This is a genomic window from Blautia sp. AM47-4 (assembly GCF_003479865.1).
Lineage (GTDB): Bacteria > Bacillota > Clostridia > Lachnospirales > Lachnospiraceae > Fusicatenibacter > Fusicatenibacter saccharivorans.
On record NZ_QUHY01000016.1, the window covers coordinates 1 to 57671 of the forward strand.

57 protein-coding genes and 2 pseudogenes (1 of these 59 running past the window's edge) are annotated in these 57671 nt (G+C 47.7%); 1 reads left to right on the forward strand and 58 read right to left on the reverse strand.

All coding sequences use genetic code 11. The features are described from left to right. Positions 1–154: 154 nt before the first annotated feature. From nifJ to DW965_RS11630, 51 genes and pseudogenes are all read right to left on the reverse strand, one after another. Positions 155–3706 carry a pyruvate:ferredoxin (flavodoxin) oxidoreductase gene (nifJ, locus tag DW965_RS11410; protein ID WP_117760614.1) on the reverse strand — a complete coding sequence of 1184 codons (3552 nt, stop codon included), beginning with the start codon at positions 3704–3706 and terminating at the stop codon, positions 155–157. Between the two features lie 304 nt (positions 3707–4010). Next, on the reverse strand, positions 4011–5825 hold the full coding sequence (locus tag DW965_RS11415; protein WP_117760613.1) for an ABC-F family ATP-binding cassette domain-containing protein: 1815 nt from the start codon (positions 5823–5825) through the stop codon (positions 4011–4013). Beyond that, positions 5822–6259 carry a GatB/YqeY domain-containing protein gene (locus DW965_RS11420; RefSeq protein WP_055221697.1) on the reverse strand — a complete coding sequence of 146 codons (438 nt, stop codon included), beginning with the start codon at positions 6257–6259 and terminating at the stop codon, positions 5822–5824. The genes DW965_RS11415 and DW965_RS11420 overlap by 4 nt, the downstream gene beginning before the upstream one ends. 89 nt (positions 6260–6348) lie before the next feature. Continuing rightward, positions 6349–7500, reverse strand: coding sequence for a DUF362 domain-containing protein (locus tag DW965_RS11425; RefSeq protein ID WP_117760612.1), 1152 nt, complete (start codon positions 7498–7500; stop codon positions 6349–6351). A 95-nt stretch (positions 7501–7595) separates the two neighbouring features. Next, the gene (gene rplT / locus DW965_RS11430) at positions 7596–7952 is read right to left on the reverse strand and encodes a 50S ribosomal protein L20 (RefSeq protein ID WP_022461741.1); all 357 of its coding nucleotides are present in this window, start codon (positions 7950–7952) and stop codon (positions 7596–7598) included. A 49-nt stretch (positions 7953–8001) separates the two neighbouring features. After that, positions 8002–8199: a 50S ribosomal protein L35 gene (rpmI, locus tag DW965_RS11435; RefSeq protein ID WP_022461742.1), complete on the reverse strand. Its 198-nt coding sequence runs from the start codon at positions 8197–8199 to the stop codon at positions 8002–8004. Positions 8200–8234: 35 nt separating this feature from the next. Then, a complete protein-coding gene (gene infC, locus DW965_RS11440; RefSeq protein ID WP_022461743.1) occupies positions 8235–8729 on the reverse strand; it encodes a translation initiation factor IF-3 in 495 nt (164 codons plus the stop codon). Between the two features lie 308 nt (positions 8730–9037). After that, positions 9038–9361 (reverse strand): DUF1540 domain-containing protein, encoded by a 324-nt coding sequence (locus tag DW965_RS11445; RefSeq protein ID WP_022461744.1) that lies wholly within the window; start codon positions 9359–9361, stop codon positions 9038–9040. An 85-nt stretch (positions 9362–9446) separates the two neighbouring features. Next, positions 9447–11384 carry a threonine--tRNA ligase gene (gene thrS / locus DW965_RS11450; protein WP_117760611.1) on the reverse strand — a complete coding sequence of 646 codons (1938 nt, stop codon included), beginning with the start codon at positions 11382–11384 and terminating at the stop codon, positions 9447–9449. Between the two features lie 395 nt (positions 11385–11779). Then, positions 11780–12229, reverse strand: a complete 450-nt coding sequence (locus DW965_RS11455) for a hypothetical protein (protein ID WP_172680781.1) — start codon at positions 12227–12229, stop codon at positions 11780–11782. 75 nt (positions 12230–12304) lie between these two features. Further along, the gene (locus tag DW965_RS20415; protein ID WP_256359690.1) at positions 12305–12439 is read right to left on the reverse strand and encodes a hypothetical protein; all 135 of its coding nucleotides are present in this window, start codon (positions 12437–12439) and stop codon (positions 12305–12307) included. 141 nt (positions 12440–12580) lie between these two features. Continuing rightward, the gene (locus DW965_RS11460; RefSeq protein ID WP_070103703.1) at positions 12581–12913 is read right to left on the reverse strand and encodes a helix-turn-helix domain-containing protein; all 333 of its coding nucleotides are present in this window, start codon (positions 12911–12913) and stop codon (positions 12581–12583) included. Positions 12914–13135: 222 nt separating this feature from the next. Then, a complete protein-coding gene (locus tag DW965_RS11465) occupies positions 13136–13744 on the reverse strand; it encodes a hydrolase (RefSeq protein ID WP_117760610.1) in 609 nt (202 codons plus the stop codon). A gap of 200 nt (positions 13745–13944) precedes the next feature. Continuing rightward, a pseudogene (locus DW965_RS11470) lies at positions 13945–16997 on the reverse strand (glycoside hydrolase family 2 TIM barrel-domain containing protein). 94 nt (positions 16998–17091) lie between these two features. Beyond that, positions 17092–19341 (reverse strand): glycoside hydrolase family 3 protein, encoded by a 2250-nt coding sequence (locus tag DW965_RS11475; RefSeq protein ID WP_117760608.1) that lies wholly within the window; start codon positions 19339–19341, stop codon positions 17092–17094. Positions 19342–19365: 24 nt separating this feature from the next. Further along, positions 19366–21576, reverse strand: a complete 2211-nt coding sequence (bglX, locus tag DW965_RS11480; RefSeq protein WP_119198402.1) for a beta-glucosidase BglX — start codon at positions 21574–21576, stop codon at positions 19366–19368. 176 nt (positions 21577–21752) lie between these two features. Beyond that, a complete protein-coding gene (locus DW965_RS11485) occupies positions 21753–23942 on the reverse strand; it encodes a DNA topoisomerase III (RefSeq protein WP_117760606.1) in 2190 nt (729 codons plus the stop codon). A 16-nt stretch (positions 23943–23958) separates the two neighbouring features. Beyond that, positions 23959–24366, reverse strand: a complete 408-nt coding sequence (locus DW965_RS11490; protein ID WP_243036623.1) for a hypothetical protein — start codon at positions 24364–24366, stop codon at positions 23959–23961. Then, a complete protein-coding gene (locus DW965_RS11495) occupies positions 24360–24707 on the reverse strand; it encodes a hypothetical protein (RefSeq protein WP_119198404.1) in 348 nt (115 codons plus the stop codon). The genes DW965_RS11490 and DW965_RS11495 overlap by 7 nt, the downstream gene beginning before the upstream one ends. Continuing rightward, positions 24671–25351 (reverse strand): ATP-binding domain-containing protein, encoded by a 681-nt coding sequence (locus DW965_RS21375; protein ID WP_442857827.1) that lies wholly within the window; start codon positions 25349–25351, stop codon positions 24671–24673. The genes DW965_RS11495 and DW965_RS21375 overlap by 37 nt, the downstream gene beginning before the upstream one ends. A 59-nt stretch (positions 25352–25410) precedes the next feature. Continuing rightward, the gene (locus tag DW965_RS21380; RefSeq protein ID WP_330421145.1) at positions 25411–26244 is read right to left on the reverse strand and encodes a hypothetical protein; all 834 of its coding nucleotides are present in this window, start codon (positions 26242–26244) and stop codon (positions 25411–25413) included. Between the two features lie 77 nt (positions 26245–26321). Beyond that, positions 26322–27029 carry a hypothetical protein gene (locus DW965_RS21385; RefSeq protein WP_330421146.1) on the reverse strand — a complete coding sequence of 236 codons (708 nt, stop codon included), beginning with the start codon at positions 27027–27029 and terminating at the stop codon, positions 26322–26324. Between the two features lie 17 nt (positions 27030–27046). Continuing rightward, entirely contained in the window at positions 27047–27277 is a 231-nt protein-coding gene (locus DW965_RS21390; RefSeq protein WP_330421147.1) for a hypothetical protein, read from the reverse strand. 185 nt (positions 27278–27462) lie between these two features. After that, on the reverse strand, positions 27463–27690 hold the full coding sequence (locus DW965_RS11505; RefSeq protein ID WP_147326098.1) for an HPr family phosphocarrier protein: 228 nt from the start codon (positions 27688–27690) through the stop codon (positions 27463–27465). A 332-nt stretch (positions 27691–28022) separates the two neighbouring features. Beyond that, positions 28023–28766 carry a serine hydrolase domain-containing protein gene (locus DW965_RS11510; RefSeq protein ID WP_199681650.1) on the reverse strand — a complete coding sequence of 248 codons (744 nt, stop codon included), beginning with the start codon at positions 28764–28766 and terminating at the stop codon, positions 28023–28025. Continuing rightward, complete coding sequence (locus DW965_RS11515) at positions 28753–30366, reverse strand: recombinase family protein (RefSeq protein ID WP_117514278.1); 1614 nt, start codon at positions 30364–30366, stop codon at positions 28753–28755. Before DW965_RS11515 ends, DW965_RS11510 begins: the two co-directional genes overlap by 14 nt. A 97-nt stretch (positions 30367–30463) precedes the next feature. Continuing rightward, positions 30464–30610, reverse strand: a complete 147-nt coding sequence (locus DW965_RS19360) for a hypothetical protein (protein WP_015542922.1) — start codon at positions 30608–30610, stop codon at positions 30464–30466. A 63-nt stretch (positions 30611–30673) separates the two neighbouring features. Next, a complete protein-coding gene (locus tag DW965_RS11520; RefSeq protein WP_243036624.1) occupies positions 30674–31513 on the reverse strand; it encodes a metallophosphoesterase family protein in 840 nt (279 codons plus the stop codon). 714 nt (positions 31514–32227) lie between these two features. Beyond that, a complete protein-coding gene (locus DW965_RS11525; protein ID WP_015542925.1) occupies positions 32228–32650 on the reverse strand; it encodes a hypothetical protein in 423 nt (140 codons plus the stop codon). A 504-nt stretch (positions 32651–33154) separates the two neighbouring features. Further along, complete coding sequence (locus DW965_RS11530) at positions 33155–33547, reverse strand: winged helix-turn-helix domain-containing protein (protein WP_117514281.1); 393 nt, start codon at positions 33545–33547, stop codon at positions 33155–33157. Between the two features lie 131 nt (positions 33548–33678). Continuing rightward, a complete protein-coding gene (locus DW965_RS11535; protein ID WP_015542931.1) occupies positions 33679–33936 on the reverse strand; it encodes a hypothetical protein in 258 nt (85 codons plus the stop codon). Positions 33937–33982: 46 nt separating this feature from the next. Further along, positions 33983–34243, reverse strand: a complete 261-nt coding sequence (locus DW965_RS11540) for a hypothetical protein (protein WP_119198406.1) — start codon at positions 34241–34243, stop codon at positions 33983–33985. A gap of 29 nt (positions 34244–34272) precedes the next feature. After that, positions 34273–36336 carry an FtsX-like permease family protein gene (locus tag DW965_RS11545; RefSeq protein ID WP_119188571.1) on the reverse strand — a complete coding sequence of 688 codons (2064 nt, stop codon included), beginning with the start codon at positions 36334–36336 and terminating at the stop codon, positions 34273–34275. Positions 36337–36340: 4 nt separating this feature from the next. Next, complete coding sequence (locus tag DW965_RS11550; protein ID WP_117514285.1) at positions 36341–37093, reverse strand: ABC transporter ATP-binding protein; 753 nt, start codon at positions 37091–37093, stop codon at positions 36341–36343. A 101-nt stretch (positions 37094–37194) separates the two neighbouring features. Next, on the reverse strand, positions 37195–38208 hold the full coding sequence (locus DW965_RS11555) for a sensor histidine kinase (RefSeq protein ID WP_119198407.1): 1014 nt from the start codon (positions 38206–38208) through the stop codon (positions 37195–37197). Further along, complete coding sequence (locus tag DW965_RS11560) at positions 38205–38873, reverse strand: response regulator transcription factor (RefSeq protein WP_117514288.1); 669 nt, start codon at positions 38871–38873, stop codon at positions 38205–38207. Before DW965_RS11560 ends, DW965_RS11555 begins: the two co-directional genes overlap by 4 nt. A 28-nt stretch (positions 38874–38901) precedes the next feature. Continuing rightward, a complete protein-coding gene (locus DW965_RS20420; protein ID WP_256372459.1) occupies positions 38902–39024 on the reverse strand; it encodes a hypothetical protein in 123 nt (40 codons plus the stop codon). A 9-nt stretch (positions 39025–39033) separates the two neighbouring features. Next, positions 39034–39684, reverse strand: coding sequence for an ABC-2 transporter permease (locus DW965_RS11565; RefSeq protein WP_015542934.1), 651 nt, complete (start codon positions 39682–39684; stop codon positions 39034–39036). After that, positions 39677–40537 carry an ABC transporter ATP-binding protein gene (locus DW965_RS11570; protein ID WP_119188572.1) on the reverse strand — a complete coding sequence of 287 codons (861 nt, stop codon included), beginning with the start codon at positions 40535–40537 and terminating at the stop codon, positions 39677–39679. The genes DW965_RS11565 and DW965_RS11570 overlap by 8 nt, the downstream gene beginning before the upstream one ends. Then, positions 40530–40913, reverse strand: a complete 384-nt coding sequence (locus DW965_RS11575) for a GntR family transcriptional regulator (protein WP_015564335.1) — start codon at positions 40911–40913, stop codon at positions 40530–40532. The genes DW965_RS11570 and DW965_RS11575 overlap by 8 nt, the downstream gene beginning before the upstream one ends. A 262-nt stretch (positions 40914–41175) precedes the next feature. Then, positions 41176–42585: a relaxase/mobilization nuclease domain-containing protein gene (locus tag DW965_RS11580; protein ID WP_119198408.1), complete on the reverse strand. Its 1410-nt coding sequence runs from the start codon at positions 42583–42585 to the stop codon at positions 41176–41178. A gap of 88 nt (positions 42586–42673) precedes the next feature. Continuing rightward, positions 42674–42964 (reverse strand): CD1845 family protein, encoded by a 291-nt coding sequence (locus DW965_RS11585; protein WP_117567363.1) that lies wholly within the window; start codon positions 42962–42964, stop codon positions 42674–42676. A gap of 85 nt (positions 42965–43049) precedes the next feature. Beyond that, entirely contained in the window at positions 43050–43394 is a 345-nt protein-coding gene (locus DW965_RS11590; RefSeq protein ID WP_117468891.1) for a plasmid mobilization protein, read from the reverse strand. Next, positions 43391–44089: a hypothetical protein gene (locus DW965_RS11595; protein ID WP_119198409.1), complete on the reverse strand. Its 699-nt coding sequence runs from the start codon at positions 44087–44089 to the stop codon at positions 43391–43393. The genes DW965_RS11590 and DW965_RS11595 overlap by 4 nt, the downstream gene beginning before the upstream one ends. Then, entirely contained in the window at positions 44089–45009 is a 921-nt protein-coding gene (locus tag DW965_RS11600) for a DUF4316 domain-containing protein (protein WP_005361129.1), read from the reverse strand. Before DW965_RS11600 ends, DW965_RS11595 begins: the two co-directional genes overlap by 1 nt. A 13-nt stretch (positions 45010–45022) precedes the next feature. Then, positions 45023–45616 carry a hypothetical protein gene (locus tag DW965_RS11605; protein WP_005361127.1) on the reverse strand — a complete coding sequence of 198 codons (594 nt, stop codon included), beginning with the start codon at positions 45614–45616 and terminating at the stop codon, positions 45023–45025. Between the two features lie 192 nt (positions 45617–45808). Beyond that, entirely contained in the window at positions 45809–46177 is a 369-nt protein-coding gene (locus tag DW965_RS11610; protein ID WP_119198410.1) for a cysteine-rich VLP protein, read from the reverse strand. A gap of 5 nt (positions 46178–46182) precedes the next feature. Beyond that, on the reverse strand, positions 46183–46566 hold the full coding sequence (locus tag DW965_RS11615; protein ID WP_025580944.1) for a hypothetical protein: 384 nt from the start codon (positions 46564–46566) through the stop codon (positions 46183–46185). After that, positions 46563–48670 (reverse strand): annotated as a pseudogene (locus DW965_RS11620) (DNA topoisomerase 3). The gene DW965_RS11615 and the pseudogene DW965_RS11620 overlap by 4 nt, the downstream one beginning before the upstream one ends. A gap of 3 nt (positions 48671–48673) precedes the next feature. Then, positions 48674–48799, reverse strand: a complete 126-nt coding sequence (locus DW965_RS11625) for a DUF3789 domain-containing protein (RefSeq protein ID WP_117657264.1) — start codon at positions 48797–48799, stop codon at positions 48674–48676. A gap of 65 nt (positions 48800–48864) precedes the next feature. After that, positions 48865–49374: an SLOG family protein gene (locus DW965_RS11630; RefSeq protein WP_055158503.1), complete on the reverse strand. Its 510-nt coding sequence runs from the start codon at positions 49372–49374 to the stop codon at positions 48865–48867. Positions 49375–49523: 149 nt separating this feature from the next. On the opposite strand from DW965_RS11630, the gene DW965_RS11635 reads away from it, so the two are divergent. Further along, positions 49524–49838, forward strand: a complete 315-nt coding sequence (locus tag DW965_RS11635) for a helix-turn-helix domain-containing protein (protein WP_005361112.1) — start codon at positions 49524–49526, stop codon at positions 49836–49838. Between the two features lie 119 nt (positions 49839–49957). On the opposite strand, the gene DW965_RS11640 is transcribed toward DW965_RS11635, so the two are convergent. From DW965_RS11640 to srtB, 7 genes are all read right to left on the reverse strand, one after another. Continuing rightward, positions 49958–50371 (reverse strand): dUTP diphosphatase, encoded by a 414-nt coding sequence (locus DW965_RS11640; protein ID WP_005361111.1) that lies wholly within the window; start codon positions 50369–50371, stop codon positions 49958–49960. Next, a complete protein-coding gene (locus DW965_RS11645; protein WP_256372856.1) occupies positions 50368–51135 on the reverse strand; it encodes an FAD-dependent thymidylate synthase in 768 nt (255 codons plus the stop codon). The genes DW965_RS11640 and DW965_RS11645 overlap by 4 nt, the downstream gene beginning before the upstream one ends. A 27-nt stretch (positions 51136–51162) precedes the next feature. Beyond that, on the reverse strand, positions 51163–51471 hold the full coding sequence (locus tag DW965_RS11650) for a hypothetical protein (RefSeq protein WP_243036625.1): 309 nt from the start codon (positions 51469–51471) through the stop codon (positions 51163–51165). Positions 51472–51530: 59 nt separating this feature from the next. Beyond that, complete coding sequence (locus tag DW965_RS11655) at positions 51531–52529, reverse strand: nucleotidyl transferase AbiEii/AbiGii toxin family protein (protein WP_025577928.1); 999 nt, start codon at positions 52527–52529, stop codon at positions 51531–51533. Further along, positions 52526–53143 (reverse strand): DUF6088 family protein, encoded by a 618-nt coding sequence (locus DW965_RS11660; protein ID WP_119198411.1) that lies wholly within the window; start codon positions 53141–53143, stop codon positions 52526–52528. Before DW965_RS11660 ends, DW965_RS11655 begins: the two co-directional genes overlap by 4 nt. Before the next feature lie 188 nt (positions 53144–53331). Further along, positions 53332–53814 (reverse strand): hypothetical protein, encoded by a 483-nt coding sequence (locus tag DW965_RS11665; protein ID WP_119198412.1) that lies wholly within the window; start codon positions 53812–53814, stop codon positions 53332–53334. A 62-nt stretch (positions 53815–53876) separates the two neighbouring features. After that, a protein-coding gene (srtB, locus tag DW965_RS11670; RefSeq protein ID WP_119198413.1) for a class B sortase crosses the window boundary here: on the reverse strand, positions 53877–57671 show its 3' portion. Its footprint extends 1116 nt past the window's final position; 3795 of the gene's 4911 nt are visible here — the last part of the coding sequence; its start codon lies off the right edge, out of view; the stop codon is at positions 53877–53879.

Below are 57671 nucleotides of genomic sequence, written 5' to 3' on the forward strand. Positions count from 1 at the left end.
CGTTTGTCAACATTTTCCGGGATAAAAATGTTGACAAACGATACAAAACTATTGCCAAATGTCGCTAATTCATTTTTTCTCCCAAAAAGAAAGAAGCCATACTCTCTCAAGTATGACTTCTCTCCTTTTTCAAATTCTTTTTAAGGAAAAAGAATTACTCTTCTTCTGCGCCGTACAGTTTTACGAGTTTGTTCAGGTAAGTGTAACGGTCTTTTGCTTCCTGCTCGTTCTTGCCGAACAGTCTTTCTGCTTTCGCCGGGTTTGCACGTTTCAGAGAGTTGTAACGTACCTCGCCGTTCAGGAATTCCTGATAATCTCCTGACGGAGCCTTGGAATCCAGTGTGAATGCGCTCTTGCCTTCTGCAGCGAGTGCCGGGTTGAAGCGGAAGCAATGCCAGTATCCGGTCTGAACAGCGAGCTGCTCCTCGGTCTGTGCTTTGCTCATACCTTTCTTGATACCATGGTTGATACATGGAGCGTAAGCGATAATGAGGGACGGTCCCGGATATGCCTCTGCCTCTGCGATTGCTTTGACTGCCTGATTGTAATCAGCGCCCATAGCGATCTGTGCTACGTATACATAGCCATAGCTCATTGCGATGCTTGCCATATCTTTCTTCTTGGTTTCTTTACCGCCTGCTGCGAACTGTGCAACTGCACCGGTCGGAGTAGCTTTGGAGGACTGTCCGCCTGTGTTGGAGTAAACCTCGGTATCGAATACCATTACGTTGATATCTTTTCCGCTGGCAAGTACGTGGTCTACGCCGCCGAATCCGATATCGTAAGCCCATCCGTCACCACCGAAGATCCACTGGGATTTCTTAGCGAGGAAGTCTTTGTTCTTAACGATGTCTCTGCAAACGTCGCAGTCAGCGTCTTTGATTGCTTCTACAAGTTTCTCGGTTGCAGTTCCGTTGGTAGCGCCGCAGTCAAAGGTATCCAGATACTCTTTGCATGCTGCTTTTACTTCTTCCGGAGCTTTCTCGGAGTTCATAACATCCTCAACTTTGGCTTTCAGGCCGCCGCGGATTGCTTTCTGAGCGAGAAGCATACCATAACCGAACTCTGCGTTGTCCTCGAACAGGGAGTTGGACCATGCCGGGCCCTGTCCTTTCTCGTTTACAGTGTAAGGAGTGGACGGTGAGGAGTTACCCCAGATAGAGGAGCATCCTGTTGCGTTTGCGATGTACATTCTGTCACCGAACAGCTGGGTGATCAGTTTTGCGTAAGGAGTCTCGCCGCAGCCTGCGCATGCGCCGGAGAACTCAAGCAGCGGTTTCTTGAACTGGCTGCCCTTTACGGTATTCTCTTTGAATTTTGCTACAACGTCTGTCTTCTCTGGAAGAGCTGCTGCATAATCGAAGTATTTCTGCTCTGCTTCGTGTGCTGCAAGGCTTTCCATAGCCAGTGCTTTCACACCCTTCTTGCCCGGGCATACGTTTGCACAGGAACCACATCCGGTACAGTCAAGCTGGGAAATAGCCATTGTGAAGGTGTAGTCCGGCATACCGGTCATCGGCATGGTCTGGATGCCTTCCGGAGCTGCTGCTGCTTCTTCTGCGGTCATGGCAACCGGACGGATAACAGCGTGCGGGCAGACGAAGGAACATCTGTTACACTGGATACAGTTTTCCGGATTCCATACAGGTACGTTTACGGCGATACCACGTTTCTCGTATGCGGATGTGCCGGACGGAGTTGTTCCGTCTACGTAGTCTGCAAATGCGGATACAGGCAGGTTGTTTCCTTCCTGGGAAGTTACTTTTGCCTGGATGGTATTTACGAATTTAACAGCGTCAGCGCGGCCGCTCTCTGCATGAGTTGTGGTCAGACCTTCGTCTGCTGCATTTTTCCAGCTTTCCGGAACTGCAACTTCTTTGATCTGTTTTGCACCCTCATCGATTGCTGCCCAGTTCTTTGCTACGACATCATCACCTTTACGGCCATAGGTAGCTTTTGCTGCTGCTTTCATGAGTTCGATGGCTTTTTCTTCCGGAATGATCTTCGCAAGCTTGAAGAATGCAGACTGAAGAATGGTGTTGATACGGGTCGGTCCCATGCCGGTCTCGATACCGATCTTAACGCCGTCGATCACATAGAATTTGATGTTATGGTTTGCGATGAATGCTTTTACCTGACCTGGCAGATGCTCTTCCAGTCCTGCTTCATCCCATGGACAGTTCAGAAGGAAGGTTCCTCCGTCTACCAGCTCCTCTACCATGTGATATTTGTTCACATAGGAAGGATTATGACATGCAACAAAGTTTGCTTTGTGGATCAGGTAGGTGGATTTGATCGGTTTCTTTCCGAAACGCAGGTGAGACATCGTTACACCGCCGGACTTCTTGGAGTCATAATCGAAGTAAGCCTGAGCGTACATGTCTGTGTTGTCACCGATGATCTTGATGGAGTTCTTGTTTGCACCTACGGTACCGTCTGCGCCAAGTCCCCAGAATTTGCAGTTGATGGTTCCTTCCGGAGTTGTTACCAGAGGAGCGCCAACCGGCAGAGACAGATTGGTAACATCGTCTACGATACCAATGGTAAATCTCTGTTTCTCTGTATTTTCATATACAGCAACGATCTGAGCCGGTGTGGTGTCCTTGGAACCAAGTCCGTAACGACCTGTGAATACCGGTGTGCTCTCGAATCTGCTGCCTTTTAATGCTGCTACTACGTCCAGGTACAGAGGCTCGCCAAGAGATCCCGGCTCTTTTGTTCTGTCCAGAACGGAAATCTGTTTTACAGTCTCCGGAATTGCATTGATGAGTGCTTCTGCGGAGAACGGACGGTACAGACGTACCTTTACAACGCCGACTTTCTTGCCTGCTGCTACGAGGTAATCGATGGTCTCCTCGATGGTATCGCAGACAGAACCCATAGCGATGATTACGTGCTCAGCGTCTGCTGCTCCATAATAGTTGAACAGTTTGTAATCGGTTCCGATTTTCTCGTTTACTTTGTCCATGTACTCCTGTACGATTGCCGGAAGAGCATCGTAGTACGGGTTACATGCTTCTCTTGCCTGGAAGAAGATATCCGGGTTCTGTGCGGATCCTCTCTGGCACGGATGGTTCGGGTTCAGGGCATGTTTACGGAATGCATCTACTGCATCCATATCTACCATGTCTTTCAGATCTTCGTAATCCCATGTCTCGATTTTCTGAATCTCGTGGGAGGTACGGAATCCGTCGAAGAAGTTGATAAATGGAACTTTGCCTTTCAGTGCTGCACAGTGTGCAACCGGTGTCAGGTCCATAACCTCCTGTACGCTGGATTCGCAGAGCATTGCGACTCCGGTCTGACGACAGGCGTAAACGTCTGAATGATCTCCGAAGATGGAAAGTGCGTGGCTTGCAAGGGCACGAGCGGATACGTTGAATACGCCCGGGAGCTGCTCGCCGGCAATTTTATAAAGGTTCGGGATCATCAGAAGAAGTCCCTGGGATGCGGTGTAGGTTGTGGTAAGAGCTCCGGCTGCCAGTGATCCGTGTACTGCACCTGCTGCTCCTGCCTCAGACTGCATCTCAGTTACCTGAACTTCCTGTCCGAAAATGTTCTTTCTTCCCTGGGTTGCCCACTCATCGGTATGCTCCGCCATAACGGATGAAGGGGTAATTGGGTAAATAGCTGCTACGTCGGTATACGCATAAGACGCATGTGCTGCAGCCTGGTTACCATCCATGGTTTTCATCTTTCTAGCCATTTGATTTTATCCTCCTTAAAAAATGATGACCAAAAATTACTTTGGCTTTTCTCAGGTTGGTGTTCTGCCGGGTTTCGGTTGCCTCCGCGCTTCGAAAAACCCGGATAAGGGCATGGCAATGCCACTATGTCCAGTATTTGAATTATAACACCGATTGGGCATTCTGTCCAGATTTTCTGTGGGTGTTCAGGGAAAAATACAAGTTTTTTACAACTTCTGGTAATTCCGCGTCGAATTTCTCGATAAAAAAAGAAGGAACGACCCGCATATTTTTTCTCTTCTGCGGACAGTTCCTTTGCTTCTTTTATTTCTGATTCTGCGCCTCAATCTGTTCTGCGAGGTCGGTTAGATAAACCCATCTCTCGGTTTTTTCTTCCAGAGCAGCTTCGGTCTTCTCTTTTTCCACCATCAGTTCGGCGAGCTTTGCAGAGTTGGTGGCGTTTTTGAGCATCTGATCGTCAAGCGATGCAATCTTTTCCTCGAGTACAGCGATATCGTCATCGATGGTCTCGTACTCGCGCTGTTCTTTGAACGTAAATTTCAGGCGGGTCGGACGTTTCTGCTTCCAGTCATTGTTCTTTGACTTTGCAGGTTCGTCCGCGGACGTTTTGGACGGCGCTGCTTTTGCCGTTTCTTCCGCACTTCCGCCGAAACGGCGTTCTTTTGCTTCGAGGTAATCGGTGTAGCCGCCCTCGTACTGCAGAAGATTTCCGTTTCCGTCGAATTCGAAGATGCGGTCCACGACGTTATCCAGGAAATAGCGGTCGTGGGAAACGGTGATGACGATGCCGACGAACGTGTTCAGGAAATCCTCAAGCACGGTCAGGGTCGGGATATCAACGTTGTTGGACGGCTCGTCGAGGATCAGAACATTGGCGCCGCTCACTAAGACGGATAAGAGATACAGTCTCCGTTTTTCGCCTCCGGAGAGTTTGGAAATCGGGGTGTACTGCATATCCGGTGTGAACAGGAAGCGTTCGAGCATCTGCGATGCGCTGATGCGGCCGTCACGGGTCTGGACATACTCAGCGATATCTTTCACGTAGTCGATCACGCGCTGATTCGTATCCATGTCCGGCTCTTCCTGTGCCAGATAGCCGATGCGGATCGTGTCGCCGATTTCGATGGTTCCCGCATCCGGCAGGACTTCTCCGGTGATCATCCGCAGCATTGTGGATTTTCCGCAGCCGTTCGGGCCAATGATGCCGACACTCTGGTTCCGCAGGAAGATGTATTCGAAATCTTTCATCAGCGTTTTATCGCCGAAGGCTTTGCTGACGTTATGGAATTCAATCGTTTTCTTTCCCATGCGGGTCTCGACAGCATCCATCTCCACGACAGCGTCTGCGGTCGGTGCCGTGCCATTTTTGAGTACTTCGAGACGTTCGAGTCTTGCGCGCTGTTTTGTGCTTCTTGCGCGGCAGCCGCGTTTCGCCCATTCGAGTTCCATGCGCAGGATGCTCTGGCGTTTCCGTTCAGAGGCGAGTTCCATCTCCTCGCGCTCAGCTTTCAGTTCCAGAAAACGGGAATAGTTGGAATCGTAGCTGTACATTTTTCCGTGGCTGATTTCGAGGATGCGGTTCGACACTTTATCCAGGAAATAACGGTCATGGGTGACCATAAAGACGGTTCCGCGGTAATTTTTCAGGTAATCCTCGAGCCAGGAGAGCATCGCATTGTCGAGATGGTTTGTCGGCTCGTCGAGGATCAGGACGTCAAAATCGGACGCAAGCACTTTTGCCAGGGCAACCTTGCGGCGCTGGCCGCCCGAGAGGGTGTCGATTTTTGCGTCGTATTCGGTGATACCGAGCTGTACAAGGTTGCTCTGCACCTGCCAGTCCTCCTCATCGCCGGAAAGGGCGTAGGACAGCACGGTGGCATCCTTTGGAAATTCCGGTGTCTGCGGAAGATAGGCCATTTTGAGGTTGTTCTGGCGGATAATCTGGCCGGAATCCGGGGTCTCCTCTCCTGCTGCCATGCGCAGCAGCGTGGATTTTCCGGTTCCGTTGATTCCGACGATGCCGACCTTGTCGCCCTCCTGCAGGCCGAAGGAAGCATCGTCAAAAATCAGTTTATCGCCGAACAGTTTGCTGATGTGTTCGATGTTGATGATATTCATTTGCACAGTTCTGCAACGGTCTGGTTGATGACTTTTCCGTCTGCTTTACCTTTCATATCTGCCATAACGGCCTTCATGATGGCACCTTTGTTCTTGGTTGCCAGAACGTCTGCGAATTTCTCCTGGATGTAGGCTTTGACTTCGTCTGCACTCATCTGTTTCGGTGCGTACTCGCTGATGACGTCATAGCGGAACTGATACTCTGCTTTTAAGTCCTCACGGGATGCCGGGCAGGTATCGATCTGCTCTTTTACGGTCTTCAGCTCTTTTAAGATGACGCGGTCTACCAGCTCCGGTTTGATGTCATCGCGGCAGCCCTCGTCGATGGCTACTTTCTTTGCTGCGGAGATCAGGGAAGAGATGGCCTCTTTTCTCGCTTTGTCTTTGGCTTTCATTGCTGCTATCATATCACTTCTTAAAGTTTCTAATTCCATGGTGTTGTTCCTCCTGTACTAAATTTTGTCCGGTTTCAAGTATAACACTTCTCTTTTTGCTTTTCCAGTCACTTTGTAGGATAGCTCCCTTATTTTCCCCACGGCAGACGGTGTTTCTTTACCTGGATTGCCTGATGCGGGCACATTTCCTGACAGCAGAAACAGCGGATGCACTTTTTATAATCGTAGACCGGCGGATTTCTGCGGCCGTTATCAAAACGGACGGCTTTCCCTTCCACCGGGCAGCTCTCGACGCAGACGCCGCATTTTTTACATTTTTCTTCTATGATATAGGGGCGGCTCTGGAAGACCCCGAGGATCTCGAGCAGGTCGAGGGCTCCTTTTTTGCGGGCTTTGCGGCGGTCGACGTTGAAGTTTGGATTTCCGTACTTTCTTTTCAGTTCTTCCTCGGATATGGTGCCATCCGCTGTCACGATTTCGATGCGGTCGTCGTGCCACGTTCCAAGGCCGAGCGTTTCCCCGTAGAGATTTGTCGGCACATACGACGGATCAAGGTTCACCAGATGGCAGAACACGGTATCCAGTGCAATCGGATCGGTGGACATAAGAAGAACTCCCATCGAAACCGGGTCGCCGGAAGTCGGACCATTGCCTTCCATTGCTACGATGCCGTCGCAGATATAGAGGCGCGGGGCGACTTTCTGGTTCAGCTCGATCAGCATGTGCGCGAAGCTCTCAGCGTTCGGATACTGCGTGTGGCCGAGTTTTTTGTAGACGCCGCTGATGCAGCCGTACTGGTTCTTGACAGCTCCGGTGATGCGTTCCAGCGCGTGGGTTTTCATTTTGCTGACACTGATGAGGGCGTCGCAGTCGAGTGCATCTTTCGCAATCATCAGAAATTTACCATCGGCGGTTTCTACGCGCTCGCTCGTAAGGAAATCTTTCAGCGGAACGTTGTGTTTTTCCAGCACCTCTTTCAGCCCGGCTTCCTTTGCAATGCCCTCCGGGGTGCCAAGGCCGCAGGAATCGCCGCAGGAAATATTCTCATAGCCATTTTCCTGCAAAATCGTGATCAGGGCATCCATAACTTCCGGGTCGGTCACGACGGCGCGTTCTCGTTTTGCGGAGCGGACGAGGTTTGGTTTTAATAAGATATTCTCTTCTTTTCCGATCAGAGATTCCAGGCCGCCAATTGCTTCCAATCCCTTTTGCAGGCTTTCCTTTACGTGCGCCGGCTCATAGTCGGGACAGGCAACCACTGCCACTTTGCTTTTTTTCATATTCACCTCATGTTTTTCTATATTTCAAAAGAAGCTGCGATCCCCTTACCGGTTCTCACAGCTTCTTCGTATATTCACACAGAATATGTTTTTACTTATGCTACTTTGCTTTTTGCAAGCTCAGCCAGTGTTGCAAATCCTTCTGCATCGTTAACTGCCATGTCAGCCAGAACTTTACGGTTCAGCTCAACGCCTGCCAGTTTCAGACCATACATAAATTTGCTGTAGGACAGACCGTTCATTCTTGCTGCTGCGTTGATACGAGCGATCCACAGCTGACGGAACTGACGTTTTTTCTGTTTTCTTCCTGCGTAGGAGCTGGTCAGTGCGCGCATTACGGACTGTTTTGCTACTCTATACTGTTTGCTTCTGGCTCCTCTGTAACCTTTAGCCAGTTTTAATACTCTGTTATGTTTTTTCTTAGCGTTCATGCCGCCTTTAATTCTTGCCATTTCTTATTTTCCTCCTTGATCTGTTGGGCGTAACTCTACCTTGCAAAAATTACATGTAAGGTAAGATTTTCTTCATGTTCTTTACGTTTGTTGCATCAACAGTAGTCTGTTTTCTCAGGTTTCTTTTTCTCTTCTGAGATTTCTTGGTTAAGATATGGCTCTTGTAAGCTTTATTTCTTACTAATTTTCCTGTTCCTGTTGTTTTAAAACGCTTTGCAGCTGCTCTGCTTGTTTTTACCTTTGGCATTTTAATTTCCTCCTTGATATTGATTCAAATGTATTTTAACGTTTAGCCGTCAAAAACATGGTCATGCTTCTGCCTTCCACCTTCGGCGCTTTGTCAACCGTTGCAATATCGGACAGACTCTCTGCAAATTCATCGAGGATGTATTTGCTACTGTTCATATGTGCCATCTCACGGCCGCGGAAACGAAGTGTTACTTTTACTTTGTCTCCCTTTGTAATGAACTTGCGGGCTGCACCTACTTTGGTATTAAGATCATTGGTGTCAATGTTTGGAGAAAGGCGAACTTCCTTGATTTCAATTGTTTTCTGTTTTTTCTTTGCTTCTTTTTCCTTGCGGGCCAGTTCATATCTGTACTTTCCGTAGTCGATAATTTTGCAAACCGGCGGTTTCGCTGTCGGAGCAATTTTCACAAGATCCAGACCTGCTTCCTGTGCTTTCAGGTACGCATCTCTGGCAGACATAATTCCAAGCTGTTCTCCGTTCTGACCGATCAGACGAATTTCTCTGTCTCTGATCTGCTCATTAATCATTAATTCGCTAATTGTAGTGCACCTCCATCATTATAAAAGACTGTGTTCCCGCTTTTGCGGTGTAACGAAATCAAACTCGGCTCACCGGACCGGATTTGACTGATAACGCAAGAAAAGTGGATAGACAGACTATCCACTTAACATTGTACATAAATCTCTACACAAAGAGAACTTAAGATCAATATTGGACCGTAGTCGCGTGTTTGCGCTAGGGTGAGAGTGGATACTCTACTTTCTTTTTCTCAGACTATTGCAGTATAGCACTCTCCCATCCTGTTGTCAATACTGATTTTCGCATTTTTTCGTATTTATCTCCCGCAGCCACAGCGGAAGGAGCTGCACTCGGTTTCCTGGCAGCTGCATGCGCTGTCTCCGGCGATATGGATGTCTCCGGCTTCGCATTTACAGTTGTCGTTAAAGGTACAGTTCTGCGCCTTGCAGTCGACACCGATTTTCGTACAGCCGCAGCCGGTAGAGTTGAACATCGTGCCCTCACCGCGCTCCTTGAAGCTCTCGCAGCACGTTTCCATGGAGCTTTTGGCTTCGCTTCCGCCTACGCGGATATCTCCTTTGGAACAGAGCTCGTTCTGGTTGTAAACACAGGTCATAGCGGAACAACTTAATGCTGGCATAATAAATTACCTCCTGAAATTTAGTTTTCTGCGGTTTCGCCCGCATAGAAACCATTATTTCCAAGAGGTAATTTTTTATGCTTTATTATTTATTTTCTTTTGTTTCAACAGTAACCGGGCGGTTAACGCGGCCTGCGATTTCTTCTTTGATATCTGCGATAAACTGCTCCAGGCTTCTCTGGCCTTCATCACCTGCAAAACGGCTTCTGACAGATACAAGACCTGCCTCTTCCTCTTTTGCTCCGGCGATCAGCATGTATGGAATCTTCTGTCCCTGTGCCTCACGGATCTTATATCCAATCTTCTCGGAACGGGTATCCATCTCTGCGCGGATGCCTGCCTCGTGAAGGGCGTCCAGAACCTTCTTACCGTAATCTGCGTATTTGTCGGAGATTGGCAGAACCTTTACCTGTACCGGTGCAAGCCAGGTTGGGAATGCACCTGCAAAATGCTCGATCAGGATACCGATGAAACGCTCAACAGAACCGTAAACAACACGGTGGATCATAATCGGACGATGCTTCTCGCCGTCTGCTCCTGTGTATTCCAGCTCGAATCTCTGCGGCAGCTGGAAGTCAAGCTGGATGGTACCGCACTGCCACGTTCTTCCGATGGAGTCTTCCAGATGGAAGTCGATCTTCGGGCCATAGAATGCGCCGTCGCCTTCGTTGACTACATAGTCAAGGCCAAGATCATCGAGTGCGCCGCGGAGACCTTCGGTTGCTACCTCCCAGTCCTCATCGCTTCCCATGCTGTCTTCCGGACGGGTGGACAGCTCTACGTGATATTTGAATCCGAACAGTTTGTAAACCTGGTCAATCAGGTTTGCAACGCCTTTGATTTCGTCTTTGATCTGCTCCGGTGTCATGAAGATATGGGCATCGTCCTGGTTGAAGCAGCGTACACGCATCAGGCCGTGCAGCTGGCCGGATTTCTCATGACGATGTACCAGACCAACCTCTGCCAGACGCAGCGGCAGATCACGGTAGGAACGAGGCTCGGATTTGTAAACGAGAACGCCGCCCGGGCAGTTCATCGGTTTGATTGCATAATCTTCATCGTCGATGACGGTGGTATACATGTTTTCTTTGTAGTGATCCCAATGACCGGAGGTCTCCCACAGGCGACGGTTCAGGATGATCGGTGTGGAGATTTCTACGTATCCTGCTTTTCTGTGGATTTCACGCCAGTAATCCATCAGTGCATTTTTCAGATCCATTCCTTTTGGAAGGAAGAACGGGAATCCCGGGCCGTCCTCACTCATCATAAACAGGCCGAGCTCTTTTCCGAGTTTTCTGTGGTCACGCTTCTTTGCTTCCTCGATCATGTGGAGGTACTCTTCAAGCTCTGCTTTCTTTGTGAATGCAGTTCCGTAGATTCTCTGCAGCATCTTGTTTTTCTCGCTGCCTCTCCAGTATGCGCCTGCAAGGCTGGTCAGTTTGAAGGCTTTGACCGGCTTTGTGCTCATCAGATGAGGGCCTGCGCACAGGTCCGTGAATTCACCCTGGCGATAGAAGCTGATGACTGCGTCTTCCGGCAGATCTTCGATCAGTTCTACTTTATATGGCTCTTCTTTTTCTTTCATGAAAGCGATGGCTTCTGCTCTCGGCAGCTCGAAGCGCTCCAGTTTCAGATCCTCTTTTACAATTTTCTTCATTTCTGCTTCGATTTTTTCAAGGTCTTCGCTGGTGAGTGGAGTTTCTCTGTCTATATCGTAGTAGAATCCGTCTGCGATGGACGGTCCGATTGCAAGCTTGGTCTCCGGGTACAGTCTCTTGATTGCCTGTGCCATGATATGGGATGTGGTGTGACGGAATGCTGCTTTTCCGCCTTCATCGTTGAAGGTCAGAATGGAAAGATTGCAGTCCTTGTCGATGACGGTACGAAGATCTTCTACTTCACCGTTTACTTCACCTGCACAGGCCATTCTTGCAAGGCCTTCGCTGATGTCTGCTGCGATCTCAATGATGGATTTCGGTTCGGAGTACTCTTTGGTACTTCCATCTTTCAGTGTGATGATCATTTGCTTTACCTCTTTCTTTGTATATTTTTCGCAAGCGTGTTTCAGAATTTTTATATTTTTTACAGCAACAAAAAAGTCCCTTCTGACACGCTTATGCTGTCAAAAGGGACGATGTATTTTCATTCACCGCGGTTCCACCCATTTTGTTTTTTCAAACCACTTCATTTGACGATAACGGAATCACCGGGCCAGATTGGGGCCGCTCAGAGCTGGTCTTCGATCACGTTCCTGTTAAAACCCTTGCACCACAAAACGGGGTTTCTCTCTGTCACATTCGCTGTGATTTACTCGTCTCTTCTACGCTTTGTTTTTTGTGTTCGGTGCTTTTTGGCTCCCGATAGTTTTAGATTATATCACCCAATGCGTGGTTGTCAAGACCTGCATGGGCAGAAAATTTATTTTTCCGGCGATTTTTGTCCTGCTGTCTGCAGAGCAATTTTTTCTTTTGCTTTTTCCGGCATTTCCAGCAGGGCAAACTCGTAAAAGATGCCGTAAATATACGTGATTCCACGGATATCGCCCAGCGCTTTCGGGCGCTCGACAACCGGTCTTTCGCTCTCCTGCTGTAATTCCAGCACTTTCTGATATGCACTCCGGACGGAGCTCCAGACAAGACTTTTGCTTTTTTCTCTGCGGTTGATCCAGAGCTCTTTTGTATAGGTGCCGCTTCTGCCGTATTTCATATGGTAGGAATACGGCAGACCGGAATACGTATGGAACTCAAAATCCTGATACGCAGTAACACAGTCCCATAGGGCTTCTTCTGTCCGCTCCTTGCGGAGCCGCTGCAGGGCCTGTTCTCTTTTTCGCTGTAAGCTTTCCTGTGTTTCTTTCGTTTCTTCCATCTTGTTTGTCTTCTCCATCCTGTTTTTAATCCACCAGAAATTTATCCAGCTCCGCCGTCACGACCGGATTACGTTTTACCTGCGGATGGTCGATTCTTCCGGGACAATCGCCGTGATGTTTTCTCCCTCCGTCAGGATCGTAAGACCGGTCTGGACCTGCATCTCTTTCGTTCCGTTTAAAATTTTTCCGTTTTTGTAGGCATATTTCATACTCGATTCCCTCTTTCTGCCGAACGTATTATGGTTTATTTTATCACTCCTAAGAGAGATTCGCGATAGAAAATCTCAGATTTTTGAAATATTTTCCTCATCTGAGAGGCCAGGATATGCACAGATGGTTTCTGCATCCTTTTATTCCTCCTGCAATGCCGCCAGATATCCCAGAATTCGTTCCTTTTTTCTGTCGGGCAAATTACGAAAGCCTTCCAGAATCATTTTCTCCTCTGTGTTTGCCGCGCACATTTCGAGATCCACTGCTTTCCGTTCGATCTCATTTTCTCCTAAAAGCTCATACGGCGTAACCTTCAGCACTTCGCAGATTTTCAGTATCTTATCCGCCGACGGATTCGTCCCCTTTCTTTTCCAGTCGCTGATGGTGCTCTGTGAAATTCCGGTTTCTTCAGAGAATTCTTTCTGGGTCACCCCGTTTCGAAGAATTAATTCAAAAATTTTTTCACTGATCATTTTGTATTTCACCTTTTCACTCAGATTTTGTTTTACTATATCACAAAATTCCCTGTCCGTCACTTCCTCCAATGCTGAAAAAACGCCTCTTCCTGCCCTGTGCGGATTCCGTATTTTCTTCTTGCGATCTAACAAAAAAAGAAATGGTAATGCCTGGGAAAAGATGCGCCATGCAAAAAAACAGCCTGAGTTCCCGTTTTTACACCGAAACTCAGACTGTTTTTATGCGTTCTGTTCCGCTTCCACTTCCTGATTGATCTCATCCTCGCTGTCGGCCATTGCCTGCAGGGTCATAGTCAGTAATTTTTCCAGCGGCCAGCCAAGCTGATCGGCGCCCCTCTCAATGACCTCTCTCGAACATCCTGTTGCAAAGCCTTTGCTCTTATATTTCTTCTTTAAGGATTTCAGTTCCATGTCTTTTGTGCTCTTCGAAGGCCGCATCAGCGCAGCTGCCCAGATCAGTCCCGTCAGCTCATCTGCTGCAAACAGAACTTTTTCCATCTCATGCACCGGCTCCACATCCAGTGTGACGCCACACTCAATGGTAATGCCGCAGCCATGGGAAACGACACCATGAATGATATCTTCCGACACGCCGCCTTCCCGCAGAAGCTCCGGTGCTTTCAGGCAGTGCTCTGCCGGATACAGCTCAAAATCAATGTCATGCAGCAGTCCGACAATACCCCAGTGCTCCTCTTCTGCCCCATAGCCAAGCTCTCTTGCATACCATTTCATCACGGCCTCTACGGTAAGCGCATGCTGAATATGGAAGGGATCTTTGTTGTATTTTTTTAATAACGTAAATGCCTCATCTCTTGTAATTTCACTCATGCTTGATTTTCTCCTTCCCTTTTCTCTTTCCAGAATCACCTGGATTAGATTTGAATTATAATTTCGTCCATTATAATCCTGTATTCATAGTAATTCAATAGGTTTATCAAGACTTTTTTGTACATCATATAAAAAGGCGCCGTTCCCTCACCTTTCAGAGAGAGGGCACAGCGCTTTTCTTATTTTTCAAATTCTACACTTTACAGCAGTTTCGGTTTCAGCCGCACATCGAAGCTGATTTCGGTTTCTTTCAGCTGATATTTTTCCAGCAGCATCGGTCCGCAGCTTGCCGATCCGATCCCGGCCTGGCGGTAGTCGATGCAGAAACAGTGCTTCCGCACGGCCGAAGCTCATAGTTGTGGGCTTTCGCGGTCAGCTCCTCCTGCGTGTAAATAGATGCCTGGAATGAGAAGGTTTTCTCGCCCACTGCCGTCAATACCGCACGATCACTGGCAAGACTTGCATAATCGCAGTCGTAGTGGCTGCCGTTCTCCTGCGGGCGGATATAGTCTTCCTGCTGTTCTGCCGGTGTGCTGTGGAAAACGCCGTGATAGCTTGCCTGGTGCTTATCCACGTAGCTCTCCACCGGACCGAGACCGCAGTAGGTCAGTTTTGCAAACGATTTCGGCAGGAACAGGCGCAGGCCAAAACGCGGCAGAACCGAGAATACCGGGTCTTTCTTTGCTTCTACATGGACATCGGTCGTTCCGTCGCTGTAAATTGTCCATTTGATCACACCTGCAAGGATCCGCTGCAGAGCCGGAGACGAAATCGAATAGCTTGTCTCGATCTCCACGCAGCCGTTTTCTTCTTTTGCCGTTGTCTCATACGCCCGCGTCACGGTGCGGTCATACTGAGCACGCATCCAGGTATTCTTGATATTGCGGTCATTGTCTGTCGGCGCACGCCAGATGTTCAGCTCCATCGGGCGGTCGAGCAGATTCTGGTTGGCATAGCACATTTCCTCGAACAGGCCGGTGAACTTATTATAGGTATAGCTGAACTGTTCCGTCGATACCGTCAGATAATGATCGTCCTCTTTCCATCCAAACGAAGCCGTTCCCTCCGGGCGCTTCATCATCTCTTTTGCCTTCTGGTTCTGATTGTCTTTCGTTTTCACCGGAACTTCTTCAAATCCCAGTTCGAACTGCTCCGGCAGCACCTCAGTGGCCTGTTTCTGATACCAGGTAACCTTCAGCGCACATTTTCCCTGCTCCGGCACGGAAATGGCAAGCGGAATCGTCTTCTCACAGCCTGCCGCAAGCTCCAGCAGTGCTTCATCTGTAATCTTGCCGCTCTCCGTCACTTCGCCGTCCACAAGCACCTCATAGCCGAGCACAGCGTAATCTTTCAGATTCACAAAATTCATATAGTTTTTGATGGTCAGTGTACCCTTTTCGGCATCATATCCCGTCACGCGCACCGGACGATACACGTTTTTAAATTCCATCAGTCCCGTATGCGGTGTGCGGTCCGGATAAACAAGTCCGTCCATGCAGAAGTTGCCGTCGTGCGGATACTCGTTGTGGTCGCCGCCGTACGCGTACATCTTCTTTCCCTCGATCGTTTTTCCCATATCAATCGCGTGGTCGCACCACTCCCAGATAAAGCCGCCGCACATCTTCTCCTCGCTGTGGATCAGTTCAAAGTAGTCTTCAAGATCTCCCGGGCCGTTGCCCATCGCATGGCAGTATTCGCACATGATATACGGCTTATCCCCGTACTCCACCAGCTCTTTTTTGATCTCCTCGAGTGATGGATACATGCGGCTGTAGAGGTCGAGGTTGCTGTAATCGTATTTCTTCGGATCATCCACATACCGTGCCGACTCATAGTGCGTCAGACGCGTCGGATCAAATTCCTTCGTCCACTTTAAGGCCGCCTCGAAGGTACAGCCGTATGCGCACTCATTTCCCATCGACCAGATGACAACGCTCGGGCGGTTTTTATCGCGCTCTACGCAACGCTGTGTGCGGTCTACGGTTGCCTCGGTAAATACCGGATTGTTCGCAATTAGTTTATTCCAGTTCTTCGCATACTCTTCCCAGCCCGTGTAATTCGCATAAATTGCCTCTGTGCCGTGGCTCTCATTGTCCGCCTCATCGATGACATAAAAACCGAGACGGTCATAAAGCTGATAACAGTACGGCGCATTCGGGTAATGGCTGGTCCGGATCGCATTGATGTTGTGCTCTTTCATTACCTTCAGATCTTTTTTGATCTGTGCAAGGCTGATTGCAAATCCCGTCACCGGATCGCTGTCGTGGCGGTTTGTTCCGTGGAATTTGATCTTCACGCCGTTCAGGTACAGCACACCGTCCTTCGCGTGGATCTCACGGATGCCGACATGATCCGTGATCACCTCACCCGCCGTCTCCAGCACCAGCGTATACAGATACGGCTCCTCGGCATTCCACAGATGTGCATCTTTTACATGCATCTGAACCGTATCGCCGCCAAACGCTGCCTCTGCCACAAGATGATTTTCTGCATCAAACAGCTTTGCTGTTCCTTCCTGCGGTTCCCCGTCATTCCAGGTAATCGCAATCGAAACTTCTCCATTCTGGTACGATGCGTCCGGCGCTGCCTTTACAAAGTAATCGCGGATGCCTTTTTCTGGTCTTGCAAGCAGATAGACATCGCGGAAAATGCCGCTCATGCGGAATTTGTCCTGATCCTCGAGATAGCTTCCATCGCACCATTTCAGCACCAGTACGGCGATGGTGTTGGTGCCATCTTTTAAGAAGTCTGTTACATCAAATTCACTCGTAGAATGAGACACCTGGCTGTAGCCGACGAAGCTGCCGTTCATCCACACGTAGAAACAGGAATCCACGCCCTCAAAATTCAGGAATTCCCTCGGTGCTTCCTCCTGTTTTTTCCACTCGAACGTTCTCACGTACGCACCGCACGGGTTCTCATACGGCACATACGGCGGATCCACCGGGAACGGGTAGCGGACATTCGTATACTGATGGTGGTCATGGCCATAATTCTGCCAGACGGACGGCACCGGAATCGTCTCGAATGCAGAAGTGTCGTATCCTTCTGCGAAAAACTCCTCTTTTACATCGTAAACACTGGTAAAATAGCGGAATTTCCAGTCGCCGGAAAGCAGGAAAAAGCGGTCCGACGCCTCCCGGTTCTCCACCAGATCCTCCATGCGGCGGGATGCCGGAATGTAGTAGGCACGGTTCGGCATGGTATTCACATGCAGGTGATCGAAATCTTCGAAATATTTTGGAACAATCATCTCTTTTTAAGTCCTCCTTATTCTGTCTTTTGTTTCCAATATCGGCACCGAAACACACGCAGTCCCGGTGCCGATCAGGTTTTCTGTTATTCTTTTACTTTTTCCATGCAGGAAGAACGCCTTCGTAATTCATGCCATAACCGTAGTCATAGTTATGTCCTTCGCTGTCAATATAGGTTTCCATATCCAACGCACGGTCCTCACTCTGCTCCTCAACCGCATCCATATCCTTCGGCATCTGGATCGGCAGACGGCCGGTCGGGTTGTAACCGCCGAAGACAACGTCGAGCACAGCGGCTCTCGAAACACCGAACTCTGCGATGATCGCATCGGCTTCGGCTTCAAATTCATGCATCACCATCGGGTTGTTGACGGTTGCGCAGACGATCACCGGCTTGTCGCCCATCGCGCGGCGGCATTCGAGAATATTGTCGAGATCAGCCTCGTTGTAGGCAGTGTTTGTCTTTCCAAGATAGCTGCGGTTCGTGAAATTCTCGCGGAAATCACCGCCGGCAATGCTCACCTCACGCGCTTTTTTCGCCGTATACGGGCGGTACTGCAGTGTAATCGGCAGATAGCCGTTGCCGCCGTTCGCAAGATCTTCGGTGGAATACGGGTTGCATGCCGGGCTTTCGATAAATACCAGCGCCACATCGGCCTCCTCCGGTGATGCCACGCGTGTACCGTACTTGGACGGCAGTCCATCCGGCAGCGGATCTTCGGTTTTTGCCGGCAGATCGATGCGGAAGAACGCTTTGGACGGTCCGATCTTTCTCTCCGGAATATAAACCTTCAAACCTTTCTTCAGCGGCAGCACACCCTTCTGTCCTTCCGGTGCACGTTTCGCACTGTTTTTCAGCAGGACGATGGATTTCTGCTGTGCCTCATAGCCATGGCGGCAGAACTCTTCGCATCCTACAATCTTTGCGGATTCTTCCGGATCAAGATACGGGTCCTCAAACAAGCCGCAGTGGAAAATGTTGATCAGAAGACGTTTGGCGGACAGCTCCATGCGCTCACGCATCGCTTTCTCGCCGTATTTCTCACAGCCGATCTTATATGCCTCGACAATCGGACCGGACTCGCTGTTTCCGCCGAACTGGTCAACGCCGTTTGTGATCGCCAGCAGACACCGTTCTGCCTCGGTCATATCCTGCACGCCGTAGCAGCGGCTTCCAAATCCCTCAATCGTCTTCTCCGGATCCTGGGTGATGCCCCAGTCGGTGCAGACAATGCCTTTAAATTCATATTTTCCGCGCAGCAGATCCTTGATCAGGTACTCGCTGTAGGAGTTTCCGACGTTCTTGCCGTTTTTCTTGTCCACGCCGTAGGATACGGTGTAGTACGGCATAACCGCGGATGCGCAGTCGGTCGGTCCGTCCAGGTGGAAGGCTGCCTCGGTAAACGGTTTTAAATGCTCCTCAAAATTTCCGGTCGGATAAACGGCAAACTGTCCGAATGCATAGTGTGCATCGCGTCCGGCCTCTCCGGTGCCGCCGCCCGGCCAGTGTTTGACCATCGTGTTGACGCTGTCTTTTCCCCAGCCGTCTGCTTCCCCTTCCGTTGTCTGCATACCGTCACAGTACGCTTTGGTAAGCTTTTTGGACATCTCCACTTCTTCGCCTAACGTATCGACAAAGCGCATCCATCTCGGCTCGGTGCAGAGGTCGATCTGCGGTCCGAGTGCCGTTGTGATGCCGAGTGCCCGGTATTCACGGGAGGCATCCTTTGCAAACTGTCCGGCTACTTCCGGGTCAAAGCATGCTGCAAAGCCGACACCCTCCGGCCATTTGCTGATCTCGCTTCCGCCGCTCTTGAACTCTGCGCCGGAATCCTTTGCTCCGTTCCGCGGATCAGAGGAGAGGTTGATCGGAATACCATACGGCAGTGTCTCTGCCCGTTTCTGCAGCTCATTGCTCCATTTTGCGGAAATCTCCGGGCTTTCCACGTTCGTCAGCAGGATATGGCGGATGTGCTCGTCCTCCAGAAATTCTTTCTGCTGATCTGAAATCGCATACGGTTCTTTGCCGGATTCCAGATACGTTTTTCCGTCAAACGTTCCCTGGAACGGACCGCCCGGCATCGGCGGTACGGCCTGGTGCGGTGAGTACAACATAAGGCCAGCGATCTCCTCGATGGAAAGACGGCCCGCAAGGTCTGCGGCTCTCTCCTCATCGGAGAGGCGCCAGTTCTCATACGGCAGCAGTTCACCGGTTTTTGCCAGGTCTTTAAAGTAATACCCGTCTTTTTCCAGTACCTTAACTCCGGACTCTTCTGCCCAGGCGATCGTTTTTCCGCCCTCCTGGCGGATCCGGTGGATTCCGTTTTTCGTTGTTTTCTCCATAAGTTTCACCCTTCTTTTCCCAATTTATTTTAAAGTAAATACCGCACTGTTTTCCGTCGTGCTGCTGTTGCCGATCATCACCGTAAAGGTACCCGGCTCGCTGCCGAAGGTTCCGTCGAGCCGGTAGTAGCGCAGATCCTCTTCGGTAATATAGAACGTAACCTCCTGCTCCTCACCCGGGGCAAGCTCTACTTTCCGGAAACCTTTCAGCTCTTTCACCGGACGAACCACATCGGAATAATCATCGCGGATGTACAGCTGAACAACCTCGCAGCCTGCAGCATCACCGGTATTCTTCACGGTTACTTTTGCTGCAATTCTGCCATTCTTATCCATCTCGTTCTGGTCAAGCACGACATCCGAAATGGCAAATGTCGTGTAGGAAAGACCATAGCCGAACGGATACAGCGGTGCATTCGGAATGTCAAGATATTTGGAGCGGAACCGCTCTTTCATGCCCGGCAGATTCGGTCTTCCGGTGGAATACTCGTTGTAGCTGACCGGTGCCTGGCCCACGCAGTACGGGAAGCTCATCGGCAGATGGCCGGACGGATTTTTCTTTCCGTTCAGAACATCCACAACAGCGCTTCCGCCCTCGGTTCCCGGGAACCATACCTCGAGAATGGCTTTTGCTTTAGCGCTGATTTCCCGCAGATCCAGCGGGCGGCCGTTGAACAGAACGACAACCACATTCGGGTTGACGGCCAGCACTTTGTGGAACAGCTCCATCTGGATTTCCGGCACATCGATCATGGCACGGCTGGTCGCCTCGCCGCTCTGCAGATAATGCTCACCCATCGGCATTACCACGAGATCGGCCTCTTTTGCTGCCTGTAGTGCGCTCTGCTCCATGGCAGCAAGCTCTTCCTCACTGTATTTTTTCGGTGTCGTCTCGGTAAATCCGATCAGCTCCACATCGTTTCCGATAACCGGGCATCCTTCCGCATACGTGGTGCGTGATGCGTCGAAGACTTTCTCGGCTGCTTCCTGAATCGTCACGCAGTCCTTGCTGTCGCCGGTGAAGGACCAGCTGCTCTTGATTTCATGATTGTTGGTATACGGGCCGACAAATGCAATCTTTTTCGAAGTGTCGAGCGGCAGTACGCCGTCGTTTTTCAGCAGGACGAAGGATTCCTCCGCTGCTTTTTTCGCCAGTGCACGGTGCTCCGGGCAGAGGTTGTATGCTTTCTCTTTCTCGGCATCCGCATCTTTATATGGATTTTCAAACAGTCCCAGTTTGTTTTTCAGCTCCAGAATCCGCAGGCAGCACTCGTCAATCAGATGCTCGTCCACTTCACCTTCTTCTACGAGACGGCAGAGGTTTGCGGCGTAAACGGATGTCATCATATCAATATCCACGCCTGCCTCCAGCGCTTTTTTCGCTGCATCGGCGGCATCTTTCGAGCTTCTGTGGGCAACGGTTTCCAGAATGGCTGCAAAGTCAGAAATCAGCACGCCGTCAAATCCCATCTCGCCGCGCAGGATATCGCGCATCAGCCATTTGTTGGTGCTCGCCGGAACGCCGTTGATCGTGTTGAATGATGTCATCACCATCGCTGCGCCCGCATCAATGCCTGCTTTGTATGCCGGAAGATAGAATTCACGGAAGGTATGCTCTGAGAGCTCTACGGTGTTGTAATCTCTTCCTGCGACTGCTCCGCCGTAGCCTGCAAAGTGTTTGATGCAGGAGGCAACTTTTCCCGGTGTTTTTAAATCATCGCCCTGGAAGCCTTTTACGATCGCCTCGGAAAAGCGGCTGTTCAGGTACGGATCTTCGCCTGTGGATTCCACAACGCGGCCCCATCTCGCATCGCGCACAAGGTCAACCATCGGAGAAAAGGTAACGTGAAGTCCGGCCGCGGATGCTTCTTTTGCGGCTGCAGACGCGCACTCGCCGGAGAGCTCCGGATCAAAAGTGGCTCCCTGCGCCAGCGGCGCCGGGAAAATGGTCTTCATGCCGTGAATGACATCCATCATGAACAGCATCGGGATGTGATGCGGCTGTTTTGCCATGTAGTCATCCTGCAGTTTTTTCATCGTATCGGCACCGGCTGCACCGAGAATGGAACCGGCCATCTCCAGGTCCTCTTTTCCGATTCCCATGTCATTTGCCGGGCCGGTCAGGACGCTGTTTTCATCCCCGAGGTAAAATGCTCCGCTTAACTGAAGCATCTGATCTACTTTCTCTTTCAGCGACATATCCGCCAGCAGCTTTTCCAAATCTGTCTGTTTCATTGAAAAACCTCCCTGTTGTTATTTTCAGAATTTTCCTGTTTCTTATATCATTTGTTTCTATTTTACGGCATAACTCTGCATAAAACAATCACTTTTTTTGACCTTTTCCTCAACGATTTTAACAAAAAAAGCGGGTTCCGCCGTTTTTTGATTTTCGGCAGAACTCGCTCCCTTTTTTATAATTTAATTCCTTTTAATGCCGCGGCAAACGCATTGTTCACCGGCTCTTCTGCCTCTTTTTTCTGTTTCTTCATATAAGCTGCCACATCGCGCTTCGTCACGCCGCCGCCCTCTTTTTTGCGGCGCTCTTGGAATTTTGTCATGCGCTCTTTGTGGCCGCAGGCGCAGACAAACGTCGCATCCTCGCCCTTTCCGATCATCTCCATGCGCTTATGGCAGACCGGGCATCTCGCATTCGTCGTGCGGGAAACCGTCTCGCGGTAGCCGCACTCTCTGTCCTGGCAGACGAGCAGTTTTGCGTTCTTTCCATTCACCGCAAGCAGCCGTTTTCCGCAGTTCGGGCACTTCTTGTTCGTCAGGTTGTCGTGGCGGAACGTTCCCTCTTCCGTCTTGATCTCATCGATCAGTTCCACCGTGTAGCTGCGGATCTCCTTCATAAACACATCGCGCCGCTTCTTTCCCTTTGCAATGTCGTTTAACTGCATCTCCCAGCTTGCCGTCAGCTCCGGCTTTTTCAAATCCGCCGGAACCAGCTTCAGAAGCTGGCGTGCTTTCGAGGTCAGATAGATCTCATTGCCTTTTTTCTCCATCAGAAAGCTGCGGAACAGCTTCTCGATGATATCCGCACGGGTCGCAACCGTTCCAAGGCCGCCCGCCTCACCGATCGTTTTTACCAGGCTGCTGTCGCGGTTTTCCATGTAGCGGACCGGATTTTCCATCGCGGAGAGCAGCGTGCCTTCCGTGAAGCGTGCCGGAGGTTTTGTCTTTCCTTCGCGGAGACTAATCTTCGGCTGCCCGATCTTCATGCCTGCCTCCAGAAGCGGCAGATTCTGCTCCCGCACCTCTTCTTTCGCCTCATCCTCTTCGTCGTACCGGTTATCCTCGTACGCCTCCTGCCAGCCTTTCTCGACCATGCGCTTTCCGCGCGCAGTAAAGCATTCCTTTTCGATGGAAGCCTGGATCACCGTCTCTTCATATACACACGGCGGCAGCAGTACCGCAAGAAAACGGCGCACAACAAGATCATAAATGCGGCGCTCCTCGTTCGAGAGTGCGGATAACTGCACGTACTGCTCTGTCGGGATAATGGCATGGTGATCGGAAACCTTCGCATCATTGACAAAGGAGAGCTTTCCGTTCAGCGGACTGCGCTTCGCCTGCTGGGCCAGTGCTTTGTACGGGCCGATGCTGACCGCATCCAGCCGCTCTTTTAACGTCGGCACAATATCTTTCGTCAGATACCGTGAATCTGTCCGCGGATACGTAAGGACTTTATGGGTCTCATAGAGGCTCTGCATCAGATTCAGCGTCTGTTTTGCCGAATAGCCGAACCGTGCGCTCGCATCGCGCTGCAGCTCCGTCAGATCGTAGAGCAATGGCGCTTCTTTCTGCTTTTTCTTCTTTTCTACGTTCTGTAAGACAAGCGGATACCGTTTTGCCTTCTCTGCGATCTGCTTTGCCTTTTCCGGATCGGAGATTCTTGTGCCGCCCGATTTTTCATCTTTCCAGGTGTAGACCACACCGCCCGCCGCGGCCGTCACCGTGTAATACGGTTTCGGGACAAATTCACGGATTTCCTGCTCGCGCTGTGCGATCATGGCAAGTGTCGGCGTCTGCACACGGCCGCAGGAAAGCTGTGCATTGTATTTACAGGTCAGCGCCCGCGTCGCATTGATGCCGACGAGCCAGTCCGCCTCGGCACGGGAAACGGCAGCGCGGTAGAGATTGTCGTACTCTTTCGCATCCTTCAGATTGGCAAAACCCTCACGGATCGCCCTGTCCGTCACAGAGGAAATCCAGAGACGCTTACACGGCTTCTGGTTATGTGCTTTGTCGAGAATCCACCGCGCCACCAGCTCACCCTCGCGTCCGGCATCGGTTGCAATGACAATCTCATTCACGTCCTTCCGCGCAAGCTGTGTCGTCACTGCATGGTACTGTTTTCCCGTCTGCGGAATGACCTTGATCTGCAGTTTTTCCGGCATCATCGGCAGAACTGCCATATTCCATTCCTTATACTTTTTGTCATAGTCTTCCGGATCTTTTAACGTCACCAGATGGCCGAGCGCCCAGGTAACGATATACTTGTTTCCCTCCAGCGCTCCGTTTTCTTTTTTGCTGCACCCCAGTACGCGCGCAATGTCGCGTGCCACGGATGGTTTTTCTGCAATTACCAGAGTTTTCATAAAATGTCTGCTCCTTTTATAGCTCTTTATACTGTTTTACAATTTCCTCCCGGTCTTTTCCGAGAATGAAGTAATAATCAATCTGTCCGTCCCCTGCGGTGTGAAGATACGTTCCAAACGTCCGTACATTGCACAGCAGTGCCGTCCGGGACGCGGCGGCCGCAATGCCGTAGCCGCGGTTCGAAACAAACAGCGGCATCCGCGCCTGCTTTCCGCCAAAAGAGACGTAGCGCGCCTTCGCGGTCAGATCCAGCCACTCGGTCGAAAGAATGCCTTTTGCTTTCAGCTTTTCGGAACCGCTCCAGTCGAAGAACGTCCATGTCATGCCGCCGTCGATCATGCGCGGCTCGTCACGCTTCTCGGAAAGGATTGGTTTGTTGTCCGGCGTCAGGAACTGCACCGCGCCGTCCTTTTTTTCTACCATGACGCGCAGCTTTTCCGTCTCGACCAGAACCGCCGTCTTCGATTCTTTCGCACTCCACGGAAACGCGGTGTCTGCCTCGGCTTCCAGTACGTGTCCTGCACTTTTGCGGTCACACCTTTTACGAAACTGATGCGGATCACCTCCGGCGTGATCGGGGTGATACGTAAAATGCCGTACATGCTGGCAATCTCAACCGCCGATTTTCCTTTCTTCGCCCATTTCACCGCACACTTGATCTTCGAATGGCCCTTGATGCGCAGCAGCTCGTTTTCCGGGATTGCACCGAAAGCGTAAAGTGAGGTATTCAGGCGCTCCGTCTTCTCGGCTTCTCCTGGTACCATACCTGCTCCGCCCGGTCTTTTTGCACTCTGCACTCCGGCCATGCCCGTTCCATATTGCATTCCTGCACTCCGTCTGCTTCCCGGCGCTTTGCCGCCTGCCTTTCCATGATAAGCCGCACCAGCAAAATAGATGACACCCCTTCCGGTGCACGCTGCTGCATTGTCTTTGCGGCAATTTCTTCTCCCGTTTCTGCCGCAGCCCTCCGCGTTGCCGTACTGCCTTTTGCCATCACCGCTGTTCCGGTCGTGCTTGTATTTCCAAGCGCCATTCCCGGCCTCTGCTCCGGCTTGATCACAATCCGTTTCGGTCCATGGCTGTTCCGCTCGTCCATCTCCTGAATGCCGATCGCGCGGTTCTCCTCACGCGCCTTCTTCTGCGTCAGCGAAACCTTCTCATACTCTTTCGCCTTCGTCAGCGTCTCCATGGCAAATTCCTGATTGTGACGGCCCTTCGGCGCTTCTTTGGCAAGGATTCCCGTCAGTTCTCCTGTATACAGCACCGCCAGCTCATGCAGTGCCCGCGTCGCCGCCACGTAAAGCAGCTTCACCTGCCCGTCATTTTCAGGATATTTTTCTTCCGTCGGATCAAGAAGCAGCACCGCATCGAACTCAAGACCTTTCGTATATGCCACCGGGAGCACCATCACGCCCTCGCCGAACTCTGCCGTCTCGAGATCCTCCTCCACAACCGGCACGTATTGTTTCAGCTTCCGCGCCGTATCCGCCGCTTCTGCCTCATCCCGGCATACAACGGCAATCGTCTCATATCCCTGCGCCTGCCATGTCTTGATTGTCTGAACACCCGCGGCGAGCAGCGCCGCTTCATCGTCAAATGCTTCTTTCCGCACCGCCGTTCCGTGCCGCAGCACCGGCTCCACCGGATAAATCGCAAAATCCCCGTGCCGCAGGATTTCATTTGCAAAATCGGAGACTCCACCGTGTTCCGGTAACTCTTCCGCAGAACGCCGAACGCATCGTACGTGCCGGTCAGAATCAGCTTTTTCAGCTCCTCCCAGTCGTTCAGGCCGTAGGAAAAATGGATATTCTGCGACGTATCTCCCATAATGGTATACGTACAGTCACGCAGACAGTAATGAAGCACCTGGTAAGCCATCATCCCGAAATCCTGCGCCTCGTCGATGACCACATGGCTCGCCTCGCGCACGGGATCGTTTTCCTTGATCCGCTTATAGAGGTATGCCAGCGCCGCCAGATCATAGACATCAAAGGAGTTTTCCGGCACTTCCACCGCTTTTCCTTTCTCCGCCTGCTGCTCCAGAAACTGTAAATAGAGATCAAAAATGGATCCCCGCCATTTTCCATCTCCAAAATATTTCTCGTATTTCCGCTTCAGCGCCTTTTTTTCGCGCGCCGGAAACGTCACTTCTTTTCCCGAAACCTCGTTCTCAAATTTTGCCAGCAGGATCTCGTTCAGCATGCACATCTTTCCTTCCATGGAAAGTGTGGACTGCTCCCTGCAATAGTTATCAATATACTCGGCGTCCAGAAGCAATGTTCCCGTTTTTTCCAGCCGCACCGGCTCCCGCGGAATCTGCTCTGCCTCGTACGTACGGCAGAAATTTTCCAGATCGAAAAACCAGCCGCTTCCGCCCTTTATGCTGTTTTTCTCATCCGCGCGTCGATGGTGTGTACCATGTACTTTTCTTCGTCCCAGTCCTCATACAGAAGCCGGATGAAAAGCTGCTCCATCGTCATCTGACGGATGCCGTACACATCGAGTTCCGGCAGAACGCTGGTAATGTAGTTCAGCAGAATGCGGTTGCTTCCAATGATATAGAAATCCTCCGGCCGGAAGTCCTCCTCGTAATTATAGAGGATGTACGAAATCCTGTGCATCGCCACCGTCGTCTTTCCGGAGCCAGCCACGCCCTGTACGATCAGATTCGTCTTCGGGGATCTGCGGATAATGAGGTTCTGCTCCTGCTGGATCGTCGCAATGATCTCACCGAGCACCGCTTTTTTGTTCTTCGCCAGATACTTTGTCAGCAGCTCATCGTTCGCTACCACATCGGAATCAAAAAAGTCTTTCAGATGGTCATTTTCAATCTCATACGTCCGCTTTCTTTTCAGATCAATCGAAAAAGTACCCTCTGAACTCACCGTATAGCTGCACGGCCCGGTGCTGTTCTCATAATAGACGGAGGAAATCGGCGCCCGCCAGTCCAGCACAACCGGCTCCGCCTTCTCATCGGAAATGCCGACGCGCCCGATGTAATAGGACTCTAAAAACGAAAGCCGCGGATCCTGAAAATCAATCCGCCCGAAATACGGCTTCTTTCTCGCTTTTTCCAGCCGCGCCATGCCGTGCTGGTACGCATTCAGCTTCGCCGTCGCGTTGTTCCAGAGCGCCAGGCTTCCGCCTCTTTTGCGTCGTACGTCTCCATCAGATCCGCCAGGTCCTCATTCGCCAGCCGGATATCCGCCTTCGCCTGTTCCAGATTCTGCTCGGCAATCCCGATCACCTTCGCAAGCTGTGCTTCCTCCTCTTCCCTCGTAAGTCCGGGAATCTCTGATTTTCTGATGCTTCTTTCCAGTTTCTCTTCTTCCACTTTGTACCTCCTTTTTTACGAAAAACTTCTTCTACATCAGCCCGTTCTTTTGATTCTCTTATTTCCATCCCAATAGACTTTATTTTACCATGCACACGTCTCCCCGGCAAGATACTTCACCCGCTTTTTCGTGCATCAAAAAGACACCATGCATCTTACACACAGTGCCTTTCCGACTTTTTTTCTTACTGAAGGTAATCCTTAAATTTCTTTTTAAATGCTTCGATATCGTTCGTATGGGCTTCCACAACCGCATCCGGGTTTCCGGCGATCATCAGGACACTCATCAGGGATTTCGCATCAAAGACGCATCGTCCTATTTTTACGTCAACGTCGTAATCCAGGCGTTTCACCATATTTACAAATTCTTCTACACTCTCTACTTCATCAAACTTTAACGGTAACGAAATCATATTTTCTGCATCCTTTCTGCTTTTTAGTCTTCTTTTCATGATTTTGAATTCTTTCTTTTATTTCCTTCAAAATCGGTCAAAAACTTACACGATATCCCTTTTTTGCTGTTTTTTCTGAAAGTAGTAATGAAATCGCCTTCATTTTCGACTGACACTAAAATAGCATACATCTGTCTCACTGCAAATATCCGTTTTAGACAAAATTCGACGTAGTTTTACAGCAATTTGCTCATATGTTCCGTCTGATTCGTTAAGTTGTTTCTTTTCCGGCACTTTTTTCGTCTGATCTGACGGGCCGGAAGGCCTTACTTGAGAATCACTCTCATGAAAAGTTATTCGCTGAAAATAATATTTCGGATCTTCCGGGACAGGGTGTACGTTCCGGCATCTTTTTTCTGGGTCATCATCAGAAATGTCATATTCTGCTCCGGCACGACTTCCATGTAGCATCCAAGCCAGCCGTCCCAGCCGAACTCACCCTTGCTTCCCAGCGTTACCGCACGCGTCGGATCTACCAGAACACGCATCAGATTTCCGTAGGAAAATCCTTCCAGACCGATCCAGTTATCAAAGCCTGCCTGCTGTACCGCGCTTAATGTGTGGCCTCCCAGAAATTTTACCGTCGCCGGACGGAGAATCTGTACACCGTTGTAGGTGCCGCCGTTCAGCAGCATCTGCGTAAATTTCGCATAATCGTCGATGGTAGATGCAAGGCCTGCTCCGCCTGCCTCATATGCCGGGCGGTACGCCATATCGTTCTGAATGCCAAGGTTATTGTCCAGATAACGGACGGACGGCTGTCCCTCCCTGCAGTCATACACCTTCGCCAGACGATCCTGCTTTTCTGCCGGAACCCAGAAATCGGTATCGTTCATGCCGAGCGGCTCGAAAATTTCTTTTTTCAGAAAATCCCCAAAGCGCATGCCGCTTGCCACCTCAATCACCGCACCTACGACATCCGCCGACGTTCCATAACTCCAGGACTGGCCCGGCTGATACAGAAGCGGGACTTTTCCAAGACGGTTTGCAAATTCTACTGTACTGATCGTTCCGCCGTTTTCTTCAGGCGATACCACATTGAGACCCCGCAAGAAAACGATAGTTAATTTCCACTCTTTGCTTACGATCTTTGCCGGTTCCCTCTGCCTGATATACATAAATACTATCAATCAGCTCCACCAGCATAGAACGGTTCAGTTCTGTTACTGTTTCATACTTACGAATTGTTTCCAAAAATTGATTGGTACTCTGTGTTTTCTTTTCTTCCGCTCTGATTTTAGTTCTTAATTCGTCTCTTTTTTGAGCAAGTTCTTTCTGCTCACTTTCATAAGCTGAGGACATCTTTTCAAAGCGTTCATCAGAAATCTTACCGAGTGCATTCTGCTCAAAGAGCTTCATAATCACACTATCAATTTCTGCAATCCGTTTTTCTGCTACTTCCAAGTCTTTCTCGAACTGTTTGATTTTCTTACTGCCGCCTTTTTCGCTCAATTCGTGCATTTCCTGTATAAACTGATCTCCTAAGGCTTCCATATTCTTAATATGCTTTTGAATATCACTCATAACAATCTGTTGTAACGCCTCATAAGAAATGGCATGGGTTGTACAAAGATTGCTATTCCTTACATAAGTTCTGCAGCGAAAGCGAGGCTCCCTTCCATTTGGATTAGAAAACGCCATGTTGCGACCACAATCCGGGCATTTCACAAGACCCACAAATATATTAGGACGTCCTGTTTTATTTGGCTGTTTTTTTACACTGATGAATTTCTGCACCAGTTCAAAGGTTTCTTCATCAATAATCGCTTCATGGGTGTTCCGTACTATAATCCATTCTTCTTTCGGAACTGCAACCGGCTTCTTATTCTTAAATGATTTGGTCTGTGTCTTATGAGAAACCATGTGTCCCAAGTACACTTGATTCTCCAAAATCATCTTCACATTCTTTGCCACCCAGTCCGTTGGAAACTTAAATCCTGTACTTGTTTCCAGAGTGCCTTTCTTCATTGCCCTGTATGCTCTCGGAATCAGAACATCATCCTCGCACAAGGTTCTCGCAATCTGATGAACGCTGTTGCCTTGTTTCGATAATTCAAAAATTCGTTTGACAATAGGTGCTGTATCAGGATCAACCAATAGCTTTCTTTTGTTCTCTGGGTCCACCACATAACCATAAGGTGCAAATGAACCGCAGAACCCACCACTCAATGCTGTTGTCTTTTTTACGCTTCGGATTTTCTTTGATGTATCACGGGCATAATACTCATTCATAATAGATTTAAACGGCATCATCTCGTTTTCATCAAATCTTGTATCAACATCATCATTCAAAGCAATAAACAAAATATCATTATTAGGAAAGATTTCTTCCACATAATACATGAACATGGCATTGTTACGTCCAAAACGTGACATATCCTTTACCATGATACCGCTCGGTTCCGGATCGTCCATAGCATCTTTAATCATACGGTTCAGATCCGGCCGGTTGAAGGTAGTTCCAGAATAACCATCGTCCACATATTCGCCTATCACTTCAAATCCTTTTTCCTTAGCGTTGTACCTTAACATCTGCAACTGATTGGTAATGCTGTTGCTTTCCTTATCCGCATCCCCATCGTCTTTCGATAAACGTGCATATAATCTAACTCTTAGTTTTGTCTGCTGTTTTAACATTTCTGCTCCTTTCCAACAGCAAACAAACTGCTTTGTACTTTATAATTATAACACGTTTAAGCACTCTTTTCAGCAATTTGCTCTACTGTTTTTTCAATCAACGGGTATTGTTTTCCTGCTCAATTTCTTTCTGGATTAGTCGTTTAATTAAATACTCTAACTGAACCGTACCGGAAAAAACGGAAGTTACATAAAACGTTGTATTCCCAATTTGGACTGCATTCTCCTGTTTAGGATTTTCCATGTGCTCACCTCATTTCCAGGCAACAAAAAAACACCATCACTGGTGTTTTTTACTCCTATATATTTACAATTCTTCGTGCATAGCTCCGCTTTTTAGGTCTATCTCTGCATAAACCATACTACTATCGCCAAACTCTGTCTGCCCTGGCTGAATACAGGTTGTAGTACCTATCTGATTCATCCATGATCCTTTTTCTGTATCAGGACTTTCGTGAATATGCCCATGCAGAGAAAGTAACGGCTGTTTGGCTTTAAGGAACTCATAAATATCTACTGATCCTATATCCAAATCCTGATATAGAAGCTGTCCCAAATGCAATCCGGCAGGAGGCATGTGCATAACATATACCGTTTTCTTCGGACTCTCCGGTTCAGGCAGTTCTTTCAAAATTCCACACATCAATGGAAGTTCTGTTTTAGAATACTCCAACCAGTCAAAAATTCTGTCATAACCATATTCATTCGATATACCTGCAAAAAAGCTAAGTTGTCTTTGGGGAATATAATCTGTCTCTGTAACAACTCGATCCTTACATCCAAAGGGATGATCCAAAATCTGATTCATTCCAATAAATTCATATTCGTCAATGCAAATTTTTTTACCTGCTATATTATGAACATTTGCGAATCCCCCACAAGTCTGTTCAAAAAGATTATCCACAGATAGCAAATCGTCATTCCCCAGCATATTAAGATATGTAATGTTATGTTCTTGCAATATGGAAAAGTAATTACTTAGAAATCCTTTGATAAATAACGGTTGTTCTGTATGTCTTTCTCCCAATTTTGGAAGCATATCTCCACCATTCACAATAACCCTGATCTCTTGTTTCATAGCTATTTCTAATGATTTTCTGTATTTATTTTTATCTCCATGCAGATCTGTAACATAAAGTATTTTCATGCTGTATCTCACTCCTTATATCCTTTAAGCATTTGCATCTTGATTGATTATAACACACAGAAACAATACTTTCAGCAGTTTCCGCCGCTATGTTTTCCACCTGTAGTATAGATCACCTTCTTCCCACATTTTTATATCTTATCATCAAAAACACATGAATAGGTCGGATCTATGGTCATTACACATATAAATCCGGCCCATTATATCTGATTTCGATTTTACTGCCGTATTTGCCACGCACCCCGGCAAGTCCTTCTGTAATAAGGACGGGGCTGTTACAGGCTGCGGGTAGCGTCACCGCATCATAGTCCCACATACGCCGCCGCTTTGCCAGAGCAAGCAAACGCCGCAGGAACTCTCCCCAAGTCTTTAGGAAGCTGTGAAGAAGTACCATTATGATCTGTGTCGTTATCGCGTCCGGCCTGCCACAGCCGGTTTCGTAGGTTGCGTTTATCGCTCGGACAGCCTGGATTCATCACCTCCTTAGGCCGCCTGTCACCGCGCCGCCCCATCTGCCGCTCGGAACACAGAATGAAGTACCTGTAACAGCGTATATTCGGTTGTCAAGGAACAAGCAAGGGGCATGGCAGACAAATTGATATTGCAGTTGGGGTGGGAGGATGTATATGCTTCCTTACCACACCCGTCCAGCTTGTCCCGCCGAATATGTCCCTCTACTATTCAGTACATTTTTAGGGGCAAAGTTGCCGTCTGTTATAAAATTTCTTTGAAATATTTTTCCAGACTACGCAATCCGGCTTCGATAGAACGGGTGATCCGGCTTTTGTGTGTTCCTTCCGCTTTGGCAATATCTGCTTTGCTCATGCCAAGAAAAAAGTGTGCATAGATCCGTTGGCGCTGCTTTACCGGAAGTTTGGAAAGACCTTTATAAATCAACTCTGTCATTTGACGCTGTTCCCAAATTTCTGCCGGGTTAAGAGGCTTTTGCAATATCTCACGCTCAATACCTTCGTCTCGATCCAGAGAGTAAAATGCTTTATAGCGGTATGTACGAATCCGATAGGCTTCTTCCAACAACATATATTCCCGAAGCAACAAAGCAACTTCATCCGGCACCTCAACGATCATGTCTTGTGTATAATACGGGTAATAATCCCGAAGATTGATTTTTTTCATAGTAATTTCCTCCAATTTCGATGTTTGAGTTGATGGTAAAAATCGAAATCAGAGGGTGGGCTGCGGCAGTGATAGTGTCTTAGACTCTTTCTGATTAAAAAAAGGGTACAAAAAAGCGCGCCCGTACAAAGAACAGGCGCGCCAAAGCAGCAATATGAAATTTCTCCGGGAGGCTGACAGCGAAAATGCTCTAACTTTGTCGAAACCAAAAACGCCGCAATCCATACGAACTGGACTACGACGTATAGGTGACCGAATGTAAAGCAGTTTATTTGCAAATCTGTGTTGCATAGACGCATAGGCATTTCCTCCCATCATGGAGGAACCTGAATCGGCTGCTTGATACCTCCTTGGGAGAAAATTATATCGGTTATGTTTCCTGTATCAGTCCGCAGACATTCGCTTTTTACTCTTTATATTCGCAATTTTCTACATATTCTGCTCTTAGAATATATGCTGCAAAAAGCAAGCCCACAAGGGGAAACAACACCTTGTGGGCTCATGTTATAGATGTTCAAATTTATAGCCGATCCCGGCGACACTCTCAATGTAGTTTGGAAGATCCGGTTCAAAACGCAATTTCTTACGCAGCTTACTTATATGATTATGAATCGCTTTTCTCGAATAGAAATCACAATCCTCTTTCCAAACCAAATCGGTAATCAGTTCGTAAGTAAAAACACGTTTGGGATTGGCAATGAGCAATGCCAGTATATCAAACTCCTTACTTGTCAAGTTGATAATCCGTTCCCTAACCCTGACAGTGCGGTGTTCCAGACATAGATAAAGCTCGCCTTCTTGTATTTCTGTAAGAGGATTCTTCTCTGCTGCGGAGAAAGTGTGACAGGAATTGAATACTGTTCCATGACTGACTCCTTGTTCCAAAATATATTGCATTAGAGCATTCTTTTGTTCCTCGTTAAGAAGCAGAAATAACTTTTCACCAATCTTCTTGCCGGATTCTTCAATATCAAAAACAGCTAATGTCCCATCACATCATCACCTCCATATTTTGATAAATTTATTGATTAGAGCTCAATTCTTGCTTTCGATGGCTTATCTTCCCAATAGGTAACTTTAATCGTTGTTCCCTTGTCAGGAACGTTGTTTCCTGCACCAATCCATTTTCGGCAGATGTAATCTTTACCGTCTATCGTATATTTGACCTTGATAGTATGCGGAAAGGCTGCGCCATCCATAGCATGAGCGCGGACAGGTTTACGATTCACTTTTAACCACCATTGTTTTGTAACTGAAATTACAGTTCCCATTGTTTCTTTTTCCATAAGTTACCTCCAATGATATTTTTGATTGATAATACCTATTTTCTATTCAACCTTTTCTTTGTTTGTAGTAAATGCGGGACGCTGCTGCGCCAGTGGCCGCCAACTGTACCAGAATCAGTACAGCGAATAGGCCGAAGCTCTCATAGTAGAACAGTTCATCCCAAAACAGAAGAACATCACAAAGAGCAATCAAGGCAACTGTCCAGTGGATATGCTGGGCCAGCCATTGTCGGAACATCAGCACAAGGACAATAGGCGGGACGATCAGCAGCACCAGATTCAAAATCAATGCCGGGGTCAGTTCCATTGCGTCGCTTACTTCAAGTTTTTCTCATTTTACTTCTCCAATGTCATGGGAATTATTTCTTTTCTCATGGCTTGTGATGTAATAAACACATACAGGAAATAAATGAGTGCAAAGATTAATAAAGCGCTCAAAATAACAAACGCTATCAGTGTGGTTAAATTATCAAATATAGGCACATCATAAGAAGCTACAAAAAGCGTATAACTCATTGCTTTTAATAAGAAGCTACCAACGACTAAAGCAGGAACAAGTGGCTGCGTAAAATAAAGGAAAATATGCTTTCTCAACATTTTTTCAAGAGCAAACACCTCATTTCCCAATGTTCGTATGACATTATATTGACGCTTTATTGTTTTGACTTCTGTCAAGAGTTGGACAGCAAGTATTACAATGCTAATTATTCCGATAACCAACGACAAGTAGCACAATGGCAAAATAATTAAAATAGCTTGGCTGGTAGGTGTACTTGCCAATTTACCTGTGTAATAATAGTCCCCGTTGTCGAGGATTTTTGTTGTGTATCCGTTTTCCCCGGAAGCAACCACATTGGAGTTCAATGGCCTAACTTGTGGGAATGTGTTTTCTAATTCAGACATATCAATCACTGCTTTGGATTGAACAACATAGAGACTGTACATCACTTCCATATTTTCAATATAGTGATCCGGGACAACGATTACAAAGTCTTGGCCGTTACCATATCCACCATACTGTGAGAACGCCTCGGTGCAAATACCACTGTAAGCCAGAGTGCTATTCTTGATTTGCAAATTTTCATTAGCATAAAATGTATCTTTTAGATATGGCAGACAATGAATGATATATTGTCCTTCAGCCAATGAAATTTGAGGCAGGCCCAACATTGCCCGCAAATTACAATAATCACTATATTTCATAAAAGCATCGTGCTGGTTTTCGGCAATAACATAGTCATTGACAGATACGGCTTTGGCTGCCCTGTTCCAGTATTCTGTTAAGAGATGATTTCTAGTATCAGTAAATCGTGTGCTTTTATCTGTATATAAGCAATAGGAATATTGGCTGCTCACATCAATGCGTTCATTCAAGAATGAAGAATATTGGCTATAATCTCCGTTTTCACCTACATGAACAATCGCAAGGTCGAATGGCTGCATAACAACTGCTTTCTCCATGACCTGATAAAAAGCATTTGTCATACCTATACAAACGATGGTGCAGGTGAATAAAATTGAGATAACACCTAATGAGAAACTCATTTTTTCAGATTTGGAAAGAAACATTCGCAAGGTAACTAAATGACTTCCTCTATATTTCCATTTCCGAGACTTATTGAATATTTCGTGTATGATATAAACAAATCCACGAAAGAAGCACAACAGCCCTAACATTGCCGAAACTGCACCTATGGTAATGTTTGTCACTGTCTGTTTTGTTCCTGCAAACGAATAGAAACTTAAAGTGAGCATTACCACGGAAAACAGCAAAAAAATGAGGCCAGCCCGAGATTGATGTTCATGGACGCTACTGTTACTCCGGCTGTAATTCAAGAGATCTATCAATTTAACCTTTTGGACTTTTCTATCTGTCTTAATCAATGCGATTATATAGACAATGCAAAATTCGATACAAGTCAAACCAACTGCTTTGATAGATAGAAGATCTAATAACGATTCTTGAAAGTTGAACAAATTTAAAACAAAATTTTCTAATATTTTAGACACTAAAATTCCAAAGCCAAAACCCACGATAAGAGCCAAAAGGCCAAACAAAGTGTTTTCCTTAAATATCATTTTGCAGATGTCGCTTTTTTCTACACCCAATATCATATAGGTGCTAATCTCCTTGCTACGGCGCTGCAATATGAAGTCCATCATGTAGCTCACGAACCACCCAAGCGCAAATACAATAACGATAGAAAAAAGGGTGGCAATGACACCAATATCACTGTTTCCGCTTTCTGCAAACAAACTAAAGAGTTGCTGCATAGTGGGAGAAACAATAAGAGAATTAAACGCATACATAAGGGCAACAACGCCGATAAGGGAGAGCCAATAAATTTTGTATTCACTTAACTGCCGCTTCATATTGCGGAGCGAAAGACTTGCCAGCATAATTTCAATTCCCCCCCATCATAGTAAGAACATCCAGAATTTTTTCAAAGAAAGTCCTGCGGGAATCGCTGCCTTTGAGAATTTCCGTGAAGATTGCCCCATCCCTCAAAAAGAGAATACGATTGGCATAGCTTGCCGAAAAAGCGTCGTGTGTTACCATCAGGATTGTGGCGTCAAGGCTTTCGTTAATACTCTGGATTGTGGAGAGCAAGGCCTGTGACGAGTGACTATCTAACGCGCCGGTAGGTTCGTCCGCCAGGATCAACTTTGGCTGGTTGATAATAGCTCTGGCACAGGCACACCGCTGTTTTTGACCGCCGGACACCTGATAGGGATATTTATCCAGAATATCCGTGATATTCAGCTTTCCGGCCATTTCCCGCACCCGCCCATCAATCTCACCTGCAGGAACCTTGTTGATAGTCAGTGCCAAGGCAATGTTTTCCGAGATTGTCAGAGTGTCCAGCAGGTTAAAATCCTGAAATACAAATCCAAGATTCTCCCGACGAAACCGGGCAATCTGTTTTTCATTGATTTCCGTCACATCGGTTCCGTCCAGATAGATATGTCCCGCACTGACGGTATCAATGGTGGAAATACAGTTGAGCAGGGTAGTCTTGCCGGAACCGGATGCTCCCATGATTCCTACAAATTCCCCCTCCTGAACGGAAAAGCTGATGTCCTGAATTGCTTTTGTAACATTCCCGCCATTTCCGTAATATTTTTGGATATGATCCAGTTTCAAAATTTCTTTCATTGTTATCACCTCTGATCTCTATTGTAGAATAAGAACGGCTTCGTTTGTATCAAGTTTTCTTACAAAGTTCTAACAAAAATGTAAGAAGTGCAGAACGGTTCTCAGCTCTGCACTTCATGAATCAGACAGTTAATATGAAAAGAAAGGGAAATGGCTGTGCCATGTTCCGACGACTCCGCCATAATGCCAATACCCAGCTTTTCACAAAGCCGTTTGCATAGGTACAGACCAATGCCCGTGGACTGCTGAACCATACGACCATTCTGACCGGTAAATCCCTTTTCAAAGATACGGGGCAGATCGGACGCAGCAATCCCGATTCCATTATCCTCCACGACAAGAACCACCTGATCCTGCCGTTTATGAGTAGAAATGCGGAGAACCGGCTGTTCCATACGATACTTGACCGCATTGGCGATCAGTTGATTTAGGATAAAACGCACCCACTTTTCATCTGAATAAACCGTGTCCTGCATTTCCTCCACTTCCAGACGCATACCACTTTGGAGCAGCAGATATTTATTATCTGTAATCGCCTGATGCACCACTTGGGACAGTGCCATTTCCCGGACAGAATAATCTTTCTCTGTATGCTCACTGCGGGCATAATAAAGAGCCTGTTCGGTAAAGCGGTTGGTCTTTTCCAGTTCCAGCAGAAGTTCTTTTGTCCAGTTCATCCGATGGTTTTCACATAGAAGTTTCATGGCAGTAATGGGCGTTTTGATTTCGTGAATCCATTGCTCAATGTATTCTTTGTACTCCAGGCGTTCCCGCTCGACCTCTCCAATCTGCTCCAACATGGATTTTCCAGCCATTTTCAAAAGCTGATAGTAAACCTGATCCTCGGCCTGTTCCGGCAGCTCCATCACTTCGGAAATGAGGTATCTTTCGGAAAGCTGCTCCGCCATATCCAGAAGTTTTTTCATCTGCCGCTTCCGTTTCCAGTAAGTGAGGACAAGTCCCGTCAGCAAAATCAATGCCCATACAATCAGGATCAATACTACTGCGGAAACCGAATTGCCGCACACCAACAAAAATACAGTGAGTGCAGCCATACAAACAAGGTTCGTCAGCAGAAATGGTAGCCTGCTTTTCCAATATCGTCTGCTGTTCATATCGTGTACCCCTGTCGGTGCTTTGTCTTGATAAAATCCGTCAGACCGATGCCCGCCAGTTTTTCCCGGATACGGTTGATATTGACGCTCAAAGCATTGTCATCCACATATAGCTGATTGTCCCACAAATACTCAATAATATCTCCGCGAGAACAGATTTTTCCTCCGTTCTTGAAAAAGTAATAGAGAATTTTTAATTCGTTTTTGGTAAGTTCTACACTATGTCCATTATAGTCCAGACTGCTGGATTCCAGATGCAGCACCGCATCTCCATAGACGATCTGTTCCTGTTGCTGTGCGGGATAGGCTTTCTTCAGCAGAGAAGCAATTTTTGCAAGCAGGATTGCTGTGTTATAGGGCTTCGTGATAAAAGCGTCTCCACCCAGCATAATGCTATTCAGCTCGTCCATATCCGTGTTGCAACTTGTCACAAAGATGATTGGTACTTCGGAAAATGTGCGAATCTCGGTGCAGAGAGAAAAGCCACTGGTTCCCGGCAGTTTGATGTCCAGCAAAATCAAGTGTGGCTGCTCGGCTTTGATCCGGTCGATCACATCAGAAAAATTCTCCGGAGCCACCGTTTCATAGCCGTTGCTTTGCAGTAGCGTTTTCAATTCATTCCGTATTAACGGATCATCTTCTATTATCAATATTTTTTCTTTCATATTAGCCTCCGTGAAGAAAAATAAAATATTATTTCAGCTTATCATTATTATCTTCTTGTTTCTTTTTATCCCGATATTTCCGTATGAGTTTATTGCGGATAGGAACGCCAACACCAAGCAAAAGCACAATTGCCAAAATTGTGAAATCCATACAATCACCTCACATTTCCTTATTCTTCATAACCCGAATGGACAAGAAGATTGAAACCGCATACATCACGACAATAGCAAAAACCGCAAGGAAAACGAGAAGTATCGGAGAAGATTCAACGACTGAAATAATTGAGTTCCCGATAGCTGGCATTTTAGAGAGAAGAAGTAAAGTCACCAAAAAACCGGCCACTGGAATATACATAAATACCCGTCCTTTGATTGAGCCGTACTTGTAATATCCCGGAATCTGGAACACGGTATAGAGTGCAAATAAGAATACTCCTGCAATAGCGGCAGTTACAATATCAAATACGCCAACTGTTTCACCCAGCACTTTCAAGACAAGCGGCTGTGCAATCAAAGAAATAATCAAGGAAAGAAGCCCCATTGCAAGGACAAAAACATAGCGTCCGATCACAAGCTCGCTTTTACGAACAGGTAAAATACCAAACAGACGATCCATGCTGTTTTTTTCTGTGATGGAAAAGGTATATCCCGTCGTCATGGCAATAAAGCACATAGCAAATGATACCCCTGTCAGCAAAGAACGATTGATTGCGGCAAACACAATCGGCAGGAGCAGGGTAAAGCAAATCGTCTTAAAATATGGTTTTACCAATGCAATATCTAATTTTGTGGATTTCAAAATATTACTCATAATCGTCACCTTTCTTGCTTGTAAACACTACAATTTCATCAATGGTGGCAGGATCAACGGTCAGGTTAAGGAAACCGCTAATATCTTCGGTTTTCATCAGAGCCTCAAATCCCGTAGGGAATGTACGAATACCAGCCGCCTTATTTTTCAGATCATCGGACAGTTCCTCAATTCCACCTTTTACAATGCGGAACATATCTACAAAATCATCTTTGCTGCCAGTAAAGTACAGCTCGCCATAACTGATGTAGGTAATATAATCGGCTGCACGCTCCAAATCGCCTGTGATATGGGTGGAGAACAAAACACTATGCTCGCCATCTTCAATATACTCTGAAAGAATTTTCAAAAGTTCATCTCTGGAAACCGGATCAAGTCCACTGGTCGGCTCGTCGAGGATCAGCAGCTTGGCGTCGTATGAAAACGCACAGGCAAGCATTAACTTCATCTGCATACCTTTGGAAAGTTCTTTTACCTTTTTGGTTGGTGCAATGTGAAATTTCCGTAACATATCCGCAAATTTCTGGCTGTCCCAATTTGGATAAAATACCGAAATGGATTTTTCAACCTGCGACACTTTCCAATCATCACTGAAATAATTTGTATCGAAAACAACGCCCAGCTCTGATTTTACTTTTTGTTCTTCTGCGATATTATCCAGCCCCATCACTTTGACTGTGCCACCGGTGCGCTTGAGCATATTCAAAATCAGTTTGATTGTCGTTGTTTTGCCAGAACCATTCGGGCCGATCAAGCCCATAATATATCCCTTTGGCAAAGTAAAGCTGATATTGTGAAGCTGAAAAGAATCAAAAGATTTTGAAAGATTCGTTACCTCTAAATAATTAGTCATCTGTTTTTACCTCCGTTAAAATGTCCAAAAGGCGATGTAATTCCTCTGTGGATAGATTTGCCATTCTTGCAGCTTTTATTGCTTCGGTGAGATTGTTTTCTACTTTGCAAATAAGCTGCTCCTTAATCAGTTCTGAACCAGACCCCATTACGAAACATCCACGCCCCTGCACATTTTTAACAAATCCCTCTTGCTCTAATTCTGTGTATGCCTTTGTCACTGTTAAGACGCTGATCTTTAAGTCTTTGGCAAGTGTTCTAAGGGAGGGCAAAGTTTCTTCGGCTTGAAGCTCGCCAGATAAAATAGCCGCCTTGATCTGCTGTTTAATCTGCTCGTATATGGGGATGCCAGATACATTTGAAATAATCAGTTTCATTGCTGCATCCTCCGTGTGTTTTAACTGTTGTGCTGTTATGTATAACAGTATAACACAAACGCGGCTAAGATGTCAATACATGGAGCTAAACTTACTGGCAAGCAATGCAATCTTACGTAAGATTGCGTATTTAGCAGAAATCCCGTTCCCGGAATTCCTGCTAAATGCTTGTTGGTGACATATCCCCAAACCCCTGAGATCATTGCCGGTGGCAATGGCTGCGCGTTCCGTTGGAACGCTGAAAACGAAAAGCTGACAAACCTTATTGACGTGATTTTTCTGTGCTGCGCTGCGGTAGCGGTGGGGAAGAAATCTCTAATAGATATTCCACATTAGCCCGAACATTATGAAGTTCTTTCATATCATTTTTGGCCTGCTTATAGGCAGAATAGGCTTTCCGTTTTTGTTCCAGAAGATCGGTGTATTCCTCCCGGAGAGATTTAACAGAGGGGAGCTTTTGGATTCCTAGCTCGTCAAAATGATTCTTTGCCGCCTGGTGCAGCAGAATTTCAGCCTCATGTACTATTCGGTATTTTTTGCTGTACCCGGCTTTGCGATATTCTACATAGACAGCCCGCGTTTTCGCATAGTTTACGATCTGCTTTTGTAGCTCGGCATTGGCGTTCATTCTTGACTCTAAATCTTTAATTTGAACGGATAAGGTATTGAAATTAGTGGTAGCGGCGTTGGCTTTTTCCAGAAGATCCTCATAACCCATATCGCCATGTTCTTTTAAGTAGAGCACTGCCTGGGAAAGCTGTTTTAAGTTGAACACTTTTGCCCAACGCTCATAACCGGGACCTTTGCCGGAACGGATTGCAGCCTCTATATCTACCAGCAATCCAACTTTGGAAACCGGTTTTTTTGAAAAAGTATGGCGGGATTTTACTGTCCGTGTACCGGCAATTCGTTCTTTGATGGCCTGTTCTGTATAATCGCCTTTGAGCGTATCGCATCGGGTATAATTTTCTTGTCCCGGAACTCGGAACCGAAGATGTTTTCTTTCACGGTTAACTTCAATCCCGGCAGCCTCCAGCTTCTTTAGAAGTTCCTCAAAATCTTTTGGCATTTCCTCTAATGCAGCATCAATAGCAATACGTATCTGCTCCTGAAAGGAAGGCTGCTTTTTATTTCCCAGCCATGTGCCATAATGCTCCCGGCTGGGTTTCGGATTTTCAACAATCGAAAGTCCATGCTCCAAACACAGCTTGTCATTCATTCGCCGGATTGCCCAGGTAGAGCCCCAGAAGTTGCGAAATTTTTTCTGACAGTCCAGTGTAGTAGAGTTGATAATGATGTGATTATGGACATGGTGCTTATCTACATGGGTACAGACGACAAAGGCATGTTTTCCTTTTGTGAGTTTTAGCGCCAGCTCCCTGCCGATCTGATTGGCTTCTTCCGGCGTAACTTCGCCGGGCTTAAATGCCTGACGGAGATGGTAGGCGATCACATCATCCGCCCCCTGGTTTCTGCCGGTCAGATTTGCATACTGTCGTTTAGAAAGAAGAAACTCTGCATCAGCAAGCCGGGTATCACACTCATAGCCATAAATGAATTTTCCAAAATCGGTTTTCTGCGGATTTTCTACATAATCAATAATATCTGCAATCGCAGTAGAGATGTCCCGACCTTTTCCTACATGCAGAGGCATCAGTCTTGTGGTCGCCATTTTCGTCACCTCCTTAACTTAATTTCAATCAGAGAAGTTATAATTGCAGAAAAAGAGCGGGGCTGCCTATGCGCCCCGCCAAATCTGCTTAACCAAATATAAAATCCTTTAAGGCACTGTTTGTCCCACCAATGATCCCTACCAGCCATGCAGCCGCCAGAGGCAGACCGTATGGACTGATAAGAAAGGCGATCATAAGCCAGGCAAGACCCGGCAAAAATCCTGCGACAAAGAACAGCACCAATGCTGCCAAAAAGATGATCCCGGAAAGAATCCCAAGTACCGCACCGGAAAGGACCACCAAAAATTTACATACCAGATAAAGAATCCCCGTAACCAGCATAAAGGGAAGTGCCAGTAATTTACCTATCAAACGCATACGCTTTGCCTCCTTTCAGAAGGGTATCTGCCCTTATAAAAATTTTACCGTGACGGCAAAAAGAAAGCAACGGCTTTCCGGCTGTTTATGAAATGTTTGCAAATCCCCGGATCAGTTTGTCCATGCCATCCCAAAGGCTGTCCAGACGGGTGCGGATGTCCTCTATATCTGCGGCATAAATATTGCCGGTCTCATTGGCCCGTCTGGTATATTGGTTTAAGTTATTGGAACAAATGCGGAGAAGCCGGATCATTTCTTGAATGTCTCCCATATCAAGGTGAATGATGTAACCGTCTACGGCCATCTTTCGCAGATATGCCGACAGATTGGTAATGCCAAGTTCCGCCATGCGTTCTTTTACCAGTTCGGCCTCCGCTTCGGACATGACAAATTCGACGCGGACAGATTTTTTGTTATGCCTGCCCTTCATCGTTCCAACCCTCTTTTATGAGATGAGACCTCCTGTGTTGAAACCACCGTCTTTGCTCTTTTGAGTTTTTCCCGCAAGGTGGTCTTTTCCAACTTATCAAGATATTCCTCCAGATTTCCGGCTGTCGCATGATAGCTGCGTTTGAAGCGTTCCCGTTTTAGGATCATCATCAGCTCCGGCTCATTTTCTGGCAGATAAGTCATTGTTTTAGGGGCTCCATGCTCTGGCATAAGCCGGTTCATAAATTGTCTCCGTTCCTGATAGGGAATCGTGATAACATTTCCATCCTCAAAAGCAACGGCTACATTTCCGATTGGACAGGTCAATTTTTTCATCCGTTCCACATGTTCTCTATAATTTAGCGGATAGAGATCGCCAAATATTTTTCCGTCCCTGACTTCTTTCAAAGAGATGGCATAAGCCAAAACGGGATCATTTGTCTGCTCCTGGTAAAACCGCCACACTTTGTTTTCATGGCTGCCCTCCAGATAAACTTCCCGTTCGCGCAGGGTATAGGTTCCGCAAGGGCGTGACATCCAAAGAAGCTGTTTATCCTCTGAACGCTCTGACACAGCCAGTTTTGAGATCAGTTCCTTATCCAGGTCAAAGTCCTCTTTATAATGTTGGGTATGAAGATCTACGATACGGGAAAGAGCACCCAAAAGATCTACATCCTCAAATCTTACCCCGGCCATCAGCGTTCCCTTTCCGGCACCGGAGGGATCATCTGCCTTGCTTCATGCTCCGGTTTGTCTGCTTTCAAACGGTCCATCAAAGACGGCTTTGCTTCCGGCACCAGCTCCCGGATTTCTTCATCCGTCTGTCCGTCTGTCAGATCCGGGCGCACAGGAGGTTCGTTGTTCAGCCTGCCATCCAGCATATTGTAGTTGCCGGTCTGACCTTCCTCATAAAGTTCTGCATTGCGCAGATAACTCTCCGGCGCCTGAAATGGCTGTCCGGCAAACAGAATTTCTCTTTGGGTGGTAAACTGTGCAAGGACCCCATTTTGCAGTCTTGCAAATTCTTCATACTGGCGCAGGGTAAGCCCTCGTTCCAGCATTTCCGCCTGGGTATGCGCCCAGCCTTCTCCATAGAGAAAATAGTACATGTCGGGCTGATCACAGACAAAACACAGGGAACCGTCCTGATTGTCATAGTAAGATGGCTGCATATTCTGGTAATGGCAGCGTTCCTCACGCCCCAAATACACACGGTTGTCCGCACCCAGCATAGCGACCATACCCGCGTAATTACTATGGACCGCAGAGCGGATTTCTACCAGCGGATCTGTTTGAGAAGGAATCTGTCTGCCCGGAATCTCATTTTGTTTTTCCGCTGCATCATTTCTTGGTATCACTTCTTCATGGCTGCGTGCATCCAGCTCCGGTTGAGATGTTCCTTTCCGAACAGCACCGGGCTCCGGTTCTTTTTCTTTCACATAGTATCGGACATTTGCTGTCGTATGTTCGTTGGCTTCCTTTGCATAGTTTTCAGCAGCAGCTTTGGTATCAAACTCCAACGGTTTTCCATTTTCCTTGCACCAGCTTTGTGCCGGTCCGAAAATAGAAGTGCTGCTTCGTACTGCCCATACACCATAGGTCCGTTTCTTTTCCATTCCGCATCCCTCCTTATCGTTCCTGCTGTTTGGAAGTTTGTTGCTTTTTTACCGGGTCTGCCGGTTTTGTTGCTTTTAGCTGCTGACGGAGAGAATTCTTATGCTCCAGTTCGGAATCTGTGATGTTGACATATTCGCCAATGATACAGAGCGCTTCTCCATAACTGCCGGAAACAAATACCCGATCAGACATTTCTTTTGCCTGTTCTTTCAAACCATGCTCCCGCAAAGTACGGGAAGCAATACCCAGCAGATTAAAAATGTTCCCATCTGCTCCGATCAGCGGACAATCCGGTTTATCTGCCAACGCTTCCGGTGTTTCTATAAATCCGCCTAAATAATTCGGCACAAAGTCCGACAGCCATGTGCCGCCATAGACTTCATGGGTCTGTAAACGCCACAGGGCAAGTTTTCCTATATCCAGTTTCACATCATCAAACGGGTAAAGCAGACAGGTCAGTTCGCCGTGCTGAAAAGCAGCCACATTCTCAAACTGACAGCCATCTTTCAATATGCCTGCTTTTGTCAGCATTTCATTGATCCCGTCCACCCACTCTGTCAGATCCCCGCCACAGCCCTGTAAAATCAGTCCTTCCTTATCCGGCATGCGGCGAAGGTCCTCCGCGGTAATCGTGTTGATATTCAAAAAATCGCCTCCTATCGTTTTTGTTAAAATATATGTTTTGTCCGCAACTTAACCTCATTTCAAAGCACCGGAGTATTCTTATACAGCTCCCTTGAAAACAGGTGCAAAAAGCCCTTGAAAATCAAGGACTTTTAAGGCTAAGTTGCGGACATATCATGGTTGGTTTTGCCGCTTCCGGCGTTTGCGTTCCCACTCGGATTTCCGTCTTGCATAGACCCGGCAGGCAGCGGAACAATATGCCTGGCTGGTTGTAGGAAGATATGCCTTTCCACACACAGGGCATATTTTCTGTCTCATGGAGGTGTCCTCGCCGGTAATGGCTGATTCCAGTGCTGCATCCACCGGCAGCACCGCTTTTTCAAAGTACCTGCAATAAGCACCGGTCCACCATTTATTCAGCATGTAACAAGGGCTGTCCAGAGGAAGGCAGATCTTATCCTGGGAGTCATAGTTGGCGCAAAGCTCCGTAACCAGCTTTCGGATCGTAGCCCGCTCCGAGCGGTTCAATTCTCTCTCCGCCATAACGCCTACCTTTCCGGGGCTCTGCTTTGCCGACCGCTGGAAATTTCGGTTGTATCAGTAACATTCCTGGGCTGTGAAAGGGCATCGGCGATAGAGTTCCGCTTTTTCTGTTTTGGTTCATGGTAAATAAAAAGTTCATTTTTTCCTGGTACATACAACAATCCATTTTCTTCGCAGCGGAAAATATCACATTCTTTGTCTGTTGAAACGGTATAAAAGTCTTTGTAATCATAAGGTGCTTTTTGCCGATCCTGATAGGTACACAGCCCTAAGTTGGGGTCACTTGCCAGCCGTTTCGATATGGCGAAAAAGTCGCCTTCTTTTTTGTGAAATTTTCGTATGGGCGTGAAGTGATAACCGCCATATTCAAAGGTTTTTCGATCGCTCATTTACGCCTGCCTTTCTTTACTGGAAATTCCAGCTTGAAATTCACATATTTACCGCCGGTATCATCCAGAATCACTTCCGCATCATAGGTCTTTCCTGTTTTTTCACTGTAAAGCCCGGACATAGAAATACGGCCCTCTTTCAAAAGAGCCGCTGCCACAGACTTTGTGATGGATTTTTTCTTGCTGGAAAAGAAACGGTTATCTTTCCAAAGAGCAAAAGAACATTCCCTGTTGTCGCAGAAAAAACCTTTCTTTCCTTCATATACCGGGGCTCCGCAGCGAGGACATACCCCTACGGCTTCATGTGCAGTTCCTCTGGAAGAAGGAAACAGATCCGCAAAACGTTCTTCCGGGGTAGTATGTTCTTTTACCAGCGTCCGGCTCATATCTGCAATCTGATCCATAAAAGATGTTGCCGACAGTTCGCCATGTTCCACTTGTTTCAGCATGGATTCCATTCTGCAGTTAAGATGGGAGATTTGATATTGTCCGGCAGGACTGCGATCAGGTTCTTTCCTTTTTCCGTAGGAATGAGCTGCTTTTTCTTTCGCTGTACAAATCCGGCAGAAACCAGCTTTTCCAGTGTTGCCGCACGGGTAGCCGGAGTACCCAATCCTTTACGCTCGGCATCTTCCGGCATATCTTCCGCACCGGCAGTCTCCATAGCGGACAGCAGTGTGTCCTCCGTATAGTGTTTCGGCGGTGAAGTTTTCCCTTCACGGAGACTTGCTGATACAGCTTCAAAAGTCTGTCCTTCCTGCAGCACAGGGAGAGCGACAGCTTCATTTTCTTTGTGTTCCGTTTCACTCTGCCTGATACTCATACGGTGAATCCGTTCCACCTCTTTCCAGCCGGACTGTAAAATAGTCTTTCCTTTTGCCGTAAAAGTATATCCCTGGCAGTCCAATATAGCGGTGACCGCTTCAAATCGGTGTACCTGCGTTGTGGCACAAAGCAGTCTGACGGCAAGCAGGGTAAGCACATCCCGCTCCCCGGAAGGAAGCTCTGACAGGTCTGTCCGTGCAATCTCCACAGTTGGGATGATGGCATGGTGGTCGGTCACTTTGCTGTCGTCTGTTACCCGGTCAATGTCCGGCTCTCCGGCGCAGCCTTTTCCAAAGGGCATATTGTCACGCAGCCATAGGATCAGGGAAGCGGCGGTTGCCTGCATGTCCTTCGTCAAATACTGGCTGTCCGTTCTCGGATAGGTTGCCAGCTTCTTTTCATAGAGAGATTGCACATAATCAAGGGTCTGTTGAGCCGTATAGCCATAAATACGGTTACATTCCCTTTGCAGAGTTGTAAGGTCATAAAGGCGGGGAGGCTGTATAGTTTTTACCTGCTTTTCCGCAGAACGCACAAAAGCGGAGTTGTGGTCACAGTCCATACGGATTTTTTCAGCCTCGGATCGTTCCGTCATTTTTTCGCCGGAAGCAGTAAAACCTCCGCAGGTGATTTCCGGCACATAAAAAGGCTTGCTGATGAAGGATTCAATATCCGACTCACGCTGTACCAAAAGTGCCAGCGTCGGTGACATAACACGGCCGACATTTAGTGTGACACCATACAGGACAGAAAAAAGCCGGGTGGCATTGATCCCGATCAGCCAGTCGGCTCCTGCCCGGCATACTGCCGCATCATAGAGTTTATCGTAATCACTGCCGGGACGGAGATGGTCAAAACCCTCACGGATCGCCGCATCCTCCATACTGGAAATCCAAAGGCGTTCCATAGGCTTATTACATCCGGCATATTCATAGACCAGACGGAAGATCAGTTCTCCTTCACGCCCGGCATCCGTAGCGCATACCACAGAATCCACCCGTTTGTCCTTCATCAGCCGGCACAAAAGGGCAAGCTGCTTTTTCTTATCCTTTGGAACTTCATATTTCCAGTTTTCCGGTAGGATCGGAAGGTCCTCATACCGCCATTTGGCGTACTGTTCTTTGTAAGCCTCCGGCTGTGCCAGTTCCAAAAGATGTCCCACGCACCAGCTCACCAGATAACCGGAACCTTCGAGATAACCGTCTTTTCTTTCCGTTGCGCCTAATACTGCTGCCAGTGACATAGCAACAGAGGGCTTTTCTGCAATCACAAGTTTCAATTTTTATTCCTCCTTCATAGTTTCAAATTCTTTATCCGCAAGTTTTCCGGTTTGCATAAGACACATCAACATAACGCCGGAAACTATCCCTCCGGCAAAGGTAAGGAAATGTGAAATCAGGTTCCACATAAGCATTCCTCCTAAAAATGGGTAAAGAAAAACGCCCACTTCAAAGTGAGCGCATCAACAGGTATCTATTTTGTTTTTGGTTTCAAGTGATCCGGCAGGACGATCTCTCCAACCGGGATTTCCCGCAGTTCCTTTTTCATCCGATGGGTGAAGCGGATCGTCTTTGCCGTACCGCCGGTTTCCCGTCCGTCATATACAGCGATCACTCGGTCGGAGTGCTCCACCATATAGCGGTTTCTGTGGGAGTAGACGCTTGGGAGATATTTTTCCTGTATGACAACAACATCCGCACAAGCCTCCAGCAGTTCACGGGTTCTTGTTTTCTTATTCAGGCTGTCCAGACGTTTGCGGTAAGGGATCACTGCGATCAGCTCCAGCGCCGGATTAGTCTGCTTTCTTTCCAACACCAGCTCTGCAAAATACTGATCCACGCCATCTGCAAAGCCACTCATAAAACAGGTAAATCCATCTGTAACGGCAGCATCGATCTCATGTTCCAAAGCGGCTTTTATTTTGTTGATCTCATTCTGCGGCAAATCCCTGTGTCCGGTAACACAGCAAGTCTTTCCTTTCATCGGTCATCCCTCCATCTGATAGGTAAAATTCTTCACTTTTCATATAGTAATAGATTTAATTTAGCAAGTCAACGATAATACCCTTTTTCCTTTTGCGGATAATAAAGGGGCGTGAGGTACAATCTATTACAGAATGGGAGGTGAAGGCGATGTATGAAGATTTTGTCCCGGAACGATTAGCGAAGCTGCGGACACAAAAAGGAGTTTCCGCACGCGATATGTCTTTATCGTTAGGTCAGGCAAACAACTACATCAATAATATTGAGAATAAAAAGTCACTTCCCGCTATGCAGTCTTTTTTCTACATCTGCGAATATCTGGGTGTGACACCGCAGGAATTCTTTGATGAAGGAAATACCTACCCGGAAACCTTAAAGGAATTCATTGCAGAGGCAAGACAGCTTGATCCTCAATCCATGCAATATATCCTCGGTATTATGAAAGAACTCAATAGCAGAAAGTAAGCGGTCACGGTAATGGCCGCTTTTTTCGTGACTTTCTTTATTATATTTTATAATGTTCTCGAAATGTCCGCTCCCTATACCGATAAGTATTCAAAAACTGTTCTCCAAACAGCCTTTTTCTATTCGCCGGTACTGCCAAAGCTGCCGGTTCCTCGTTCTGTTCCCAGATCGGTTACAAAATCCGCAATGACGATCGGCGTGATCACAAGCTGCCCGATACGGGCTCCCTTAAAAAGAGACTGCGCCTGATTGCTTACATTGCTGATGATCGCATGGATCTCTCCACGGTAGCCGGAATCCACAGGCGGCAGTTCACAGACCAGACCTTTTACCGCCATGCTGGTACGGGGAAAGATATATCCCGCATATCCATCCGGTATTTCCAGTCCAAAACCCAAAGGAATTTTGGCGATTTCTCCGGGCTGTAAGGTACAGTCATAGGGCAGATAAACATCCGCTCCGGCATCATTGCCATGCGGACGGTAAGGACGCTGGTGCTCCGGTACGCCAAAGTCGATCAGTTTTATTTTCATCGGCAGTCTCCTTCCCAAAGAGCAGGATAATCTTTTTCCAAAATATCCTCTGGCGTCATATTTGCCTGCAGTTTTCGTCCGCAGGTCATTTTCCCTTCCAGACATCGATCCATCTGACAAAAAGGCCCGGTCAGTGATGGGGCAAACAAAGCAGGGCTTAGTTCATAAAGTTCTTTCCAGACCTTTAGCAGCACGATCCTTGTTTCATCTGTATTTCTCCGGCATACCCGCTGGCTGATGATATGTTTCCACTGATAAGGGGTGGCGCTGATGAGCAGTACATTCCGCAATCCCTGGGGCGTGGCATAGCCGGCCGCATCGTGCCCGCTTCCGGCAGTGCACAGGGCTTCATAACATTTCATGCTTTCATTACAGCTTTTTAAGTACAGTTCCCGTACCACTGCCGGAGCCGTCATAATAGAATACGGGACAGCGAAATCCGCCTGTCCCGTATAGTTGCTGTACTGCAGCGATGCACTCATAAATTTTACTTCGTTCTGGTGGCGGGTGATCTGCGCCAGAAAACGCCTGCTGGCGCCGACAATGGCTACCGTGATCACCGCAAATTTCTGGATGGTAGGATGGGGAAGCGCCCCCATAGCTGCTACTGTCTGAACGCTGAATGATTTTTCGTAGAGCTCCATCAGGTCGTCCATTGAGGCAATCTTATGTCCCTGCTGGGTAAGCCTTGCCGCAAAGACCATGTTTTTTTCTGCTTCCGCTACCGCCTGGCAGTTCAAAATTTTTACTTCAATCTGTTTAATTGGTATGTCCCTCCTTTACAATCGCTTTCAGTAAGACAGATAGTTAAGACTGTCTGTGATCTTTTCGTCCCATGTGTCCATCGGATAAACCACTTCTTCGGCAAAGCACATATCGTATAGAGAAACAATATGCTTTGCCAGCATACCGGCAAGGGCACGCTGGGGCGTTGTGTGCTGTAAAGCTGCCGCTGCCTTAAATGCACCCAGCCGGTCCGGGTCATCCCCGGTGTATTCTTTGGTTTTCCGTTTCAAGGTATCAGCACAGAGCCGCACCTGTTCGTCAAAAACGGCATTGACTTCATTTTGCGTAATATAGCATCCCTCCTTTGAAAACAAGAAACCGGCTATTCTAAAGCATCTTAGAATAGCCGGCAAATAAATGGATATGTAATTGTTTATAGTGTATTGATCTCTTTTTCCAGTTCCTGGACCGCTGCTATGACTGTCTCAAATGTCGGAACATCCCCATACAACATATCCTGCATAGAGTTATAGTCCGCTTCCAATGCTGCAAACCGATATTCCGGCGGGAGTAATTTTAATGTGCCCGGCACAGCCTCCGGGTACTTCGCCCATGATCTGGGATAGAATTTCATTTTGAAATCTACAACTTTCTTCAGGAGGTCAAGCCTGGAAAAAGCAGCTTCTTTAACCGGTGTTGCAGCCATGCGGTAGAGATCATAATAATGTCTGGAATACCGCTGCGGCATTTCCAAATGTTCCGGTCTGTTCGCTTCATGGTGCAGGATTGTGGCTTTTTCCCAGAAGGTCCGTTCCGGGGCAACGGTAAGGATTGCAGTTTCTTTTTGCTCAAAAATCTTCGGATAATATTTTGCCGCGTAAGGTTCGATCTGCGCTGTTTTTGCAGGAGTCCACGCTGCCAGCGCACCAATCTCTAAACGGATCACCTGTAAGGTCGCCGTATTTGTAAAAAGGTGCGGATAGGCGAAAATGACCGTCTGTTTATCCTTTTCATCTATGTAGACATTTGCTTCACAACCGATTTCCTGGGATAAGCCGGCTTTGACTGCCGGGCAGAATGTTTCGGACAGAAATACCTCCGCACGCGCATTGGCTTCTTTGTTAAAAGCATCCTGTTTTGTATTGGAACGTTTCTCCCATGGTTCATCTTTGCCATATCCCAATACACGCCAGTCCAGAATCAAATCAATATCTTCTGAAAACCGGCTGATCAGGTGAAAGGCTTTTGAAAGGCTGGTACCTCCCTTAAAGGTGATGGACTCTTTCCATGGTGAGCGGTGAAATAAATAATCCAGCGTAAAACATACCCAAAAGTCTTTTTCTACGATGGCATCATTCAGTCCCATTTTATCTGCTGTATTTCTGAACAGCTCCCTGCGGTCGTTATCTGAAAGTCTTGCTATATTTCTCATTGTACCTTTTCACCTCCACAAATCTGTCGTATCATATCGTAAACCCAATCCGTAGACTCTGTTGCTTCCTTCAAACAAGCCTGTTTATCCTTGTCTGTCAGTTTTTCGGAAAGCATCTGTATGACTTCTGGCGTAACATTCGATCTGCCAAGCGTTTTTAATGCCTGTATAACCAAACTTGTCATATAGGACAATCCGGTAATCTCCTTATTGGTCCGGTGCTTAAATTCCAGCTTTGTAGAGTTCCACTCGTAGGTCTTATATGGACCATCGCTGATATAGGACCATACTGCTGTTACCTGTGTTGAAAGACCTAACAGGTTCAATGCTGTATTCCCACATGGGGCAATCGTCCAGTGATAACTTCGTGCCAATGCGTTCGCCACCGCTTCCGGGTCTGCCGCCACATATTCATCCAGAAGTTTGCTATATTTTGGTTTTTCATAAACACCTTTCAAAATGCGGCGAAGCATACCTGCCTGTGTAAGCCGGTTTAAGTTCCGTCTTATGGTTTCCGTATCGGCAATATCCGCAAAATCAGAACTGATGAAAATAGTTCCTTCCGCCGCTGCTTTTATCTGCTCCTGAATCTGTTTGGAATAGCCATTTGCCATATTGCTCACCTCCTTTTGTCCCGAATATTATATACTATTCGGGACAAATTTTCAATAGGCTTCAAGAGTTTTAGCAATAGTATTCCACATAGAACAGAATTTATACATCAGTTTCAAATTCTATATCAGGAGATGGGAACTATCGTATTCTTATTTTGTCCCGAATATTGTGTATTATTCGGGACATTTTAAGTACTCGGCAGGTAGATCCAGTCGTGCATCAGGCACACGCTGGGTTCGTCCTCCCTTGGAACCAGACGGTAGGTACATTCCCCATAGACCGTGCGTTTGTCCTCGATCTCCATGCCATAGGCTTTATAAAAGCGGTATTCCAGATTGGAGATGATACAGCGCAGGGTTTGCAGAGCCTCCCTCTGAGCTGATACGATCAGGTCACGGTCAATGCTGCGCTTCAAAAACAGCAGCGACTTGTAAAGCTGTACCTCTGTGCGGTAAGGGCGGCAGTCTTTCGTTTCCAGCCATCCGCAAAAAGCGACCGGTCCGCTCTGGATCACACTGCGGTCCGGGTGATAATACTCGTAGCAGTCCAGGTTTGCCGTATTCAGAAGATAGAGCATTTCCCGGACTTCATTTTCCGGCATGTCGTAAAACCGCAAAAGTGAGCGGTAAAGATGGACATAGCCGGGAATGGAAATAATGGTATTTACCATAAAATAAAATCCTCCTTGTAAACAGCAGGTGCGGGAGCTTTTGCCCCCGCACCGTCTAAAATCTATATTTCGTTATCTACTTTCACGAGTTTTCCCATGACAAGGAAGCGTCCTGTGCCGCCCGGCGTACAGGTAGAAAGGGTCAGTACCTTATCGCTGCAGGTCACAGTCACATCACTTTCCACTGCAGAACGTTCCTTCATAGCTGTAAGCCAGGTAGTATAAGCACCGTCATCCTTCCAGGAAAGCTGCCAGGGAGAAGTTTCACTGCCGGATTCTTCCGGCTTTGCTGCAAAAGCCGCAAAGATCTCCATGACATAACCACCCTTCGGAGTAACGAGATACATCTGCCTGTGAGCATCAAAGTAACTTTGTTCATCGTACCGGTTCAGCAGCGCAAACATGGAACCATCCCGCATATTATGACCATAAATGATCGTATTGCGGTCTGAAAAATCTGCCCGGTTTTCATAATCGGCAAACAGGCAGCCAACCTTGTTATAGGTTCCGTCATAAAGATGGTTCAGGTAATATTCGTTGTTGTCGGTCTGCGTTACCGGATAATTGAGCACCGTATCAGGAAGGGAAAGCCATCCGATGATGTCCGGTCCATTTTCACGGAGCGTTTCAAAGTCTACCGAAGGCAGGACAATATCGGCATCGTCCCGTTTTGGTTCTGTCGGATCGGGTGCCGACTCCGGGGAAGCTGTCTGCTCCGGTACTTCCACATATCCGGCAAGATCTCGATAGGCATCTTTACTCTCAGCATACTGGTTCAAGTCACGGAACACCAAAAAACCGCTGCCAAGAGCCACCAGAACGCAGAGTGAAAGGACAGAAACCCCGACAGCCGTTCTTTTCGGGGAAGTCCTGCTGTATTTTCCCTTTTTGAAATAATACACAGCAAATACGCTGCCGCCGATCAGTACGGCTGCCAGCAGTCCGCCATACAGGAAAATATACGGATCATCCCCGGTCTGCGGTACCGGCTTTTGAGGGGTGGAAGGATTGGAGGGAACAGAAGGCTTTTCCGGGTTCTTTGGGTTATCCGGCTTTTCCGGTTTTTCATTAAAGAACTGGACTGTAGATGTCTGATCTGCCTTAATCTCCACCGTAGCGGCATCAGGAATGATGTAATCCTTGCTTGCCCGGTTTGCAACTTCTGTTACGGTATAAATACCGACACGAAGGCCCTTAACTTCAATCACGCCGGATTTTGGAGTGGTGAATGTCTCGCAGTAGGAGCCGTCCGCACTCTTAACCTCGATGGCAAAACCATCTTTGCGCCCGTCGCTGGAATCCTTTGTGATCTTTAAGTTGCCGCGGTAAGCCTCATTGGTAAATCCGTGCCCGGCTTCTCCATTCTCCACAACTGCAATCTGTCCATCTTCTGTGATGGAGAAATAGTAAGCGTTTGGATCAGGCTGATAGCCCTCCGGCGCTTTGCTTTCTTTGATAAAGTAGCCGCCAGCCAGAAGGTTTTCCGCCGTATGATAGCCTGCATCGGTTTCTTTCAGCGTACCGATCTTTTGATCGTCAGGATCATATTCCTGGTTGGCGTTGGAATCCGCATACAGGTCAAACACTGCACCGGACAGGAAGCGCAGGAAAGAATTCTTGTCTTTCTTATCCTCCTTTTCCACAGGGGAAGGTTCCTCCACAGCTTCGGTTTTGGTTACCTGAACACTGCCGCGGATCAGGGTGTTTTCCACACGGATCTCGATATGCTGTCCGTCTGCACCGATATATACATGGTGCTGCTGCGGGCTTACCGTATAAAGGTCAGGGGCAGAGATCTCCTTGACGATCCAGTGTCCGTAAGGAATGTTCTCAAAGGAAAAACTGCCGTCTTTTCCGGTAATGGCAGTAAGCAGCGCATTTTCTTCAGTAAATTCTTCGGTATCAGGTCTAAACAGACCCATGAGCGCACCGGCAAGCGTGACATCCTCGCCGCCTTCCGGGTTTTCCCCGACTTTTACACCGTCTACACGCCCACGGAGAAGTTCATTGGAAACAGCCTCGCCTTCATTGACAAGGATCTGTACCAGGGCGGTTTCCTGACCAGCATACTCAAAGACAACCGGATATTCCTGATCCGAAAGGATATAGGCGCCGTTGGTTGTGCGTTCCTTGACATAATAGCTGCCAAAAGGCAGGTCGGAAGCGAAGGAAGCGCTGTAACCGCCGGATTCCACAGACGAAACAGAGACCACTTCCAGAAGTCCACCTGCCGGGATCACGCTGCCATCTGCCGCCGTCAGGTCTGCGGAAGCATAAAGTCCAAAGGAAATATCCTTATATTCCTCGTTCATGCCAAGACCGAACAGGTCATCGGTCTCCATTGCCTTGAAAAGTGTGACATCCACTTTCTGGCGTTCGTCATAAAGACCGGCCGCTGTCTGTGTAACCTCTACGGTCTCACCCGCATAGGTCAGTTCCACATATTCCGGTTGAGGATTCAGCACACAGCCGGAAGGCGCCTGACGTTCCTCCAGCCGGTAACGGCCGAGATAAAGGAGCCCGCTTTTTGCTGAACCGTCCTCGCCGGTCGTAAGTGTTTCCACAACCGTATCTTTTGCTGCCCGCAAGGTACCGTCACCGGTATAAATATCTTCATCTGCGATCACATCATAGACCGCTCCGGGAAGTCCGGCAACCTCATATACCGGTTGGTACAGTCCGTCGTTTTCCTGGACAGAAGCAAATACTTCTCCGGTCTTTGTGATGGTAAGCTGGCCTTTCTGCGGCATATTGTACTGCGTGACCGTCACAACCGCCTCGCTGCCGTCAATGGTAAACGGTACCGGCTGGTCGGAAAGCACATAGCCGTAAGGAGCAGCTACCTCATAAAGTTCATAATCCCCGGCGGCCAAAGGCTCCGGCAGCATCAGCCAGCCCTCGTCAGAAACATAGAAGGTATCCAGTGTTTCCGGGTTCGGATAGTAGACGGTCTGGGTGATAAATTCCCCGGTGGAAAGATCCTTGATCTGAAAACCGGTTCCGGTCACAGGGATAATCTTTCCGGTCTCTGCGTCACATTTTTCAACTTTCAGACGGGCTGTGATGGTGCGGTTGTTCAGGATATAGCTGTAAGTCTTTCCGTCAGAGGAAATGAATACCGTAAAGTCCGGGACAAAGGCTTTGCCTTCCTCGCCTGCGATTTGATGGACCGTATAATGCCCATACGGAAGCGGTTTACTGGAAGCAAAACCATCCGCATCCGTGGTAAGAAGGTCGCGTTCACTTTCCTTTGCCGCGTCATAGCTTCCGGCTGCCTTTAAGTAAATTTCAAAGACTGCGCCTGCTTCCGGGCGTTCGATGATACCGGCATTGGGATCGTCGGTATTTTCGCCCTCAGGCACATCCGGGTCCAGGTCATCGGTGTGCTTGACAAGCTGGATATTTCCGTAAATAACCGTTTCCGTCACCTGATTTTCTGTGGTATTGAGTTCCACTTCATACAGGGAAGGGGATGCACCCACTTCATAAACGGTTTCATTCAGAAGATACCCGGTGCTCGGTTCGATCTCCCGGATCGTCCAGCTATCCCCGCACACATAATAGCGAGTCATAAAGCTGCCATCCGGCCCGGTAGTATAAGTGTCGATCAGTTCGCCATCACGGAAGATCCCATAGGTCGCCCCTGCAAGCGTGGCGTCCCCCTGGGCATTTCCGGTATCAGCGTCGCTCTTTACCACATGGACGCGGAACTTCTTCAGGATATTGCTGAAATGTACCGAAGAAGTTTGCCCGCTTTCAATGGTCACGTACTGTGCGGAAGGGGTCACATAGCGGTCCACCGGCAGCTCTTTTACCAGATAGGTTCCCGGCAGGAGCTTCTTTTCAATCTGGCCGTT

Bases quoted from the DNA above. Each gene is read 5' to 3' on its own strand.
- nifJ (WP_117760614.1), bottom strand. From the start codon at position 3,706: ATGGCTAGAAAGATGAAAACCATGGATGGTAACCAGGCTGCAGCACAT.
- DW965_RS11415 (WP_117760613.1), bottom strand. From the start codon at position 5,825: ATGAATATCATCAACATCGAACACATCAGCAAACTGTTCGGCGATAAA.
- DW965_RS11420 (WP_055221697.1), bottom strand. From the start codon at position 6,259: ATGGAATTAGAAACTTTAAGAAGTGATATGATAGCAGCAATGAAAGCC.
- DW965_RS11425 (WP_117760612.1), bottom strand. From the start codon at position 7,500: ATGAAAAAAAGCAAAGTGGCAGTGGTTGCCTGTCCCGACTATGAGCCG.
- rplT (WP_022461741.1), bottom strand. From the start codon at position 7,952: ATGGCAAGAATTAAAGGCGGCATGAACGCTAAGAAAAAACATAACAGA.
- rpmI (WP_022461742.1), bottom strand. From the start codon at position 8,199: ATGCCAAAGGTAAAAACAAGCAGAGCAGCTGCAAAGCGTTTTAAAACA.
- infC (WP_022461743.1), bottom strand. From the start codon at position 8,729: ATGATTAATGAGCAGATCAGAGACAGAGAAATTCGTCTGATCGGTCAG.
- DW965_RS11445 (WP_022461744.1), bottom strand. From the start codon at position 9,361: ATGCCAGCATTAAGTTGTTCCGCTATGACCTGTGTTTACAACCAGAAC.
- thrS (WP_117760611.1), bottom strand. From the start codon at position 11,384: ATGATCATCACACTGAAAGATGGAAGTACCAAAGAGTACTCCGAACCG.
- DW965_RS11455 (WP_172680781.1), bottom strand. From the start codon at position 12,229: ATGGAAGAAACGAAAGAAACACAGGAAAGCTTACAGCGAAAAAGAGAA.
- DW965_RS20415 (WP_256359690.1), bottom strand. From the start codon at position 12,439: ATGAAATATGCCTACAAAAACGGAAAAATTTTAAACGGAACGAAAGAG.
- DW965_RS11460 (WP_070103703.1), bottom strand. From the start codon at position 12,913: ATGATCAGTGAAAAAATTTTTGAATTAATTCTTCGAAACGGGGTGACC.
- DW965_RS11465 (WP_117760610.1), bottom strand. From the start codon at position 13,744: ATGAGTGAAATTACAAGAGATGAGGCATTTACGTTATTAAAAAAATAC.
- DW965_RS11475 (WP_117760608.1), bottom strand. From the start codon at position 19,341: ATGGAGAAAACAACGAAAAACGGAATCCACCGGATCCGCCAGGAGGGC.
- bglX (WP_119198402.1), bottom strand. From the start codon at position 21,576: ATGAAACAGACAGATTTGGAAAAGCTGCTGGCGGATATGTCGCTGAAA.
- DW965_RS11485 (WP_117760606.1), bottom strand. From the start codon at position 23,942: ATGAAAACTCTGGTAATTGCAGAAAAACCATCCGTGGCACGCGACATT.
- DW965_RS11490 (WP_243036623.1), bottom strand. From the start codon at position 24,366: ATGGTAGAAAAAAAGGACGGCGCGGTGCAGTTCCTGACGCCGGACAAC.
- DW965_RS11495 (WP_119198404.1), bottom strand. From the start codon at position 24,707: ATGGTACCAGGAGAAGCCGAGAAGACGGAGCGCCTGAATACCTCACTT.
- DW965_RS21375 (WP_442857827.1), bottom strand. From the start codon at position 25,351: ATGGTGCTCCCGGTGGCATATACGAAAGGTCTTGAGTTCGATGCGGTG.
- DW965_RS21385 (WP_330421146.1), bottom strand. From the start codon at position 27,029: ATGGCGCGGCTGGAAAAAGCGAGAAAGAAGCCGTATTTCGGGCGGATT.
- DW965_RS11505 (WP_147326098.1), bottom strand. From the start codon at position 27,690: ATGATTTCGTTACCGTTAAAGTTTGATGAAGTAGAGAGTGTAGAAGAA.
- DW965_RS11515 (WP_117514278.1), bottom strand. From the start codon at position 30,366: ATGTTAAAACAGCAGACAAAACTAAGAGTTAGATTATATGCACGTTTA.
- DW965_RS19360 (WP_015542922.1), bottom strand. From the start codon at position 30,610: ATGGAAAATCCTAAACAGGAGAATGCAGTCCAAATTGGGAATACAACG.
- DW965_RS11520 (WP_243036624.1), bottom strand. From the start codon at position 31,513: ATGAAAATACTTTATGTTACAGATCTGCATGGAGATAAAAATAAATAC.
- DW965_RS11525 (WP_015542925.1), bottom strand. From the start codon at position 32,650: ATGAAAAAAATCAATCTTCGGGATTATTACCCGTATTATACACAAGAC.
- DW965_RS11530 (WP_117514281.1), bottom strand. From the start codon at position 33,547: ATGCAATATATTTTGGAACAAGGAGTCAGTCATGGAACAGTATTCAAT.
- DW965_RS11535 (WP_015542931.1), bottom strand. From the start codon at position 33,936: ATGGAAAAAGAAACAATGGGAACTGTAATTTCAGTTACAAAACAATGG.
- DW965_RS11540 (WP_119198406.1), bottom strand. From the start codon at position 34,243: ATGGAACTGACCCCGGCATTGATTTTGAATCTGGTGCTGCTGATCGTC.
- DW965_RS11545 (WP_119188571.1), bottom strand. From the start codon at position 36,336: ATGCTGGCAAGTCTTTCGCTCCGCAATATGAAGCGGCAGTTAAGTGAA.
- DW965_RS11550 (WP_117514285.1), bottom strand. From the start codon at position 37,093: ATGAAAGAAATTTTGAAACTGGATCATATCCAAAAATATTACGGAAAT.
- DW965_RS11555 (WP_119198407.1), bottom strand. From the start codon at position 38,208: ATGAACAGCAGACGATATTGGAAAAGCAGGCTACCATTTCTGCTGACG.
- DW965_RS11560 (WP_117514288.1), bottom strand. From the start codon at position 38,873: ATGAAAGAAAAAATATTGATAATAGAAGATGATCCGTTAATACGGAAT.
- DW965_RS20420 (WP_256372459.1), bottom strand. From the start codon at position 39,024: ATGGATTTCACAATTTTGGCAATTGTGCTTTTGCTTGGTGTTGGCGTT.
- DW965_RS11565 (WP_015542934.1), bottom strand. From the start codon at position 39,684: ATGAGTAATATTTTGAAATCCACAAAATTAGATATTGCATTGGTAAAA.
- DW965_RS11570 (WP_119188572.1), bottom strand. From the start codon at position 40,537: ATGACTAATTATTTAGAGGTAACGAATCTTTCAAAATCTTTTGATTCT.
- DW965_RS11575 (WP_015564335.1), bottom strand. From the start codon at position 40,913: ATGAAACTGATTATTTCAAATGTATCTGGCATCCCCATATACGAGCAG.
- DW965_RS11580 (WP_119198408.1), bottom strand. From the start codon at position 42,585: ATGGCGACCACAAGACTGATGCCTCTGCATGTAGGAAAAGGTCGGGAC.
- DW965_RS11585 (WP_117567363.1), bottom strand. From the start codon at position 42,964: ATGCGTTTGATAGGTAAATTACTGGCACTTCCCTTTATGCTGGTTACG.
- DW965_RS11590 (WP_117468891.1), bottom strand. From the start codon at position 43,394: ATGAAGGGCAGGCATAACAAAAAATCTGTCCGCGTCGAATTTGTCATG.
- DW965_RS11595 (WP_119198409.1), bottom strand. From the start codon at position 44,089: ATGGCCGGGGTAAGATTTGAGGATGTAGATCTTTTGGGTGCTCTTTCC.
- DW965_RS11600 (WP_005361129.1), bottom strand. From the start codon at position 45,009: ATGGAAAAGAAACGGACCTATGGTGTATGGGCAGTACGAAGCAGCACT.
- DW965_RS11605 (WP_005361127.1), bottom strand. From the start codon at position 45,616: ATGCCGGATAAGGAAGGACTGATTTTACAGGGCTGTGGCGGGGATCTG.
- DW965_RS11610 (WP_119198410.1), bottom strand. From the start codon at position 46,177: ATGGCGGAGAGAGAATTGAACCGCTCGGAGCGGGCTACGATCCGAAAG.
- DW965_RS11615 (WP_025580944.1), bottom strand. From the start codon at position 46,566: ATGAGCGATCGAAAAACCTTTGAATATGGCGGTTATCACTTCACGCCC.
- DW965_RS11625 (WP_117657264.1), bottom strand. From the start codon at position 48,799: ATGTGGAACCTGATTTCACATTTCCTTACCTTTGCCGGAGGGATAGTT.
- DW965_RS11630 (WP_055158503.1), bottom strand. From the start codon at position 49,374: ATGAAAGGAAAGACTTGCTGTGTTACCGGACACAGGGATTTGCCGCAG.
- DW965_RS11635 (WP_005361112.1), top strand. From the start codon at position 49,524: ATGTATGAAGATTTTGTCCCGGAACGATTAGCGAAGCTGCGGACACAA.
- DW965_RS11640 (WP_005361111.1), bottom strand. From the start codon at position 50,371: ATGAAAATAAAACTGATCGACTTTGGCGTACCGGAGCACCAGCGTCCT.
- DW965_RS11655 (WP_025577928.1), bottom strand. From the start codon at position 52,529: ATGAGAAATATAGCAAGACTTTCAGATAACGACCGCAGGGAGCTGTTC.
- DW965_RS11660 (WP_119198411.1), bottom strand. From the start codon at position 53,143: ATGGCAAATGGCTATTCCAAACAGATTCAGGAGCAGATAAAAGCAGCG.
- DW965_RS11665 (WP_119198412.1), bottom strand. From the start codon at position 53,814: ATGGTAAATACCATTATTTCCATTCCCGGCTATGTCCATCTTTACCGC.